This is a genomic window from Paenibacillus sp. JDR-2 (assembly GCF_000023585.1).
Taxonomy (GTDB): domain Bacteria; phylum Bacillota; class Bacilli; order Paenibacillales; family Paenibacillaceae; genus Pristimantibacillus.
Genome location: NC_012914.1, coordinates 1016376 through 1074046, shown reverse-complemented (window position 1 = coordinate 1074046; position 57671 = coordinate 1016376). Strand labels below are relative to the sequence as shown.

The window sequence follows — 57671 nt, the reverse complement described above, 5'->3', positions numbered from 1 at the left end:
CATGGGCGCCACGGGCTCCGGCAAAACAACGCTGATCAATATGATTCCGCGTTTCTACGATGCTACGAAGGGCCGCGTTCTCGTGGATGGCAAAGACGTCCGCAAGCTGGAGCTTGATGAGCTTCGCGGCAATATCGGGGTAGCGACGCAGGATGTTCTGCTCTTCTCCGACACGATTGACGGCAATATCGCTTACGGCAATCCGGATATGCCGGAGGAGGAAGTCACGAAGTTCGCAAAGCTTGCGGCTGCAGATGACTTTATTCGCAAAATGCCGGACGGTTATGATACGGTCGTAGGCGAACGCGGGGTGGGTCTGTCGGGCGGTCAGAAGCAGCGTATTGCTTTGGCGCGCGCGATGGCCGTGCAGCCCCCGATTCTGATTCTGGACGATACAACCTCGGCCGTCGACAACGAGACGGAGGAGCATATTCAGCGGAGTCTGAAGGAGCTGGAATTCTCCTGCACCAAAATCATTATCGCGCAGCGCGTGTCCACAACGGCGCATGCCGACCGGATCCTCATCTTGGAGAACGGCCGCGTTATTGAAGAAGGCACTCACGCCGAGCTTCTCGCGAAGCGCGGGTATTATTACGGAGTATTTATGCTGCAGAACGAAGGCATCGAGAGAGAGGTGACAGCTCATGGCAAGGAATAAATTCGACATCGACGAGAATCTGGAGTCGCCCTTTAATATCAAGCACTTCAGGCGTGCTCTCGTCTATATCAAGCGCCAGAAGAAACCGATGATTATCGCTTTCGTGCTGAGCGCCCTGTCAGCGGGTATCGCGCTCTCCGCACCTCTGATCATGCAGCATGTGGTTGACGTAACGATTCCGGCCAAGGATAAAGGCGGGCTTGTCTGGTTATCGATGTTAATGCTTGCGACCATTGTGGTCAGCGTTATTCTGGCGACGATCCGCTCCCGCATTATGACCCGTGTCGGGCAGGATATTATCTTCGATATCCGCACCGATCTGTTCAAGCATTTGCAGGAGCTGCCGTTCCAATATTACGACGACCGCCCGCAAGGCAAAATTCTGATCCGCGTTGTCAATTACGTCAACTCGGTATCCGATGTTTTGTCCAACGGTATCATCAACTTGATTCTGGAGATTCTCAACCTGATCTTTATCGCGGCGTTTATGTTCGCGGTTGACGCCAGATTGTCTCTTCTTATCTTGGGAGGTCTGCCGATCTTTATCGGCATCATGCTGCTTATCAAGACGAAGCAGCGCCGCGCATGGCAGGCGGTATCGAATAAGAGCTCCAATATGAACGCTTATCTGCAGGAGAGCATCAGCGGCATTCGCGTTACGCAAATCTTTACCCGGGAAAAACATAACGAAGGCACCTTCACCCGCTTGTCGGTCAACTATCGCAGCGTGTGGATGAGAGCCATGTATTTCAACTTCCTTGTTCCGTTTTCGGTAGATAACCTGACGACGCTCGTAACGACTTCCATTTATTTCGTAGGTCTCTTGGCGTTAAGCCCGGCAGAAGTCACCTTTGGCGTTATTCTGGCGATGAGCAGCTACGCGGCGCGCTTCTGGCAGCCGATACTTAACATTTCCAACTTGTATAACAGCTTTATCAACGCTGTCGCCTATCTGGAACGGATCTTCGAGACGCTGGACGAACCGGTTACCGTTAGCGATGTGCCTGATGCGCGCGAGCTGCCGGCTATCAAAGGCCGGGTTACCTTCGACGATGTGACCTTCGCTTACGATCCTGGCGTCAACGTCCTTCAGAACCTGAAGTTTGACGTGAAGGCTGGCGAAAGCATCGCGCTTGTAGGTCCTACCGGCGCGGGCAAAACAACCGTCGTCAATCTGATCTCGCGTTTTTACAATGTCACCCAAGGCCAGATTCTGATCGACGGGAATGACATTGCGGACGTGACGCTGAAGTCGCTGCGCAGTCAGATGGGCATTATGCTTCAGGACAGCTTTATCTTCTCCGGCACGATAATGGACAACATCCGCTACGGCAAGCTGGACGCAACGGAAGAAGAGATTATTGCCGCAGCCAAAACCGTATGCGCGGACGATTTCATCCGCGAGTTCGAGCATGGCTATATGACCGAGGTAAACGAACGCGGTTCGAAGCTTTCCCAAGGACAGCGTCAGCTGATCTCGTTCGCCCGCACGCTGCTCGCGAATCCGCGCATCCTTATTCTCGACGAAGCTACTTCGTCGATTGATGCCCAGACCGAGCGCCTGCTCCAGAAGGGTCTGAACGAATTGCTTAAGGGACGGACTTCGTTCATTATCGCGCACCGTCTGTCCACGGTTAAGAACTGCGACCGGATTATGTACGTAGCCGACAAAGGCATCGCGGAAGCCGGCTCGCATGACGAGCTGATGGCTCAGCGCGGCCGGTACTACAAGCTGTACACGGCTCAGAAGATGGAAGCCATGTAACAACACACAGCAAGGCCCCCGATCGGAATGGATCGGGGGCCTTTTCTATTAAGCTTACCGCGACAGCTTGATAACAAGCTTTTTCGCCGATTCGGTTTCGATTGTGATTTTGTAGCGTTCCTTTATTGCTTCAAACTCAATGTTGCCAGTCTCCTTGGAAGTTACGGTTTTCTCCCAAACGGTCTCGTCATCATGGCTGACCTTGAGGATAAACGAGCCCTCTTCCGAAGACGCCTCATAAGGAATGCTTACCGGCCCCGCTTCCGCGACGGAGAAATCGTCTACCTTGTAATTCCCCTTCAGCGAGCCGATCTTCAAGCTCAGCTTGCCGTTGATCTCGGTTTTTACGGTTGAGACGGCTACACTGGTTCCATCGGCATTTTTGGACACGACATTAATGACAACAACCGTAATAATGAACAAGGCTAAAAAGATCCAAAATCTGAATTTGGATTTGGATTTGGACTTACCGATTCTCAAAAACATAACCCCCTGGCATTTTTGTCCGTCGGACAATAATTCGCCAAGGGGCTTTTAATCCCTTTTCTTGCCGTTATTTTGCAGATACCGTCCCATCCTTGTTAACCTTTACGTTGAAAGAAATCTTGTTGAGCTTCGAATAAGTCGTTTCATTATAAGCTTCTTCCCGCAGAATAGGTCTTGTGTTATCGATTTTCACCGGCGTGATTTTACTGCTCACCTTATCCCCGTCGAACGTCAGGGTAGCAATCATGGAGTCGTACGCTTTGTTCGAGCGCTGCGTTGGGGTAAATACAAAGTTGCCGAGGGAATAGAAGATCGGTTTGCCCTTATACGTCTCGATGCCCTGCAAACAATGGCTGTGGCTGCCGATTACGGCATCTACCCCCGCGTCGATAAAAGCTTTCGCATACGTTCTCGCATAATCCTCCGGGTAATCCTGGTATTCGTTATTCCAGTGGATATAGATGACCGTTATGTCCGAATATTTAACCGCGTTCTTGACGTAACGCATCATCGTATCGAAATCGTAACCCGAGGCGATACCCGCCTTGTTATTCCCCGCGTACCAGCTTGGGCCCGAGAGCACCCGGCTGATGCCAACGATCGCAACCTTCTTCCCGTTGACCTTCTTGGAATAAGCGGTGAATGCCTCGTCGATATTGCTGCCGGCCCCGGTATGGCCAATCTTGTATTCGTCCAGATAATCTATCGTGTCGGTCAGCGCGTCCACCCCGTAGTCGAGCGTGTGGTTATTCGCGACGGATACTCCGTCGATTCCGGAGTTAACGATCGCTTGCAGCGTTTTGGGCGCGGAACGGAAGGTGTACGTTTTAATCGCCTTTTGACCGCGTGTCGAGACCGGAGTCTCCAGATTGGCGAAGCTGATGTCCGAACCGGATAATAGGCTGCGTACCTTCTCAAACGGGTAATTCACGCCATACTTCTCTATATTCGCCGCAACCTTCCCGTCCAGCAAAATATCCCCCGCAAAGCTGATCTCGATCGGCTTGTCCTCTGTGGCTGCCGGCTGTGCCGAAGCAGAGGAGGCTACCGCCGTCACATTGCCCGCCGCCTCCAGATTAAAGCCCAGAAAAAGAAGCAAAGCCATAACGTATTTAAGCACTGTCATTCGCATCGTACCCTCCATGGAATCTATGTATCTTCCAACCAAGACTACTAATGTGTATGCCGGAAGGAAGAAATAGATTACTAGAAGGGAAAGGCTTTTCTTTCGTTCAAACTTTTGATACAGTAAGAAAAATAACGTTGTATGCGACTGGCGAAAAAAGTGGAATCAACCACGAGGGAGCATGCAGATTGGACGTTCCGTTCGCCTGGGAAAAGTATCTGAGGATAGACTCGCGTTTTTTCGCGAGCCTTCCGCGGATACTTTTTTTCGTTCATGAACAAAATGGCATGGAGGGATTGGAATGACAAAACTCTTGAAAGCGAAGGAAGCAGCAGATCAGGTATACGAAGGAATCCGGACAAAGGTGGAGAAGTGGAAGCACAACGGGATCCAGCCTCGTATGGCGGCCATTCTGGTCGAAGGAGATCCCGCATCGGCCTATTATGCCGGGGCCAAGCAAAAAATTGCCGAGAAGCTGGGCGTAGCTTTTACTCTCCACGCGTTCACGGCAGAGGTTGCGGAAGAAGAGATCCTTCAGCTTGTTAATCGGCTAAACAACGATCCATCCGTTCATGGCATAATGCTAGAACTGCCCCTGCCCCGGCACCTGTCGGCGAGCACGATTGAGAAGGCGATCTCCCCGCTGAAAGACGTGGATGGAGTTACGCCTGCTAACAAGCTTGCTACGGTAACGGGTGACAGCGGTCTCTATCCGGCCACTCCGCAATCCTGCATCCGGCTTCTGCAGCATTACGGTTATACGCTCGAAGGCAAGAATGTAACGCTCGTCGGACGCGGCCAAACCGTCGGACTCCCGCTGTTCCATATGCTTCAGCGCGAGAACGCCACCGTAACCGTCTGTCATTCGCGCACGCCGGACATCGCTTCCCATCTGAGCCATGCCGAAATCGCCTTTGTCGCGGTTGGCCGTCCAAATATCGTTGAGCAAAATATGGTTCATTCCGATCTGGTTATTATCGATGCCGGAATTAATGAAACGCCGCAGGGTAAAATGGTTGGCGACGTAGCAATCGACGTTCAATCAAGCGCAGCGGCGGTATCCCCTGTACCTGGCGGGGTCGGAACGTTAACAACGGCTATCCTGTACGAGAATCTAATGAAGGCTATTGAGCTTCAATTCGGGGAGCGCAAATAAATGACGACAACAATGACGTGGGATGTTTCCATCCGCCATTTCCTGCAGCAAGCCGGCAGCTCCAATCCTACGCCGGGTGGAGGAAGCGTAGCCGCATTGATTGCTGCGCTTGGAGCTTCGATGACTTCAATGGTCGGGAACTTGACTCAGGGAGATAAATTCGCCGATATTCAATCTGCTATCGCTGAAGTCATAGAGCAGATGCGTCGATCAACGGCAGAATGCGAAGAGCTGCTTCAGGCGGATATCTCTTCTTTTAATAGATACATGGATGCGCTCAAGCTCCCTAAGAGCTCGGATGAAGAGAAACTTATACGCAAAAACGCGCTTCACCAAGCTGCGATTCAAGCGATTGATGTTCCACTACGCCTCATTGAGGTGTGCCGGGAAGGTCTGGCCTTTACCCACCGCATTGCGGATTCTTCTAACAAAAACGTCATTTCCGATCTGGGGATTGGAGCAATCTTGTTCGAAGCCGCGGCGCAGTCTGCACTGCTGACGATCGAGATCAATCTTGCCTCGTTAAAGGACTTGGAGCTGAAACGGCTGTATTCGGACAAAGTGGCTTTGCTAATGAACGAGATTCAGGATCTTAAAAGCAGTTCCCTGCAAATCACCCGCAATCGCATCCTAAATTAATTTTCCATACGAAATCCAATGTAGCTGAAAAGAAAGAGGCTGTCCCTTAGTCAACTTAATGACTTATAGGAACAGCCCTTTTACTTAAGCTTCCTCTACTATCGCTACGCCCCAACGCTCAAGCTCAATCGTTTCACCCGAGCGGAGCCCGAGGTCACCGAGCAGCTCGGCGCCGTCTCCATGAGGATAGACGAAGGATTGCGGTTCATCCGAATAATTGAAATAATAGCGGATTGTTTTGCCGGACTCGTTAGTCCCCGTCTTAACGATAACCGGGAACTGAAGCTCCTGGTCGACTCCCCAAATTCCCGCTTCGCGGCATGCTCCCTCCAGCACTTTGCGGGCAGCCGCTTCGCTTGGCAGGCAGCCGATATAGGTTGCGACGCCTTCGCCATGCCGGTTGGTCGTGATCGCCGCGTATTGTCCCCAATGCGGATGATCGTACCAAGCAAGCACCTCCGCCGTAGTTGGCGTAAGCAGCTCCATCCATACCTCAACGTTATTGTCAGACTCCCCAACGCCAAACGGATTCCCTTTCAGCGACACCTTGCTAGGCTCCGCAAATTGCGAATAACGAATGCCGCAAGCTTTCTCGATGAGGCCTGGCTGAGCGCCCGTCCGCACCTTAATATGCTCGTTCGCAAAACCGCTCTTGAACGTATATACGACATGGCCGCCGTTCTCGACGTAGCGGTTCAAAGCCTCAAGAAGCTCGCCTGATGCAGCGTACAACGCCGGCACAACGATCAAATCGTAATTGCCCAGCAGCTCGATAGACCCCGGATGCAAAATATCGCAGCCGATATTCATCTCGTACAGCCGGTCGTACATGAGACGGACGATATCATTGTAACGGACCTCTCCGCCAGGCAGCTTAAACCAGTCGAGAGACGTCAACGCTTCGTTGCTCACTAGGACGGCAGCGCGGTTCGTCTTCTTGAGGTTAACCAGCTTGTCCGACAAACGGGCGAATTGGCGGCCAACAATCCTGGCTTCGTTATAAGTCGGATTTGGCCCCAAGTCATGGCTGAGCAGGCCTTTCCAATACGTTTCGAAAGAGTTATGAATGGAATGCCAATGCCAATATTCGACCATATTAGCGCCGGAAGCCAAGTGGCTGAATGCCTGCTGCAGCAGCTGGCCCGGATAAGGCGTCCAGTTCGGGAACGCTTGGGCTTGCGTCTCCAGCACGAAATAGTTCATCCCTTTCAGCGATCGGGTCGAGTCTCCGCCGAAGGAAATTTCCTTCCCGGTGAGATCATCCTGCGACGGATGATAAATATCAACGCCCGCGATGTCGAGCGCCTTCGCCGCTTCGAAATGGTCCACGTCCGGCTGAACGCCAAAGGAATAACCCCGCCATTCAAAATCAAAGTTATGCGTAACGAATTGACCCGGACGTTTATACTCGTTCACAATGGATGCCTGCCACGCGAGGAAATCGGTCACGAGCTGCCGCTGGAATCTTGCGAACTCCGCTCCAAGGCTTCCGTTGATCGTACCTACAGCCGACGGGAAGTCCTCCCAGCTGTTAATCCGGTTGCTCCAGTAATCGAGGCCAAATTCCTCGTTCAGCCGCTCTACCGTACCGAACTTCTCCCTCATATACTTAACGAAGCGAAGCTGTACGTTAGGACCGCTTGTCCGGTAATGCTTTGTTTCGTTATCTACCTGATAACCGATAACGGCGGGATGCCCGCATACCCGGCTGATCAGCTTGCGGATAATACGCTCGGAATAAAACAAATACGAAGGGTTCGTAATGTCCATAATCTGCCGCGCCCCGTAGCGGCCCGGTCCGTCCGGCGTCTCAGCCAGTACGTCCGGATGTTCCTTCACCATCCAGGTGGGCACCGCGTAGGTTGGCGTTCCGACAATCACGTGAATACCCGCTTCATGCATGGCATCCAGCACGCGGTCCACGCTGGAGAAATCAAATACGCCGTTTTGCGGCTCATGCGTGCTCCAGGTCGATTCCGCGATGCGGACCAGATTAATCCCCGCTTCCTTCATCATCTCAATATCCGTGCTTAATCTTTCGTAAGGCATATACTCGTCGTAATAGGCTACTCCATAGAACAGCTTGTTCAACGTCATCTCTCCCCTGTCAAAGGTTTTATAAGTTATTGCGGTATTGGGTTGGCGTCATGCCGGTATGCTTCTTGAACACCTGGAAAAAGTATTTCTCGTCCTGATACCCGGATTCGTGAGCGATATCCGAGATCCTTAGGCTTGGGTCCTTAAGCAGACGGGAAGCATACTCGATGCGAATGCGGTGAAGATATTCGATAAAGCTTGTCTGCATCTGCTGCTTGAACAAATAACTGATATAACCCGGCGTTACGTACACCTCGCGGGCAACCGATTCCCGGCTGATATCCAGCCGGAAATGCTCATGAACGTAAGCGAGTATCGACTCGAACAGCTTGTTGCCGTTTTTGCGCGCCGACAGCTGATCCGCGATTTTGAGCGCCGTATCCGTCAGCGTTGCCACAATATGCTCCAGGCCGGAACGGGCCATCATGCGGGGGATTTCATTCAGACCGCTGCCGAACACCTCCATTACATTGACATTCCGTTCAATGCAATCCCGGTAGAGAGCGAAATAAAGCGCATAGATCGAATTGCTGACGTTCTCCTTCGAGGAGCTCTCCGGCTGCAGCGAAGCGAGGAAGTCCTGCAAACTGCCGCGAATCAACGCTTCTTCTCCTTTTACAATCGCCTGAAGAACGGCCTTCTCGCTCTCTAGCGGATAAGAGGTATGCGTGAAATCCTCTTCCTCCGCCGCTTCCAGGTAATCGGTGATTTTTGCGCTGCCCTCGTAAAATTTCGCGTTTAACGCCTTCTCCGCTTCTTGGAACGAAGGGCGGAAATGCCGGATATCCCGGTCAAAGCTGCCAATCCCCACCGAGACGGTAAACTTGAGATAGCCTTCCGCGTTATGCTGAACGGCTTCCGCGTAAGGCAGGAGCAGCTTCGCGTCGAGCCATTCCTCCGCGTTCATCAGCAGCACCACGTCGTCGTTATGCTCGAAGGCGGCGCAGCGGCATAACGGCGCAAACGTCTCCTCGGCAATATTTTTGAGCGCGTATTTGAACAATTCGATATCCACGCTGCCGAACCTTTGTTGAACCAGATGCAGGTTGTCGATTTGCACGATTAACGCTCCAAAGAACGGCAGAGGGAAGGAAATATCGCTAAGCATCAGATTGTTAAGCAGCCGATCGTACGGAGGAGTTTCGGTCAAGGCGAGCCGGCTGAGCGCATATTCCTTGAGGAAAGGGAAGCTTTCCCGGAAGCCGCTGCGTAGTCCTTCCAGCTTCTCGTTCTCGCGCCTTTCTTCGGCAATCTCCTCCGTCAGCTTAATAACCAGATCCAGAATTTCCTGCCTGCGGCTTGGCTTAAGCAGGTAATGGGCAACGCCGGAAGCCATCGCCTTCTGGGCATAAGCGAATTCGTCGTGTCCGCTCATAATGATGCATCTGACCGCGGGATGCACCTTCGAGACCTGCTGGATCAGCTCCAAGCCGTCCATCACCGGCATCCGGATATCCGTCAGCAGAATATCGACGCCCTTGCCCTCCATGATCTCGAGCGCCTCCGCGCCATCCCGCGCCTCGCCAACGATCTCGATCCGGTGAGCCGCCCAATCGATCAGCATTTTTATGCCCGTGCGGGCTCTTTCCTCATCATCCACGATAAGCAGTCGATACATGGTCGTCACTTCCCCCCATTGATAGAACCGCAGGTATAATGAGCTGCACCCGCGTGCCTTGTCCCGGCTTGCTATCGTATGTCAATTCGAAATCATCCTTGTAATAATGCTTCAGCCGTTCTTGAACGTTGCGGACGGCATAACCGCTTGTATCTTGCCCGACGTTGATGTCGCTTTCCTTCGGCAGCTCGGTCAGCTTCGCCAGCTCCTCTTCTCCCATACCCGATCCGTTGTCCTCGATCACGAATTTCAGGCGGTCACCCTCGCGGGTTCCCGTTACCCGCACAAACCCGCCGCCCCGCTTCCGTTCAATGCCGTGAACAATGGCGTTCTCGACAAACGGCTGAAGCAAAAGCTTCAGAATGACATACTCGCCTAGGTCAGGAGAAATATCGACCTCGTATTCGAGCACATCGCGGAAGCGCATTTTCTGCAGGGAAAGATAGAGCTCGAGAAGCTCGCGTTCCTTCGCCACGTTGGTGAAGCTTTTGCCGCGGTTAAGACTTAAACGGAACAACCGCGACAGATTAATAATCATCTCGCTGATTTTCTCCTGGCCGGCGGATTCCGCCTCCCAGAATATCGTATCCAGCATGTTGTACAGGAAATGAGGGTTAATCTGCGCCTGCAGCGCTTTAAGCTCGGCCTCCTGCTCCCTGAGCCTAAGTACATACGCATCATCAACAAGGGCCTTGATGCTCTCTACCATACTGTTGTACCCCTGAGTCAAGTAGCCGATCTCGTCTCCGTATTTGACGTCCACTTTCTCGTCGAATTGACCGTTCTGGAAACGGCGCATTGACAATAGCAGATTTTTGATCGGGGCGGTCAGGAACATCGTGAGCAGCAGCATAACCGGAATACTCATGACAAGCCACACCGCGATAAGCAGCATGACGAACTGCTTGATCGAATTCAGCTCTTTGGTAAGCGTGCTGAGCGGTACGGCGTAGAGATATTGCCAGCCGTTTTCCCCTTTGCTGTAAGTCAGAAGCAAGCTCTCTCCATCCAGCTTCACGACCTTGGACCCCGATTCGGGAATAGCCTTGCGAATGGCATCAAGCTCCGACTGCCCATCCTTGAAAAAAGGTTTTCCAGCCTCCAGCAGAGGCTCGCCGGTCGAATCCAGAATAACGATGCCGTGATCCTTGTCATACAAATTCGCCAAGTACTGCGCTTTGATGGTCTCCTGATTCACGCCTACAAATATAAAACCAATGGTATAGCCATTATTGATGTTACGGACAATCCGGGTCATCCCGATCTTGTCCTTGCGGTTGTTCTGAATAAATACGTTATCCGAGGTTAGAGGAAACCATAGCGGCGCTCCGCGCAAAACAGCCGTCTCCTTATAGACCCGGTTCGCCTGGATTTCCTGAATCGTGCCCGAACCGCTGCTGTCATCGGTTGCGACCTGGAACAGAGGCGGTCCTTCCTTCCCGTACAGCGCGACATAGTCGAAATTGCCCGTCAACAGCATCTGATTCATTAGGGTTGTTGTTGACCCATTGTACAAGGTAGGATCCAGCGTCCCCTCTTGCGGACGCACCTCCATCTGGAGCGTCGACTGGATATACGGGTCCATGACAAATACCGTCACCCAGTTCGATATCGCCTTTTGCATCGACTGCATGTTATTTTCCACAACCCGGACAACTCCGAGATTCGTTGAGCTGACCTTGTTTACGATTTGAGTTTTTGAGGTTTGAATCGCATAATACCCAAGCAGAGCGGAAAAAACTGTCATGAGCAGCGCAAACGGGATAATGATTTTGAACTTCAGGCTTAAGTTGAAATAAGCGCGCAGCATGAACGATCACAAGCCTTTTCTTTGCTTTTTTGTTATTCTATTCTTCCTTTGCGTCAATCACAATGACTTTGAAGAAGGTTTCGACAAACTTCTACCTTCGTCTTTTTTTCTCTACTGACCAGCCATTATTCCGCTTGTTATGATCGGTGCAGGCAATAGAGATTGCTTACATTCCTAATCACAGATCAGGGGGATTTACGATGAAGAGATACTCCAACTGGGCGCGTGCGTCCATATTGACTTTAGCCGTTGCATCCGTTGCAACGCTTGCCGCATGCGGCAGCAACAACAGCTCGAATACGGCGGACGGCAGCAGCGGGAACGGCGGCGGCGCCAGCAAGGTAACCCTGCGCTTCTTCTCCAACCTGCCGGACCGCAAATCCGGACAAGGGCTCGCCGAACAAACGGTTATCGATAATTACATGAAAGAAAATCCGAACGTCAAGATTGATGTCGAGACGCTTGCGGAGGAGCCTTTCAAGAGCAAGCTGAAGGCTTATATGTCTTCCAATGAACCGCTTGACATTACCATGGTTCACGGCGGGGCCGAGCTTAATACGCTGGTGCAAGCCGGTTACGTAAAAGAGCTGGATCCTAAAGCTTACGAAGGCGAGCAATTCAACTTCCTGCCTGGCGTGTACAAATCGTTTACGTTTGGCGACAAGCTGTACGGCCTGCCGCGGAACAGTGATTATGAAGTCATCTACTACAACAAAAAGCTGTTTGAAGACAACGGCGTGAAAGTGCCTACAACGATGACCGAGCTGCTTGATGCGGCAAAAGCTTTCCGCGACAAAGGCATTGCGCCAATGTCAATCAACGGCAAAGATCTGTGGAGCTTTGGCGAGATGTTCCAGAACGTGGTGCTACGCTACAGCGGCAACCAGAATCTGATTCTGGACGCCATCGATAAGAAGACCAAATTCGCGGACGACGAGAACTTCCTGAAAGCCGCTCAATACCTCGCCGATGTGCGCGATGCGAAGATGTTCCAGGATTCCTTCATGACAGCGGATTACGGCGCATCCCAAAACCTGTTCTCCCAAGGTAAAGCGGCCATGTGGTACATGGGATCGTGGGAAGCCGGCATGGCAACCAACGAGACGCTGCCTGAAGAATTCCGTCAAAACCTTGGCGTTGTGAAATTCCCTGTTGCCGAAGGCGGCAAAGGTACAGTAGACGATCTGCTCGCTTGGAACGGCGGCGGTTATGCCCTCGTAAGCAGCTCGAAGCATCCGGAAGAAGCGAAGAAATTTTTTGACTACCTGATGAGCGCAAACCAATGGGCGAAAACAGCCTGGGATACCGGCGCAGCCGTTCCTGCTCAGAAATACGAACTGAGCGGCAGCGAAAGCGAAATTCAGAAGACGCTGACAGACATTCTGGTAAACGCGGCTTCGACATCCGGCGCTTCCGCCATCGACTACGGCACGCCAAAGTTCAAGGATGATTCCCAGAACGCGTTTGGCAAGTTCTTCTCCAGCAAACAGACACCCGAGGAACTGCTTAAAGCACTCCAGACAGCGGTGGACACCCAATAGACGCATAAAAGGACTCGGATAAGGACAGGGCGCTCCTGTCTTTATCCCTTTCTAAAGGATGGAGAGATTATCATGCATCGAGTGTTTAGAAACAAAACGGCCATTTTTCTATTCGTAGCTCCCGGTATGCTGCTGTTCGCGCTTACCTTCCTGGCTCCGATTCTGGTCAGCGGCTACTATTCCTTTACCGATACGCTTGCTCCGGGAACCAACGTAAAGATGGTTGGCTTCGACAACTACGCGAATCTGCTCTTCCATGACGGGAAGTTCTGGCTCGCTCTTCGCAACGCCCTTCTTCTCGGGATCGGCTTTATCGTGCTGCAGCATCCGATTTGTATTTTCTTCGCGATCCTTCTCGACCGTCTTGGGGGCAAGGCCGAGAAGATTTTCCGCACGATCTTTTTTATTCCATGCGTCATCTCGGTTGTCGTTATTTCGAAAATGTGGCTTTCCCTTCTTGATCCAACCTTCGGCATGCTGAACAAGCTGCTGGATCTTATTGGCCTTGATGCCTTGAAGCATGCTTGGCTTGGCGAGAGCAGCACGGCTCTTGGCTCCATGCTCTTTATTCTGATCTGGGCAGGCTTTGGCTGGGGTCTCCTGTTCTACTACGCCGGCGTTAAAGGTATTTCCGAGGACTTGTACGAAGCTGCGCAGCTCGACGGCGCTTCCGGCTTCCGGATGCATCTGAAAATTACGGTTCCGCTCCTCAAACCGGTTATTGCCGTTCAATTTACGCTTGCCATCATTACCGCATTGAAACAGATGGAGACCGTCTTCCTCACAACAAACGGCGGACCCGGCGACTCTACGCAATTCCTTGCCGTATACCTGTATAACAAGGCGTTCTCGGCCAGCCAATACGGCTACGCCAACGCGATTTCGATTCTGTTCGTAATTGTATGTCTACTTGCAACTTATTTAAGCAACCGTCTTACTCGCAGCGATGCGACAGACTTCTAGGAGGGCGACACACATGATAGCACGCAAAAAAACGGCAATCTGGATTTTCTTCCTGATCGTCGCCGCCGGACAGTTATTCCCTCTCATCTGGCTTGTCGACTTCTCCTTTAATTCGAGTGCCGACTTTTATTCCGATAGCATACTGAAATGGCCTAGCTCGCCGCAGTGGCAAAACTACGTAAATGCCTGGGTGGATGGGAAATTTTTAAAATATTTGTTTAACAGCTTGTTTATCTCCATCGTGACGATCCTGCTGACTGTCGGGTTATCGCTCACGTTGTCTTACGCGTTTATCCGCATGCAATGGAAGCTGCGGACCCTTCTGTACACGATCCTGCTTCTTGGCATTATGATTCCTATTCACGCAACCCTGCTGCCTAACTTCGCGATCTTCAAAGAGCTTGGCTTAACGGATTCCTATCTGGGCTTGATTCTTCCTTATACGGCGGTATCCGTTCCTCTTGGAACGTTTATGCTCAGCGGCTTCCTGAGAAGCATCCCGAAAGAGCTGGAAGAATCGGCCGTTATGGACGGCTGCAGCATTTACCGTATCGTATTCCAGATCATCGCGCCGCTCCTCAAGCCAGCTCTGGTTACGGTTGTCGTTACGACCTTCCTGAACTGCTGGAATGAATTCATTATGGCATCCACGTTCCTTAGCAAGGATGCGCTCAAGACGCTTCCGTTCTCGGTCATGAACTTCACCGGCCAGTATTCTTCCGATTACGGCTCCCAATTCGCGGTTATGGTACTGACGTCGATCCCGGCTATCATTATCTACGCTGTGTTTAACGAGCAGATTACGAAGGGCGTAACGGCCGGCGCCGTTAAAGGCTAATAGGAGGAAAATAGTGACATGACCATGATTCGGAATCCTATTCTGAAGGGCTTTAACCCCGATCCTTCCATTCTTCGGGTGGGGGATGACTATTATATCGCGACTTCAACGTTCGAGTGGTATCCCGGGGTACAAATTCACCATTCCAAGGATCTGGCGAACTGGCAGGTGCTTGGCTATGCGCTGGACCGCGAGTCGCAGCTTGATTTAAAAGGCATCGAGGCATCGGGCGGCGTATGGGCGCCATGCCTTAGCTACGATGAGAATGCCAGGCTGTTCTATCTCATCTATACCATTATGCGCAGCACAACCGGCAATTTCTTTGATCTGGACAATTACGTAGTCACGGCAAATAGCGTTACGGGGCCATGGTCGGAACGTTCTTATTTGAACAGCTCCGGGTTCGATCCTTCCTTGTTCCACGATGACGACGGCCGAAAATGGCTGCTGAATCTCGAATGGGATAATCGGCTTGGTTACGAGCATCCCGGCTCTATCGTTATCCAGGAATACGATCCGGAAAGCCGCGAGCTGCTCGGCAAGCCTGTCAGCATCTTCCGCGGGGCAACCGGCATGGGCTGTCTCGAGGCGCCGCATATCTACAAGCGGAACGGCTACTATTACATGATGGCGGCGGAAGGCGGTACCGGCTTTGGCCATGGCGTCACGGTGGCCCGCTCCAAATCCCTGTTTGGTCCTTATGAACCCGATCCATGTAATCCCATTATTACGTCAGCGAAGGAGATTAACCTGAACCGGCGCGGCGTTGACGATTACTTGAAGCCGTATCAGTACAACCCCGATTCCGTACTGCAAAAGAGCGGGCACGGCTCTCTCGTTGAAACACAGGACGGCGTCCCGTACATCGCGCATCTCACGGCGAGGCCGCTCGCTTCGAATCAGCGAAGCATGCTGGGCCGGGAAACCGCCATCCAGGCCTGCGAATGGACCAAGGACGGCTGGCTCCGCCTTGCTTCCGGAGGGCAGCGGGCTGAGCTTACGGTCCAGCCTGCGGCGCTGACGCTAACTCCATGGAAGAAAGAGCCGGTAAGGGAACATTTCGACAGCGGCGAATGGAATGCGCATCTGAACTCGCTTCGCGTGCCGCTGAACGAATCGTGGGTTAGCCTGACAGCACGGCCGGGTTATATGCGTCTGAGAGGCAGAGACTCCTTGTTCTCCCTTCACGAGCAAAGCCTTATTGCCCGCCGCTTGCAATCCGTCCATGCGGTTACCGAGACCTGCGTAGAGTTCGAACCGGATAATTTCCACGAGACGGCGGGACTGACGTTATTTTACGATCAGAACATGTTTTATTATTTAAGAATTTACTACAGCGAAAGCCTGAACAGCAAATGCCTTGGCATTCTGTATGCCGACAACGGCGTTAAGGTAGAACTGCGAGAGTCCCGGATGCCGGTTGCCGGCTGGGACAAGGTTTATATGCGCGCCGTTATCGAAGGCGAAGAGCTCCGCTTCTACGGCTCCCCGGACGGCGAGGAATGGACGCAGATCGGTCCCGTTCTCGACGCAAGCAAATGCTCGGACGAATATTCGAAGTACGGCCATTTCACCGGCGCCTTCGTTGGCGTCTGCTGCCAGGATTCCTACCGGAAACGGAAATACGCGGACTTCGATTATTTCGAGTATAGAGAAACGGGTACGGAGTAGAGAGATTAGAGATAAAGAAGAAGACGCGCAGGAGAATCCTGGCGACTTCTTTTATTTTAAGTTTGCATGAGGCTTGGCAGAGCCAGCTCATAGATAAAGGGGTTGCTTCAGTCGAGAAACTCCAGTCCCGTATTTCTCAGATCCACGCGGAAAGTATAGCTGATCTCCGCATGCTTGAACATTTCCGGCCATTTCTCGTACTCAGACGGCTGAAGACGGCTGCGGAAGCGATCGCCGAAACCGAACACATCGGCTCCAAGCCGCTGCGTTTTTTCAAACATCGATTTGGCATGGGCATTCAAATCCGCTTCAAGCTCGGCGATAACCTCGGTAGCATTCTGTTTCCGTGAGCGGGAACTGTCTATAAGAGTGGTTACAAGCGAGCAATTAATTCGAATAATCGGCTTGCCGTCTTTAAAAGACGTGATTACGCGGGTATGGTTATGTACGATACGGATATCCGATTTGCTCATCAGCTCCACCTCGGAATCGTGAAACCGATGCGTAAAAATCTCGTATAAAAGCGACTCGTCTTTGTTTAGCTCCCCTACGATCTTGTCTTTCACGAAAATCGCGTTGCCGACGAGAACAAAAGAGTTCTGCTTCCCTTCGGTCAACAAAGGAATCAGATTGGTATGAAAGGGACTGTATAATTTAGAGTATACTTCCCACAGCATCGTTTTGTTTTTTCTCGGAATTCCTCCCGCGTACGTCTCGAAAAACAGCTTGGTATAAATACCCGAAAGCTCTCCCGTCGGATTCGTGTTCGTAAATATGCGCTCCATATCCCCTCTAATGACTGCAACCACGGCATCCAGCGGAACGGACCTTTCTCTTATGGCAAACTCCAAATAAGGATCAAGTCCCTCCTTGGCCAAAGACTCGTCCAGCAAAATCGCGCGCGTGGAGGAAGGGTCAAGCGCCTTAGGCAGCTTGTATTTCACTTTGCTCATCGCATCCGATACGGTCTCCCCATACTGGCTAAGCGTAAAAAAATCATCTTTCTTGTTTTCTTGCGTCCCCTTGGGCAGAGGAAACCGAAACCATACGTTTAATGAGGAATCGGTAGACTTTTCAAGCCCTATTACGCCAACCATCATCCGGTTGTCCACGTCTTTGGAATCCCAGCATCCAGACACGATGAGCATAAGCAGGCATAGCAGGATTGCCAGCCTCCATCCTAGCCTTCTTCTCCTCATATCCCTTCTTCCTTTCCGGCTCTCCGGCCATATGCCAGGGCAAGCATCCCGAGCAAAGGAAAAACAAACATAACATAAAGCCTGATGCCTATTGTTACGATGGTAATGCTCTCAATTTCCCTCCAGGAGGTGAGCATCGTTGCTGCCGTATATACGGCCAATAACGCCACTGCGTATATGACCGGTCTGTTTGCTCGAGGCATTAAAGTGCTGAACATTTCTCCTATCGCATGCATTTTCAATGCCATGATGACTAGAATGTAGAACATCGTGACGGAGACAAAGATGGCGGTCAAATTCTCAAACAAAATCCAATAGTGGGAGACGGAATCCATTTTTGAAATGAAAGGGACTGTCAAGCGCTTGCTTAAATCTCTCCCGAACGTCAGGACAGGCAAATAGATATAACCGGCGATTAAAGGCAGCGTGCACAGAATCGCAACGGTATAGCTGCTTATGGCGCTTCTTGCGGACTGCCGCGTATAAGGTCCGATAAACGATGTAATGACGAAACCCATCCACATAAAAGATCCGGCATAAAAGCGTTTGTCATAGAAGAAATCGCCGTTTGTTCTGATCCAGGGAGCACCAAGCGTCCAGTGCACATCACTTAGCCCAACAATCAGCAATAATACCGTTAACAGCAGAGTTAGCAGAAAAAATACTCTGGCTGCCCTCACGATCGGCATTATCCCTGCTAGCGCCAACGCGGCGGGGGCAATAAGCATTCCGTTCAGAAAGGAAATAGGTGTAGTGGGAAGCATGGTCATCGTAATGACCTCCGAGTACGCCCTCAGCATAATAACAAGCGCGGTAAGAAAGAACAAAAGCACGGGCAGGCAAATGAGGCATGTCCAGAATAAACCTATGGAGGCATGTATACGGCGCAGCAGCAATTCTCCGTTTAATCGGATAAGCAGCCGGCTGTATATCCACGAGCTAAAAATCGCGCACGCGACCCAGATGGTAATGGGAATCCAATAGGCTCCTTCCGTGCTGCGGACGATAAAGCTCGGATATATAAAACCGGCTGACGCACCGGAGTATAACATTTGAATAGCAAAAAATTCGTAACCGCCAATAGTCGATAGACGTTTCATGAGACACCCCTTTTGGTGCATATGGACATTATTCCAGGCTAAGTTGTCTTATTCTTTTTAGACCATAAGGATGTAAGATAAGGAGCCCCAAACGTCTCCAGGCAGCTAAGATAGAACACAAGACAAGCAAAGCAGAAGAGAATACCCAGAAGCCCGGCAATCGATGCCCCTACTACAATGAAATACTTCAAGATCCTCTGAACCAATCCCATTTGATAATCAATGACGATAAAATTCGTGATGGCCGTAGCCGCCACAACGATAATGAGCAGATTGCTGACGATATTCGCCTGGATAATCGCTTGTCCAAGCACGACGCCCCCAACCATCGTAACAGTCGAGCTTACGGTCTTGGGCAGCCGCAAGCCGGCCTCGGTAATAAAGTCAATCATGACAAGCATAAGCAGCGTCTCTATAAAAACGGGATAGGGCACGCCCTCCCGGCTTGCAGCAGCTGCCAGGCTGATCTCCAGGCGGTTCACATCTACGTTTATCGAGGTCAACGCCACATACAAAGCCGGCAGAAACAAATTGATGAACATGGCAAGAAAGCGCAAGGTAAGTAGAAATTGAGTGACGAACGGATTAACGTACTTATCTTCAGGCGAATGCCAAAAATCGGTATACACCGAAGGGACGCTTAAGGCGAACGGAGAACCGTCAATCATAATAATGGCTTTGCCCTTAAGCAGATCCATGGAGACGCGGTCGGGCCTTTCGGTAGAGATTGCCAAGGGGAATAAATGCAGCCTTTTTTTCGACATCAGCAGGTTTACAATCTGAACGCTGTCCTGAATCGCATCCGTCCGAATATTAGCAATCCTTTCTTTAAGCTGCCCCAGCAGATCAGCGTCGATTGCACCCTCATAATAAAATAGCGCGACACGGGTATAGCTGGCCGTTCCGACTATCGTTTCCCACATTTTCAGCTTAGAAGAATGAATTTGTTGTCTGATCAAGGCGGTATTGACATCCAGATCCTCTATAAAGGCATTCATCGGGCCTTGAAGAACATTCTCGGTAATCGGAGTTCCGACACCTCTTTGCTGGTTCTCCGAAAGCTGCAAAATCAGACCCGTCGAAGAAACCCGTTTGCACAAAACGGCATACCCGTTGCAGATGGCTGCTTCGCAACGCTGAAATTCTCCCTCGGTTAATCCGGTTCCGCTATATCGGGTAAGCCGGGCGGTTAGATTCCCTCCGCTATCTTCTCCCAGCAAGAAATCCAGCTTTTGCGAAGAGCATAACGATTGGAAATAGCACAAATACAATTCGTCTTTTTCCAACGCTCCGATTAATACCGTTCGGAAATCAACGGAATCCGCAAAGGCTCCTTTTAACAGCTCCAGCAAAGGTTCCGTATCAGGCAACTCGTTCAGACCATAAACGGATGAAAAAAGATCGGGCATAAGGACGTCCTCCTTGCATTCCTGATTATGGATATACCGATTATTCTTACCACAATATTCTGTTCCATGTATGGCCGCAAAGCTAAACATGAGTTAAAAAAGAGAGCATCCCGCATGGATGCTCTCTTTTAAAAAGACTTAAATCAGTTCGGAAGCTTGCAGAAGCCTTTGAATAATAGTTGCAACCTCTGCCCTGGTGATAAATGCCTTCGGCGCAAGCTCAGCGGCACTTCGCCCTGTAACAAGGCCTGCTTGTATGCTGTCTGCAGCGCCGCCGATAGCCCAGTCGGATACATTTGACGCGTCTCCAAACGGGTAGAGTATTGCGGCTTCCGATTGATCGGACAGTGTTGCCTTTAGTCCGGTAATCGCCATCGCTCTGGAGAGCATTGTCATGGCCTCTTCACGAGTAATCCTGTCGTTCGGCCGGAAGGTTCCGTCCTCAAATCCGTTAATCAGCTGATAGACGTATGCCGTGTTGATCGCGCTGCTGAACCAATCCGACGCATTCACGTCAGAAAATGCCGATGAACGGTTTTCCGGCTTCAATCCCAATCCGCGTACAAGAATGGCCGCAAACTCGGCTCTGGTGATGTCGCGGTCAGGACTGAACAGACCGTCGCCGGTTCCATTGATAACCATCCTTGATCCCATATCGTTTATAGCGGCTTTCGCCCAATGATTCGCGACATCAAGGAATTCGAGCGGATGCCAGACGATGGAATAGGTGCTATTGGTTAAGCTGTTGATTTGAGCGTAATACATGCCATCGATGAGTACGATTTTAGTAGGTACATGGCGAACCGTTCCATCCGGCTCAACAACGACGCCTGTCGTAATCTTGCTCGGATCAACTCCGGCCGGGATGGGGAGGGTTCTTTCCACATAGACGTTGAATTTCGAGATTTCAATACTTTCATTTCCATACGTGGCTTTGATCGTAAAGCCCACCGGCGGAACCACTAGCGTAAACATGCCATTTGCTGCCGCGTTCTCTACAACCTTCAAAGTATCCGCCGTTGGCGAAGCGATTTCGATTTGCACTTTGATGTCTTGCAGGGAGACCGTATTGCCCCATTTATCCGCAATAGCGCCGATTTGTATTTGCTGCGCGGGAATCGTATACGTCGCTTGATCCGTTTTGATCACAACCACAGCTTGCTTGTTTTCCATGCTTTTAACCATTTGACCGTTGAGCTCGCCAATGACGATATCCGACTTCGAATTAACCGGAATCGTGATAACGGCGCCTTGCCCTTCCGCCGCTAGTTTATCCTCCAGCTTTTTCTGGTCTACTGAAATCGTTATGACGTTCTGGTCGTTACGCTTGCTTGTTGTGGCTGTCCCCGCATTTTCCACTTTCCCGTTAATAAGCACGTCTACACTATTATTGACTGTATTTGGTGTCGTTGGAACAGTAGGCGATGATGATTTCGGCACGACGGGATTGGACTCCGCAGAGGATACGCTTACTCCCGCTGCATTAATCGCTTTAACCGTAAAGGTATAGCTTGTACCGTTGCTTAAACCGGTAACGACAATCGTGCTTGATGTTCCGGATACAACCACATTCCCCGGAACTACCGTCACTTCATATCGTGTAATCGGACTTCCGCCGTCGTCAGCGGGAGCCGTGAAGGTAAGGGTAACTTGTCCATCCCCCGCTGTCGCTGTCACATTTGTAGGTGCTGCCGGAGCGATTGCCGGAGTTGCGCTTGCCTCATTCGACTTAGCACCCAAACCGCCTGCGTTGCCGGCCTTTACCACAAAATAATAGGTTGTTCCGTTTACTAGATCCTCAACGTTGTAGGTAGATGCAGTAACAGTTGCAACTTCGTCATCCGTGTATTGGCCTGAAGCCGTCGCCATATAAATGTTGTAATACGTCGCTCCAGCTACCGTACTCCAATTTAGAGTAACTTGACGGTTGCCTCCGACAGCATTCAGTTCCTGCGGATTAGCAGGAGCATCCGGCAGGTTGACGGATTGCGTGACCGTAAAGGTTACAGGCGTCATGAGATCCGCCGATACGGTAACCGTTGCCGAATAAGTACCTGCTGCCAAGCCGTCTTTCGCCTGGATCGTAAAGCTCGTCGATTCGCTGCTGTTCAAGGAAGAAGCCGGCTGCGTGATCGTATAATCGTTAGGATTCGTACCGCTAATCGTTACAGTCAGGTTCGTCAACTGACCTGTGCCCGTATTCGTTACGGAAATCGGTTTTGTCTCTTGAGTACCCGTTGCATACCCCTCAGCAAGTGCCGTTAACGTTTGATTCGATATAGCAGCAATCGTGTAGACAGGTGCTTCGGTAACCGTAATCGTCGCGGTACCTTTTTTACTGCTATCGACCGTTGAAGTTGCCGTGATCGTATAATCGCCAGGCGCGGCATCTGCTGCGACCGTTACTTTACCCGTGCCGTCTACGGTCACTTTGTGACTGGCATCATTGCTCGTCCACGTAACCGCGGTCGCCGCTCCGCCAACCGTATCCACTGTTGCCGCGAGCTGCTTGCTGCTTCCTTGCTCTACGCTTGCAGTGTTCGGGCTTACGCTTACGCCGATTACCGCAGGCGCTGCGGTAACGGTAATGGTCGCTGTGCCTTTTTTACTGCTATCGACCGTTGACGTTGCCGTGATCGTATAATCGCCAGGCGCGGCATCCGCTGCGACGGTTACTTTTCCCGTGCCGTCTACGGTCACTTTGTGACTAGCGTCATTGCTCGTCCACGTAACCGTGGTCGCTGCTCCGCCAACCGTATCCACTGTTGCCGCGAGCTGTTTGCTGCTTCCTTGCTCCACGCTTGCAGTGTCAGGACTCACGCTTACGCTGTTGACAGCCGGTGCCGCTGTAACGGTAATCGTCGCAGTACCTTTTTTACTGCTGTCTACCGTTGACGTTGCCGTGATCGTATAATCGCCAGGCGCGGCATCCGCTGTGACCGTCACTTTACCCGTGCCGTCTACGGTCACTTTGTGACTGGCGTCATTGCTCGTCCACGTAACCGTGGTCACCGCTCCGCCAACCGTATCCACTGTTGCCGCGAGCTGTTTGCTGCTGCCTTGCTCTACGCTTGCAGTATTCGGGCTTACGCTCACTCCGATTACCGCAGGCGCTGCGGTTACGGTAATCGTCGCTGTGCCTTTTTTGCTGCTGTCTACCGTTGACGTTGCCGTGATCGTGTAATCGCCAGGCGTTGCATCTGCTGCGACGGTTACTTTACCCGTGCCGTCTACGGTTACTTTATTGCTGGCGTCATTGCTCGTCCACGTAACCGTGGTCGCCGCTCCGCCAACCGCATCCACTGTTGCCGCGAGCTGCTTGCTGCTGCCTTGCTCTACGCTTGCAGTGTCAGGACTCACGCTTACGCTGTTGACAGCCGGTGCCGCTGTAACGGTAATCGTCGCAGTACCTTTTTTACTGCTGTCTACCGTTGACGTTGCCGTGATCGTGTAATCGCCAGGCGTTGCATCTGCTGCGACCGTCACTTTACCCGTGCTGTCTACGGTCACTTTGTGACTAGCATCATTGTTCGTCCACGTAACCGTGGTCGCCGCTCCGCCAACCGCATCAACCGTTGCCGCGAGCTGTTTGCTGCTGCCTTGCTCTACGCTTGCAGTGTCAGGACTCACGCTTACGCTGTTGACAGCCGGTGCCGCGGTAACGGTAATCGTCGCGGTCCCTTTTTTACTGCTGTCTACCGTTGACGTTGCCGTGATCGTGTAATCGCCAGGCGTTGCATCTGCTGCGACCGTCACTTTACCCGTGCTGTCTACGGTCACTTTGTGACTAGCATCATTGCTCGTCCACGTAACCGTGGTCGCCGCTCCGCCAACCGCATCAACCGTTGCCGCGAGCTGTTTGCTGCTGCCTTGCTCTACGCTTGCAGTGTCAGGACTAACGCTTACGCTGTTGACAGCCGGTGCCGCGGTAACGGTAATCGTCGCGGTCCCTTTTTTACTGCTATCGACCGTTGAAGTTGCCGTGATCGTATAATCGCCAGGCGTTGCATCTGCTGCGACGGTTACTTTACCCGTGCTGTCTACGGTCACTTTGTGACTGGCGTCATTGCTCGTCCACGTAACCGTGGTCGCTGCTCCGCCAACCGTATCAACCGTTGCCGCGAGCTGCTTGCTGCTGCCTTGCTCTACGCTTGCAGTATTCGGGCTTACGCTCACTCCGATTACCGCAGGTGCTGCGGTAACGGTAATCGTCGCTGTGCCTTTTTTGCTGCTATCGACCGTTGACGTTGCCGTGATCGTATAATCGCCAGGCGTTGCATCTGCTGCGACGATTACTTTACCCGTGCCGTCTACGGTCACTTTGTGACTGACGTCATTGCTCGTCCACGTAACCGTGGTCGCCGCTCCGCCAACCGTATCCACTGTTGCCGCGAGCTGTTTGCTGCTTCCTTGCTCTACGCTTGCAGTATTCGGGCTTACGCTCACTCCGATTACCGCAGGCGCTGCGGTTACGGTAATCGTCGCTGTGCCTTTTTTGCTGCTGTCTACCGTTGACGTTGCCGTGATCGTGTAATCGCCAGGCGCGGCATCCGCTGTGACCGTCACTTTACCCGTGCCGTCTACGGTCACTTTGTGACTGGCGTCATTGCTCGTCCACGTAACCGTGGTCGCCGCTCCGCCAACCGTATCCACTGTTGCCGCGAGCTGCTTGCTGCTGCCTTGCTCTACGCTTGCAGTATTCGGGCTTACGCTCACCCCGATTACCGCTGGTGCTGCGGTAACGGTAATCGTCGCGATCCCTTTTTTGCTGCTGTCTACCGTTGACGTTGCCGTGATCGTATAATCGCCAGGCGTTGCATCTGCTGCGACGGTCACTTTACCCGTGCCGTCTACGGTCACTTTGTGACTGACGTCATTGCTCGTCCACGTAACCGTGGTCGCCGCTCCGCCAACCGTATCCACTGTTGCCGCGAGCTGTTTGCTGCTGCCTTGCTCTACGCTTGCAGTGTCAGGACTCACGCTTACGCTGTTGACAGCCGGTACCGGCGGGTTTGCCGTCCAGTTCGCATAAAGCGTTACGTTGCCTGTCCCCATCATAAAATCCGTGCCGGGGGCATAGTCCGTACCGCTTCCGTCCGCCTCCGTATTCCACCCTGCGAACGTAAAATCTGTCCTAGCCAGGCTTCCCGTATTGCCGAGCACGGTTACCAGCTCTCCTTGTTCATATAGCCCATTGTCGGCCGGCAAACTTCCCGATGTCGCCCCGTTACCGCTATAAGTTACAGTGTAAGTCGTTACCGGCAATAGATCGGTTTGCATGATTGTTCCGGATAAACCAACCGTCATATACGTGCCTTTTGCGTAGACGCTGCCATATAGCCCTTTAGAAGTGCCGCTTGCTTGGCTAAGCCAGTTTAGTCCGTCGCTGCTGGAGATTCGCATCGTGCCAAGGTTGCCTGACGCCACGTACATACCGTTTCCGTACATAACGTTCCTCAGAGTATCATAAGTGCCGCTTGCTAGGCTTGACCAGCTTGCTCCGTCGCTTGAGATCGCAATCGCTCCGCTGGTACCTACTGCCACATAGACGCCATTACCGAACGTTACCCCATACAACGTATTCGTAGTGTTGCTCGTCTGAAGCGTCCAATTCACCCCATTGCTCGAGGTCACAATTACGCCAAGGCTTCCCACCGCCACATACACGCCGTTCCCGTAAGTAACGCTATATAGAGGATTCGAAGTGCCGCTCGTTTGACTTGTCCAGTTCACTCCATCACTAGAGGTTACAATTGTTCCATTATTTCCCGCCGCGACGTATACACCGTTTCCGAAAGTAACGCCATTTAAAGCATTCGTAGTGCCGCTTGTTTGGCCGGCCCAGCTTATTCCGTTGCTGGAGGTCATAATGACTCCGCCATTGCCCACCGTCACATACTTGCTATTTCCAAAAGCGACACCATTCAGGGCATTCGTCGTGCCGCTTGCTTGGCTCGTCCAGCTTGTACCGTTGCCGGAGGTCATAATTATTCCATTCCCCACCGCCACATAGCCGCTGTTTCCGTAAATAACGCTCGTTAAGTTATTCGTAATGGGGCTTGTCCGGTTCGTCCAGCTCGTTCCGTTTCCTGAGGTGACGATTATTCCTCCTCCTCCCACCGCCATATACATACTGTTTACGTAGGAGATTCCATTCAGAACATTCGTCGTACTTGTCGTTCGGCTTGCCCAGCTCGATCCGTTGCTGGAGGCCAAAATTTTATTACTGATATAATCAGTTGCCATAAACGTTCCATTCCCGTAAGTAACATTATATAAAGTGCTCGTAGTACCACTCGTTCGACTGGTCCAGCTTGTTCCGTTGGTGGAAGTCAGAATCGTTCCTCCTCCCCCCACCGTCACAAACGTGCTGTTTCCGTAAGTGACGCCGTTTAGAGCATCCGTAACGCCACTCGTTCGGCTCGTCCAGCTTGTTCCGTTGGTGGAAGTCACAATCTTTCCTTTATTCCCTACCGCGATAAAAATGCTGTTTCCGTAAATGACGCTATTTAGACTTTCGGTAACACCGCTCGTCCGGTTCGACCAGCTTGTTCCATTGGCTGACGTCACAATTGCTCCACCTGTGCCGACAGCCACAAACAGGCCATTTCCGTAGATAATGCCGCCCAGAACATTCGAAGTAATGCCCGATCGGTCCGTCCAGTTCACGCCGTTGCTGGAAGTTAGAATCGTTCCTCCTCCCCCCACCGTCACAAACATGCCGTTTCCGTAGGCGATACTATAGAGCGTATTTATGGTTCCGCTTGCTCGGCTCGTCCAGTTCACTCCGTCGCTTGATGTCACAATTGTTCCGGACTCTCCAACTGCCGCATAAATGCCGTTTCCGTAGGCGGAGCCATACAGGTTGCTACTCGTAGGCACCGGATTGCGAGCATTCCACCCGCCAAGAGAATTTGCAAGAGCATATTGAGGAAGATTTGCTGCAACTAAAAATAATACCATGACTAGCGATATCCCACGTTTCATCATTGCTTTCTTCTCACTCGCCTTCATGCTGATGTACACTGCTAGGACATTATAACTAGAACAATGTTGCAAAATTGTTGCAAAACAAAAAGGAACCCGCATCGAACCGCAGGTTCCTTCATTTATTAGGTATCAATCCGTTATGCCGCGAAGCAAAGCGGTAAGCCTAACGCCAGGCAAAGCTCCCAGCTCGGTATTAATCAAATCGGCATATGCTTCATAGTAGGCGGCCGCGCTTGCGGTTCCGCCAGTGCGATGGTGCAGCTTCAGCGCCGCTTCGCGCAACGATTCGTCGTAAGGCTCATGTTCGACCAGCAGGTCGGCCAGTCTAAGCGCCTTGAACGGTTCTGCATCGGTTTTCTCGTAATAGATAAGCAGCTTTTTCCCCAAATGCAGAAAATACTGGCGATATTGCTTGCGGTATGGCTCGCACCAGGCACTGTCGAACTCTTGCAGGAACGGTTGACTGCAGCGATGAAACAACTGCTCGACATGGGACACGTTATCCGTGTCCGGTTCGACGCCGTCCAGCACAAAAAGCTCCAGTTCCGCCGCATCCACAGTTGGCGCTTCATCGGACAAAACCAGCCTGTAGCCGTTCCTTACAGAAGCTAGAGTCATTCCCGCGCCGTAATCACGCAGCGTCTTGTTGATCCTGCTAACCGTGCTGCGAAGGTTGATACCCGCCTTCTCCTCGTTCAAAGCCGGCCACAGTGCTTCGAACAATTCCCATTTACTGATTTCCTTCTCCAAAGTCTGCAGAAGCATGTAAGCGAGCAGTTCCGCGCATTTGGATGTTACCCAGCGAATCGGGTCCGGGCTATCTTCCAAACGCAGCGCGAACTTGCCGAACAGCTCAACGTTAACCATCCGTTGTCCGCCGCTGCTGACAGCTCCGCGATGCTGCCGTCTTTTTTCGATCCGTTCCAGCGAACGCTGCAAATCCTCTTCCATAACCGGCTTCAGCAAATAATCGAGCGCATTCACCCGGAACGCATCGATTGCGTATTGATTGTAAGCGGTAATGAAAACAACCTCCGTGTCGAGCTTGTCCGCATAAACCTGCTGCGCAATCTCCAGTCCGCTTAGCTCCGGCATTTCAATATCAAGAAACAATACATCAGGCTGCAGCGCCTTTGCCATCCCAAGCGCCTCGTGAGGATTCACGCAGCGGCCCAATACCTTTACGCCGGCATTGACCAGCATTCGGTCTATTTGCTCCGCAACCAGCCGCTCGTCGTCTACGACTATGGCTCTCATCATCTTGCCTCATCCCCCTCTCCGTCAAGTTCAACCACCTGCATTCGAAAGGGAATTCTAAAGGCAACGGTTGTGCCTTTGCCCTGAACGCTCTCGATTCTTAGGCCTTGCCCGAATTCGTTTATCAGTCGTTTATGCACGTTGATCAGCCCGATGCTTCCGCCCATCCGCTCTGTTTTGAACATTCGATCCAGCTGATCCGGGTTCATGCCGACCCCATCATCCTGAACAGAGATCTGCAAGCCATACTGGACAAGCTTAGCCCGAATGACTACATTGCCTCCCGATAGCCGCTTCATTACGCCATGCCGAATCGCATTTTCCACCAGGGGCTGCAAGATCAGCGCCGGAACCAGCGTCTCCGTTGGAGCACCTACCTCCCATTCCACATGAAGGCGTTCTCCGAAACGGGCCTGCTCCAGCTCGACATAGGATTTGGTCAGAGACAGCTCCCGGTTTAGGCTTACCTTGGCATGACGGGGGTCAAGATCAAAGCTAAGCCTCAAATAGTTACTGAATTCGCCAAGCAGTTTGCCTGCCCGCGCGCCATCGCTGTAGCATAATGAAATAATGCCGCTTAAGGCGTTGTAGACAAAATGCGGCTTGATCTGCGATTGCAGAAACAGCGTCTCCATGCGAATGGCCTGCTCGACGGCTTCCTTCATTTGCAGCAGCGTTTGCACCCGAGCCAGCAGTTCCTTGCCGCTGAACGGCTTTACTAGAAAATCATTGGCTCCCGCCTCGAAGCCCAGCGCGATATCAGCCGGCGAATTGCGCACCGTCAACAGCAACACGGGCAGTTGGTAGAGTGGGTTCTCCTCCCGGATGCGCCTGCACACTTCATACCCTGAAAGCCCGGGCATCATTACGTCGAGCAGGACAAGCGACAGTTCGCCGCGATGCTGCTTAATCAACTTGAGCGCGTCTTCTCCATTGTATGCTACAAAGACGTGATAGCGGCTAGAAGGAAACAACTCCTGCAGCACTTTGATGTTGGAGGAATCGTCATCCACCAATAAAATCTTTACCTCGCCGGTTCCCTCTTCCGTATAAAGCGGGGTTCCCGACTTCGTCAGCAAGCTAGCCTCGGGCAGCTGCTGCTCGAGACCGACAGCGGCCTCTGCCCGGACTTTCTCCAATTCCCTATGCGTTTCCGCAGCCTCCGGCAGCCGCAGCTCGAATACGGACCCCTTCCCTGGCTCCGACCATTGCAGTTCCAGATCGCCGCCCATTTGTACCGCCAGCGCTTTCGATATTTTCAGACCTAGACCGGAAGATTGAAACGCCGAAACCGCCGGCTCCGCTTCTGCTTGGTACAGATCAACCTTGAAAAGCTCCCGTTGCCGTTCCTTGCTCATTCCGGCGCCGGTATCGGCAAACGTCAAACGAAGCCAGCCCTCTCGCGACTCTGCGGCCACCGCTACGCTTCCCCGTTCCGTAAACTTTAACGCATTGCCCAGCAGATTCACGAGAATCTGCTTCATTCGATTTTCATCGGTGAACAGAAAGAAGGTTCCTGGAGGCACCTGATTAATCAGCTGTATCTGATCGTTCCTCCGTAAATATTTCAGCGATTCTAGCGTCGCCTGCACCGTTCCGCTCATATCGAAGAATCGGTTGTGGAACGTCAGGTTGCCTTGCTGCAAGCTTTGAAAATCGATAATATCGTTCACCAGCGCAGACAGGCGGGTCGCCTGGGCGATAATAAAGCTCAAATTTTCACGATGTCGCTGCGCTATCTCTTCGCCATTTTGGTCAATTACCACCTGCGCCAGATTAATAATACCGTGCAGCGGCGTCTTGAATTCATGGGACGTATGAATGAGAAACTCATCCTTCTGGCGGTCGTACGCAATCAGCTGCCCAGCCAATCTCTCGTTGCGCAGATACGCCTCGCGAGCCCGGTCCGACATGAGGAACGACTGCGACAGCACGAGAAGCAGCGGCGTTACGATCATATAATACGGATTGTCGAGCGCCAGCTGATAGCGCGTCTGGGCATAGACCCAGCTAATGATTAGGAAAAATAAACCCATTAAAATATAGTAAACTTGAACGCCGCCATTCCGATAACGGAAAATCCAGCGAATAATGAAAGCGAAAGCGGTGATATGCAGAATAATTCCCAACCAAATAATATCAGCTAAATACTCGTTCGGAATGCCCGCCAATAAGGCCAGGGAAACGTAAAAAAACCGGCTAAGCCACTTATATTCCAAGCTTCTCTCATAGCCCAGGTACAAATAGACATAGAGGGCAAACGAGAAGATGGAGACATAAGGCAGGATGAACAGCATCTTCTGCAATAACAAGAAGGAGATCCCGGGGAACAGGGTCGCCACGACGATTTCGTTATCGAAGCTGAAAAACAACCCTAATGACAAGCAGAATAAGCTGAAATAAGCCAGATAAGGGTCCTTCTCCCATTGCTTGAACATCCCTGCGAAATAGATCCCGAATACCAGAAGCGTGGTAATGACAACCATATCCGCGAGCCTTGAATTATCTCGCCTGGCCAATACATCCTCCGTTAACCCGAACTCCGGCGCTTGCACCAAGCCACCCTCCAGATAACGATAGCTGGCGATCTGAATAATGATGTCGATGGTGCCCGAATCCGCTTTAATTGTACCGAAAAACGGAAGGTTGCTGGGGACAAATCGCACTGGGGACAAACCGGGCTTTCCGGTGCCGCCGAGGTCCGAGCCGTTCATATAGATATGGCTGGACATGCGAATCTTTTTGCCTCTAAGGCTATAAAAATCAGGATCGCTAACCTTTATATGCAGACGGTACGTACCCGCACCGTAACCGCTGCTTGCGGAATCGACACCCTTCCAGCCTCCGGGGACATGAACGATTCGGCGATCCGCTTCCAGTGCTTTTCCATTGGTGTTGAAATCCTGGGGAGTCAGCAGCTTGTTCTCATAAAACTCCCATTCTCCCCGTAGCGGCACAATCCCTTGATTGGCAAAATCCCATTGTCTGGCATCCAGCACTCCTCCTCGCGCTTCCGGGTACTGAAACGTAGGTTTTACCCATCCATAAATAAAAAGTGAAGTAACAATGGTGAAAACAACAATCATGCCGACCAATACCGTTAAATGTTTTCTTCCTGTACCCGTTTCCCGCTCCGTCCTCATATTCTCACCCGATAATTTATTGTTTGTAGCTATATTCGTTAAAGTAGAACTCATGTCCTTTTTCTGGAACGTAGTAGAGACTAATTGCATAGTAATCAAGCAACACAAAAAAAGCCCAAGCAATAGATACTTGGACTTTGAGAAAAATAATTTATTTAAGCGAATGTTGCCCTGACTTATTTTCGAACCATCCACACAACGCACTCCACGTGGCTCGTCCACGGGAACATATCGACCGGCGTAACCTCTACCGTCTTATAGCCGCCGTCTTCGAGCGTGCGCAAATCTCGCGCGAGCGTGGAAGGATTACAGCTGACGTAAACCACCCGCTCCGGCTGCATCTTCAGGATCGTATCCAGCAGCGCCGGGTCGCAGCCCTTGCGCGGCGGGTCCACGACAATGACGTCGGGGATAATCCCCTCCTCGCGCCAGCGAGGGATGACAACTTCCGCAGGGCCTGCCTCAAACGAGGCGTTGCTGATGCCGTTCAGCTCCGCATTACGCTTCGCATCCTCGATAGCCTCCGGCACAATCTCTACGCCGTAGACTCGGCCAGCCTTCCGTGCAAGGAACAAAGAGATCGTCCCGATGCCGCAATAGGCATCAATAACGGACTCCTTGCCTGTAAGCTGCGCATAATCAACGGCTGTCCGGTAGAGCTCTATCGTCTGCGACGGGTTCACCTGATAGAATGAACGCGCCGAGATCGCGAACCGGATACCGTCAAGCTCGTCATAGATCACCTCGCTGCCCCATAACACCTTCGTCTCATCGCCAAAGATGACATTCGTATCGCGAGTATTTACGTTCTGCACGATGCTTTTTACTTCCGGCAACGCCGCGCGGATTCGCTCCACCCACAACTCGGCTTGCGGAAGCTTGCGTCCGTTGGTCACTAGCACGACCATAATCTCGCCGCTCACAAAGCCTGTCCGCGTCATTACATGGCGGAGCAGCCCTTTGCCGCTCTCCTCATCATACGCCGATACGCCAAGCTCCCTGCCGATGGCCTTCACAATCCGGACAACCTCATCGTTGCGGTCATGCTGAATATGGCATTGATCCGTATCGATAATGCGATGGCTGCCCTTGGCGTAAAAGCCTGCAATCAGCTCGCCGGCACCCGCTGAAGCCCCGACCGGCACCTGCGCCTTATTGCGGTAGCGCCACGGATCGTTCATCCCTACCGTTGGATGAACGGTAATCCCGGATGCCTCCTCGCCTTCGCCAGCAATCTGCAGCTTCCCGATCCGCTCGAGCGCATCCACGACATGCTGCCGCTTCCAGTTCAGCTGCGCGGCATAGTCCATATGCTGCAGCTGGCAGCCGCCGCATTTGTCGTAAATGCCGCATACCGGAACTACGCGGTCCGCGCTTGCATCCAGCAGCTCTTGAAGGCGCGCGTAGCCGTACGCTTTTTTTACCTTCATTACTTTCGCCCGTACACGCTCGCCTGGCAGCGCCCCTTGAATGAACAAGGTATAGCCGTCCGCCCGGCCAACCCCTTCACCGTCATGGGTCAGACCGATAATGTCGACAACAACCTCATCGTTTTTTTGCACCGGCGCATCCACGGCAGCCTGCGAAGGAGCTCTTCCCGCTCCCCCGCTCTTCCGGCCGCCTTGCGTATGGCCTTTTCTATTTGAACCCGCATTACGCGTATGATTTCTATTCATCATTGCTCTCCGCTTCCTCATCTATTATCCCTATAGTGTAATGCATCCGCATAAAGAAATAAACCTCTGGCAGCAAGCACCAGGCCTGCTATTAGAGGTTTATTCCAATTGCTATCAGCGATTGCGATAGGAAGCCGCGCCATGCTCATCGGCAAAAATCTGCAGATGCGACGGCAGCACCGAAAACGTAAACGGCAGCGTCCCTCCGTATTCACCATCCAGGTTAATCTGCACATAACTTGGTGAAGTGACCTTCATCTTATTCGTACGGAAATGAATCACATGCGAATCGTTCAGATGCTCGCCCCGGAGCGCCAGCGTAGCAATCCGGATAAATTCAGCCAGATTGCATCTCCTGAGAAGCACGACGTCAAACAGCCCGTCATCCGGCTTCGCGTCCGGCGCCAGCTTCTCGAATCCGCCAACCGAATTGCTGTTGCAGATCAGGAAAAGCATAAATTCCTCGTGGAATTTGCCTACCCCTTCTGCTTCAATCACAAGCTCCGTTGGGCTTAAGCGGGTCATCTTCTCTAAGCCTTTCAAATAATACGCCAGCTGCCCGATCATCGTCTTCAGCTTAATCGGTACATCATAGGTCAGTTCGGTCAGCGAGCCGCCCCCCGCAATATTAATGAAATAACGCTCATTGGCTTGACCGACGTCAATCGGCCGCGTGTAATTCTGGATAATCAGATCGCACGCGTATTCCCAATGCTTCGGGATGCCCATCGCGCGGGCGAAATCATTCGTTGTTCCCAGCGGCAAAATGCCAAGAGGCGGCCGGTTTGGCTTATTCGCCATCCCGTTAATAACCTCGTAGATGGTCCCGTCGCCGCCTGCCGCGATAATCAGATCATAATCCCGCTCCGCTGCATCCGCTGCGGCGATCGTTGCATCTCCCGCTCCAATCGTCGCATGGCAGCTGGTCTCGATTCCTGCCTGGTCCAGCTTCTGGAGAATATCCGGGAGACGACGCTTCATCTCTTCTCTTCCCGATGTCGGGTTGTAAATCAATCTTGCACGCTTCATCGATTAACCCACCATTTCTTTCAAAAAACGGTCACTTACCTCTCCTGAAGCCAAGCCGTCATACGCCGCTCCAGCCACCGTTCAATAGCCGGATGAGGCAGCATAGCCTGCCCGTTGTACCGGTAATCCAGACCCTGCAACCGCGATGGAATGACCGTATTCGTAAAATAACCCTTGCTCAAAAATAGAGGAACGACGATTACCGCTTCACTTGGTCTCTCCTCTTGCAAAGCTCTCAAATGAGCCGCCGCCTGATCGGGCAGCAGCATCGCCGTAGCGGAGTGGGCAAAGCCGCCCAGCTTCCGCAGCCGTTCCGCGAGCTGGTTCAGACCGTGCTGCCAGCGTTCATGGAAAACCTTTTCCCGGCTTCCATGCGCAATGAGCATAACCGTCTCTGCTTCCGGCTGGATAGACAGCTGCTTAATATTCGACAGCAGCAGCTCCGCAATATCGGGATCGTCATCAATCGGCATGCCGTAATGAACCTTGGCGTTAACCCTGAAGATGCCAAGATCGCCTTCAAGCTCGGCCACCGGCGGCAGGCCAAACGCCTGCCCGATCTCATCGACATGCGTGCTGCCGGACGAAAGGAACAAAGGAAGCACGAATAAATCCGTTACTCCCTGCTCTTCCAGCGCATCTATGCCATCCTGAATCAAACGGCCTTCAACAATTTCGAGAAAAGAAGAATAGACCGGCACGCCTTGTAAATGAGGAGAAGCTGCCGCGGCAGCTACCGCCTCGTCAACGAGCCGAACCCATTCTGCTTCCCTCGAACCATGACTGATCACGAGAATGCCCGGCTTCATGGCACTATCTGCCTAAACGCTCTAAAGTCATTTTATACCCATCGTTACCATAATTCAAACAGCGCTTAACCCGGGAAATCGTTGCCGTGCTGGCGCCAGTCTCTGCCTCGATTTGGTTATACGTGCTGCCCTTGCCCAGCATGCGCGCAACCTCGAGACGCTGCGACAACGACTGGATTTCATTCACCGTGCACAGGTCGTCAAAAAAGATATAACATTCCTCAACGGATTTAAGGGTAAGAATCGCTTCGAATAATTGATCGATTGCTTTATCGTTCAGCTTCTTAAGCTGCATTATCATCCACTCCTCAGGGGCGTGATTACACGCACATTTCAGGCATTGTCATTAATGTCTAATGCTCACATTGTAGCTTTTTTAGGGGGTTTTTTCAAGCATTACCGTATTCACGCTTTACAGGACGGAAGAGCAGCCCGTAGGTAAATATCCGCATTATTTATATAAAATCGGGCATTCGTCCAATCGTCATGTTTGCCTATGCCATAGACTAATACCAAGAATACTTCCCTATACGGCATACGGGAGCGGACCTGCGTGCAGGCTAATCCCCCATGTGGAAGCGGACGGAGTAGGGAAGCCATTGTTCCATAAACTTTGAAAAAAAGGTTGTGATCCGCGTGAATTACCGGAACTATCCTGGCGGGGGCGGACATTCGAACCCTCACCAGTATCCGCCGCACTCGCCGCACAGCGGCCATCACCGGCGCGGCTATGTCCGTAACCAGGCCAGTCAGGGATTTAACAGCTTCCAGAATCCTCTTGGCTTCACGGACGGCGCCCCGATTCCACCTGCGCCTCCTGTCTTTTCGACGGAAGAGACTATAATACAACACGAGGAAAGCCTGCCTGTGGTCGTGCCGGCTACAGCCGCAGAATTGGTGGAGACGACAACACCGGCCAAAGCCGGCGGCTTTAACATGCCAAGCTTGACCGAGATCAAAGGCTTTGTTGACCGGATTGGCGGGCTGGATGGCATTCTGACCACGGTGGGCAAGGTTCAAAAGGTCGTATCCAGTGTGTCGCAGATGGCTCCTCTCGTCAAGGTCATTCTGGGTTCCTTCAAAAAGGACTCCGGCAGCGACGCGGTGGACGAAGATATTGAATTTGTGCCGAAGAAACGCAAACGCCGCAAAAAACCAACAAACTCCGCCGGCAGACGCCGCAAGCGGAAGCGGCAGCGCTAACCAGCAAAGCCGCACCACTGCTGGCGCGGCTTTGCTGGCGCGGCGGAAAGCCTGGGGCTTCCCGACTCTCTTTTTCAAGCTTGCTCATTTTCTACTTGCAAGTTATGATGTAGCTATATAAGCATCATGGTTCGGAGTGAAGCGCACCCCGATTGCAGCCTATTTGGCTGTGGTCGGGGTGCTTTTTTTTTCGAACCCTCTTTTATTGAAAGGAGCCTGGATCATATATGAATAAATTAAATAATCCTGCCTTGCAACAGTTTATTGAATCCTTCGAACGCGAAGCCCTGTTAAAAGGATCTTTCCGGAACAAGTTGGAACGGTCGCAGTTGTTTTTTCTCGAGCGTGTGTGGGGACCGGCATTCGGAGACAATTTCGACGGGCTGAAGGCAGAGCATCCCTTTTTGGATCATAAAGGCGGACAACGATTTTGTGATTTTGTTTACGTTAAAAACGGCATGAAGCTCGTAATTGAAATTGATGGTTTTACTACACACGCACGTGACATTTCGCCAGCAGAATTTCAAGATCATTTATCCCGGCAGAATGACCTCGTCTTGTCAGGCTGGCTGGTGCTGCGTTTCTCCGCATGGCAGGTCGAGCATCAGCCCCAGCAATGTATCGTGAAAGTGAAGCAGGCAATAGGCCACTGGTGGTCATTGACTTATCAACGAGACTTGAAACAAACAACGAATATTTGGGAAATACGTAAACAGTGGATTATACAAATGGCACTGCGGCAACAAGGGAAGATCCGGCCGGGAGATGTCGCGCAGGAATTTCAAATCAGTAACCGAACAGCCGTAGACTGGCTTCATCGCCTCGAAACCGCAAAGCTTCTTCAGAGATTACCAGCCAAGCATCGTGTTACTACATATGTATTAGCGGACTATGTTGCTTCAACATAGTCTAGTTTCACGATTCATCTGATTACTACGGCACCATCGGCAGAATGCCTCACTATTAGTGAGGCTCTCTGCCCTAATAATCTCCCTAACTCGTCTCTGCATGCTCAACAGTGAGCTTCCATGCTTATTCGTACGTTCGCCTTCACTAACTATGAGCTGAGACTCACTATTGCTTCTCTATTGCTGAGGCAGCTGCGAATCTCGGCGGAGAGCCTCACTATTAGTGAGGCTCTCTGCCCTAATAAACTCCCTAACTCGTCTCTGCATGCTCAACAGTGAGGTTCCATGCCTTTTTCGTACGTTCGCCTTCACTAACTATGAGCCTAGGCTCACTATTGCTCCACTATTGCTCAAGCAGCCATGAATCTCGGCGGAGAGCCTCACTATTAGGGAGGCTCTCCGCCCTAATAACCTCCCTAACTCGTCTCTGCATGGCTCAACAGTGAGGTTCCATGCCTTTTTCGTACGTTCACCTTCACTAACTATGAGCTTAGACTCACTATTGCTTCTCTATTGCTGAGGCAGCTACGAATCTCGGCGGAATGCCTCACTATTAGTGAGGCTCTCCGCCCTAATAACCTCACTAACTCGTCTCTGCACGCTCAACAGCGAGGTTCCATGCCTTATTCGTACGTTCGCCTTCACTAACTATGAGCTTAGACTCACTATTGCTTCTCTATTGCTGAGGCAGCTACGAATCTCGGCAGATCAACTAAAAAAGCCCGTCCAGCGGACGAGCTTTCATTCAACCTTACATAATTAAACTTACATAAATACCGTATCAATTACCCAATACACGCCTGCTGCAAACAGCGCTGTGATCGGGATAGTAATAAACCATGCGATAACGATCTTCCCGGCAAGCGACCAGCGTACGCTCGAGAAGCGTTTCGCGGAGCCTACGCCGAGAATCGAGGAAGTGATAACATGCGTTGTGCTGACAGGCAGCTCGAGCATCGTTGCCGACAGGATAACGCCCGCCGAGCCTACGTCTGCGGCAAAGCCGTTAATCGGCTCGATCTTGAAGATCTTCGTGCCCATCGTCTTAATAATCTTCCATCCGCCTATGGATGTACCAAGGGCCATCGCAAGCGCGGCCGACATTTTAACCCACAGCGGAACCTCGAAGTGATCCTGGATACCGCCAGCTACGAGCGCAAACGTAATGATACCCATCGCTTTCTGCGCGTCGTTTGTGCCATGGGAGAACGACTGGAATGCCGCTGTCAGAATCTGTCCGAACCGGAAGCCCTTGTTCACCTGATGCGGGCTTGTCCTTGCGAAGATTAGCTTTAAGATCCACATGATGATAAAACCGGCCGAAAAAGCAATCAACGGCGAGAAAATAAGCGCCTTAACAATATCGATAAACCCGTGTGCGTTAATGGCATCAAATCCCGCGCCCGAAGCTACAGCGCCGGCAAGCGAACCGATCAAAGCATGCGAGGAAGACGAAGGAATGCCGAACCACCAGGTAAGAAGGTTCCAGGCAATCGCCGATATAAGGGCGGCAATAACGATCTCTACCCCGTTAGACAGATCCGCCGGATTGGCAACGCCGCTTCCGATTTTTTTCGCAACGCCCGTAAACGTAACCGCACCGATAAAGTTCATGCACGCCGCCATAATAATGGCAACCCTTGGTTTAAGGGCACGGGTCGATACCGTCGTAGCGATTGCGTTCGCCGTATCGTGGAAACCGTTAATAAAGTCGAAACCGAGCGCAAGTATGACAACCATCCATAATGTGATTGAATCCATTTGAATTGACTCCTACTCTCCGTGTAAGCTTAGCTGTTGCGCATAATGATCGATTCCAGCGTATTCGCTACGTCTTCGCAGTAGTCGGTCGTTTGCTCCAACATTTCGTAGATTTCTTTGCGTTTCATCAGTTCAATAGGGTCAGTCACATTCGTGAACAGGCTCTTGATGCTGACACGGAGCAGGTCATCCGCCTGGTTCTCCAGCTCGTTAAGCGCAATGTTAGGCTCGCGGATCGCCAGCAGTTTTTTGTCGGTAAGGAGATAGATCGCTTTCTTAATCTGGTTTGCGGAACGAAGCAGTATATCGCCAAACAGCGTTATGTACTCGTCTTTTTCCTGGATATTGTACATTTCAAAACGCGATGCGCATGCTTCAATGCCGTCAAGCACATCGTCAAGCGAACTCGTTAAAGCCATTATATCTTCCCGCTCAATGGGGGTAATGAACGTTTTGTTCAGTTCTTTCAAAATCGTATGAACGTACTGGTCGCCTCTGCTCTCATGCTCTTTCATGGTCTTAGCGAACTGAGTGACATCCGACAGGTCTGAAACACCGTTTGCGAAATATTCAATTGCGTCAACCAGTGTATCCGCCATTTCCTCAAACGTTTTAAAGAAAATATCCTTTTTCTTAAACATCGTAATCCCCTTTACCCGACTGGATGGTTAGGCATCATTTCGAAATGAGCCCACAATATCTTAACACAGTTTACTTTATATTTGTTAAGGGAATGTAAAGGATTTATGAAAAGTTTTCGTTTTTGCAAAAAAAATATAAAAAGATGCGTCCCGCAAAGGAACGCACCGCTTCTAACTCTTTTTTGCGGCCACCCTCTACACCTAGTTAGAGTGTGTCCGACTTGCCTTTTTTTTACCCATAAATCACATGCTCAGCGAAAGTTGGCGTATTCGGCACGACCTGGAAGAACGTTTTCCCCGGTACAAACGGAAGCTCGGCGCCATCCTTCATCAGCCTTACCATATTGTCGCTTGCGCGAACCCATTCGCATTCGACGACCTTCCCCTTCTGGAACAATAACGCCGAGCCTCCCGCATGCAAATCAACCGAAAGCCGTCCGACATCATCCAGCGTTTTGTGATTGGCGCCAAGCACAACCACGTTGGCAGCGGTCAGCTGCTCGCCGTTATTCAGATCGGTATGCGGTTCATCATTGATGAGTCGCTTATATAAGCCGCTTGCCGCATCGTACTCATAAGAGACCTTGTAGTCCTTGAGCAAAAACTTGATCTGAATCGAGGACGCCGCCGCGCCCGATGCGGTTGCTCCTTCTTCCGCAAAGGTATAAGCCGGAACCGAAACATCGCTGCGGTACCCTTTCTTCTCCGCACCTGCCCGAAGCTTATCCAGCTCGGAGTACAGATTATGGGGCGCCTTGCGGTCCTTGCTTCGCCAAAAGTAAGGGCCAGCGTTTGAGATTTCGTCCAAATAAGGCTTGTCCTGATGCTGCAAAATATCATAGGCGTCATTGCTGGCCCCTGAATGAGCCAGAATAGCACCGTAGCTCTCCCCGATATCAATCAGGTACGGGCGGATGCTGCGGATCGGTCCAACCGCATCGGTACCCTTGTCCGTGCTTTGGAAGATTGCCACCAGCCTCGTAATGCCGCCCTCTGCGAGCACTTCCCAGACTACATCGGCATTGGTCAGCCCGGATTGCGGACGCGCCGGCTTCAAATTGTTGATCATAACCGCAACTGGCCGCGCTTCTGCTTCGCTGTCGCGCTTCAGCCCCGTAAGAGGAGCCGTGAAGGCAAGCTCCGGCGTTGGTTCAGCCGATGGCGTAGCCTCCGTCGCATCAGATGCCGCTGGAGAAGATGTTGCTCCTCCCGTATTTTCCCCTGAACCGCTGCCGCAAGCGGATACGAAAATAAGTAGAATAATCAAGCTGATCAACCATGCCTTGCGAAAACGACTGCCCATAAGTTTCCCGCCTTTTAGTAGAGAATGATAGCGTTCAAAAAAATGATTACTACCATTTAAACACAAAAAGCGGGACATGTCTTCCTAAATACTCCAGTTATGCCATTCCTGCTGCTTCTTATCAAGCCCTTCCAGCCATTCGGAGGTTACGCGGATCGCTTCCTCCTGATGGTGCCGGCTGGAGTACGTATGGTTCGCTTGGAAAATAATCTCCTTGTCGCATAACCCGTCGCTGCGCGTCCAGAATACCTTCTGGTACAGGAAGCTGTAATCGACCGGAATCAGATCATCGCTTGTGCCGTGAACAAGCAGCACTTCTCCGCCAAAGCGCGTCGCCGCTTGGAACGGCTGATGCTGAAGCAGAGATTCAAAGAACACCGGCTGCAGCGTAAAGCCCGCATAATCCGTACTGCCCTTCTGGACCGACTCGTCATAGCCTGCGCGTCCGACAATCCGTACAATATCATTAAACGGATACGCAACCGGCGACCACAAAACAAGACGCTTCACGCGTTTATCCCTAACCGCCGTCATAAGCGCAACCGCGCCGCCAAGGCTATGGCCAAGCAGAACAATTCGTCTTGGGTCCACGCAATCCATGCCTGCAATATAATCAATTACCGTACGGGTCTGATCAATCATGCTTTCAAAGCCCAGTGCCCCGTAATCCCCGTTGCTCTCGCCGCAGCCGCCGTAATCAAACCGGATCACGTAAGAGCCTTGCGCCGCAAGCGCTCTAGCCGTCTTCACGAACAACCGGTCTACCCCTACGCGGCTTCCGATAAAACCATGGCATATAATAATAGCCTGCTTCTTCGCATTGTCCGACGCATGATCGCTCGGATAATGAAGCGTAGCGGTAAGCTCAAGACCTTCATGTCGCAGCAATAATTGTTTCTCCATAACGATAAGTCCTCCTGCGTTCCATACTTATTTACTATAATTCCTACCCGATTACTATGAATTCTATTGGATTCATATTATCATCCTGACAAGGATGGTGTCAATACTGTTATTCTGTCCGAATAATTTGGCTTCACCAATTAAATGCCATTCGGAGGAATAGTTGAGCAGCTCCTTGCTCAAGCTATAATCAGCACACTAATGTCCAACCAAGGAGATGATTCCTATGCCGATGTGGATATCTTGGCTTACCGACCATTGGCTGACGGTTTTATTGCTCGCCGGCATCGTGGTTGCCGTGGTATATATCATCCTTGAACGCAGCCTGTTGTTCTACAAGGAGTAACTGACTCTACGAAAAAAAGACCATCTTCCGCCCCGACGGCCGGAAGATGGTCTTTTTGCTGCCTAAAGGGCTTAGCCCTTCAACGCTTTTGCTGCAATATCGGTACGGCTGTGCATGCCGTCGAAATGAATAACGCTAACCGCTTCATAGGCGCGGGCACGAGCTTCCGCAATATCGCGGCCGCGGCCTACAACGCCAAGTACGCGTCCTCCGCTCGTTACGATCTTGCCGTCTTTCTCCGCTGTTCCCGCATGGAACACGAGAGCGCCCTGCGCTTCAGCCGCATCAAGGCCGGTAATCTCGCGGCCTTTCGGATACGAAGCCGGATAGCCTTCCGATGCTACGATAACGCATACCGCTGCTTCGTCGCTCCATTCCAGCTCCAGCTGATCGAGACGTCCGTTCAGGGATGCCAGAACAACGTCAACCAGCTCGGTCTTCAGACGCGGCAGAACGACTTGGGTCTCCGGGTCGCCCATACGCGCGTTGAATTCGATTGTTTTCGGGCCGTCCTTCGTAATCATCAGACCGGCGAACAACACGCCGCGGAACGGACGTCCTTCGCTCACCATCGCTTTGGCCGTTGGTTTGATGATATTTTCGATCGATTCCTCGATGATGGCCTGGTCGATATGCGGCAGCGGGGTGTACGTACCCATGCCGCCTGTGTTCGGACCTTTATCGTTATCGAATACCGGCTTATGGTCTTGCGCCGGTACCATTGCCTTAACCGTCTCGCCGTCAACAAAAGCAAGGATAGACATCTCTTGGCCTTCCAGGAATTCCTCGATAACGATCTGGTTGCCTGCTTCGCCAAACACCTTGTCGACCATTGCTTCCTTCAGAGCTTTCTCCGCTTCTTCCATGGAGTAAGCAACCGTTACGCCTTTACCTGCCGCAAGCCCGTCCGCCTTGATGACGATTGGAACGGATTGCTCGCGCAAGTAAGTAAGAGCCGTCTCATAGTCGGTGAACGTCTCGTATTTCGCTGTAGGAATGTCGTACTTGCGGAGCAGATCCTTCATGAAGATTTTGCTGCCTTCGATTTCTGCCGCCGCTTTGTTCGGGCCGTATACCGGAATGTTATGCGCTTCGAACGCGTCTACGATACCCGCTGCAAGCGGATCGTCCGGACCGATAAAGACGAGGTCAATCGCCGCATCCTTCGCAAACTTCACAAGCTCGTCGAATTGATTAACCGCGATTGGCACGCAATCCGCGATCTGCGCGATACCCGCATTACCCGGTGCGCAAAATACTTCTTTAACCTTCTCGCTCTTCTTCAGCGCCCAAACAACCGCATGCTCGCGTCCGCCGCCGCCAACAACTAAAATTCTCATCGCTTCTATTTCCCCCTGATTGAATGGATCTGATTATGGCCAAAAGCGAAGCGATCCTGCCATGCTTCAGAAGAAGCGCGGCAAGATGCTCCGCTGATATTAATCTTAGTGTTTGAAATGGCGAACGCCGGTCATAACCATCGCAATGTTATGCGCGTTAGCTGCGGCGATCGACTCTTCGTCCTTGATCGAGCCGCCTGTTTGGATGATCGCGGTGATGCCGTGTTTTGCAGCCAGCTCAACCGTGTCGCCCATCGGGAAGAATGCATCGGAAGCCAATACCGCCCCTGCTGCCTTATCGCCCGCTTGCTCGATGGCGATACGCGCTGCGCCTACGCGGTTCATTTGACCTGCGCCTACGCCGATTGTCATGTTGTTTTTCGCCAGCAAAATCGCGTTCGATTTCACATGCTTCACGACTTTCCATCCGAAGAGCAGCTGCTTCAGTTCTTCTTCCGTCGGCTTGCGGTTCGTTACGAACTGCAAGTCGGCTTCCGTCAAGCTGCGAACGTCGCTCTCTTGGACAAGCAAGCCGCCGTCAACCGTTGTCGACAACCAGTCGGATTTGCGTTCAGCCGCGGAACCGGCCAGCTCGCCCAGCTTCAGAAGACGGATATTTTTCTTCTTCGTCAGCACTTCCAGCGCTTCAGGCGTGAAGTCCGGAGCAATGATGATTTCGAGGAAGATTTGGCTCAGCAGCTCTGCTGTTTCTACGCCGATCGTACGGTTCGCCGCAACAATGCCGCCAAAGATCGAAGTAGGGTCAGCCGCGTATGCTTTTTGATATGCTTCGTGAATGTCAGCGCCGATGCCAACGCCGCATGGATTCATATGCTTCACTGCTACGCAGGCTGGCTCGTCGAATTCCTTGACGATCGCAAGCGCCGCGTTCGCGTCGTTAATGTTGTTGTAGGACAATTCTTTGCCGTGCAGCTGCTCAGCCGTTGTGATGTTGCCGACAGGAGCAAGCGGTTTGCTGTAGAACGCCGCTTTCTGATGCGGGTTTTCGCCGTAACGCAGATCCTGCACTTTCTCGTAAGTAACCGTGTAAGACTCAGGCAGCTCTTCGCCAACTTGCTTGGTCAGGTAGTCCGCGATCAGCGCATCGTAGGCAGCTGTGTGGCGGAATACTTTGGCCGTCAGACGTTTGCGAGTCTCGAGGGTTGTGTCGCCGCCGGCTTTGATCTCTTCAATTACAGCCGCATAATCGTTAGCATCAACAACTACCGTTACGAATGCATGATTTTTCGCAGCCGAACGAAGCATAGTAGGACCGCCGATATCGATGTTCTCGATTGCGTCCTCATATTCCACGTTAGGGTTTGCGATTGTTTGCTTGAACGGGTACAGGTTAACAACCACAAGATCGATGTAATCCAGGCCAAGCTCCTGCATAACCTTTTGATGCTCTTCATTGTCGCGAATCGCCAGCAGTCCGCTGTGAACCGCAGGGTGAAGAGTTTTAACGCGGCCGTCCAAAATTTCCGGGAAGCCTGTTACGTCGGAAATGCCGATAACCGGAATGCCTTCCTTCTCCAGCAGGTTAAACGTACCGCCTGTCGAAATGATTTGCACGCCTTGAGCTGCAAGCTCACGAGAAAATTCAACAATGCCAGTCTTGTCCGATACACTAATTAACGCTCTACGAATTGCCACGCGAAATTGCCTCCTCAAAATAGGTACTTATATTATTAAGCTGCTAAGCTAAGCTTTCACCGTAACGATGCGTTCCTCGAGAGTCACGCGGCCTTCCGCTATCCATTGCACAACCTGCGGCAACAACTGCTGTTCGGCTGCATGGATCCGCTCGCCAAGCGTGTCCTCCGTCTCGCCATTTTGGACTTCAACTACGCTTTGAGCAATAATAGGTCCGCTGTCCATTCCCCCGTCCACATAATGAACGGTAACGCCCGTCACCTTCACGCCGTATTCGAGCGCTTGTCCGATTCCGTTAACGCCGGGGAAAGAAGGCAGCAAAGCCGGATGGATATTAATCATTCGGCCGTAATAGGGCTCAACGAGCACGGAAGTAATAATGCGCATATAACCCGCAAGCACAACCAGCTCAATGCCGCTGCGCCGAAGCTCTTCGAGAATTTCCGTTTCATAAGCCTGGCGGGATGCATACTCCTTAGGAACAAACGCAAAGGTATCAACCCCGGCCTTGCGAGCCCGTTCTACAACCGGCGCCGAAGGCTTATCACAAACAAGAAGCTCGATGGAAGCATCGAGCCTGCCTTGCTGCACCGCATCGGTCAGAGCTTGGAAGTTCGTTCCTTGCCCTGACGCGAAAACGGCTATTCGGAGTGTTCCCATTAAACGTCCGCTCCCGTGAACGTAACGACACGGTTGCCTTCCGTTACAGTACCGATTCGGTATGCTGCTTCACCAAGCTCAGCTGCTGCTTTAAGAGCTTCTTCTGCTTGTTCTGCTGGAACAACTACGATTAACCCGATGCCCATATTAAACGTTGTGAACATGTCGCGGTTAGTAATTGCGCCTTTTTCCTGCATCAGCTGGAAGATTGGCAGAATTGGCCACGAGCCGTATTCTACATTTACGTTTACGCCTTCCGGAAGAACGCGTGGGATATTCTCGATAAAGCCGCCGCCTGTAATATGCGCCATGCCTTTAACATTCACTTGCTCGATCAGCTTCAAAGCCGATTTCACGTAAATGCGGGTAGGCTCGATCAATACGTCGCCAAGAACTTCGTCGTTCAGCTCAGGCAGGCGTTGGTCCAGCGCGTAACCGCACTCTTCAAGAAGAAGACGGCGAACCAGCGAGTAGCCGTTGCTGTGAATACCGCTTGAAGCGAAACCAAGAACAACGTCGCCGGGAGCGATCGTAGTGCCATCGATGATTTTCTTCTTATCCACTACGCCAACCGTAAAGCCGGCGATATCATACTCGTCGCCTTGGTACATGCCAGGCATTTCGGCCGTTTCGCCGCCAATCAGTGCGCAGCCAGCTTGTACGCAGCCGTCGGAGATGCCTTTAACAACTGCTTCGATTTTTTCCGGAACGACTTTACCGCATGCCAGATAATCGAGGAAGAAGAGAGGCTCAGCGCCTTGTACGATAATATCGTTTACGCACATGGCAACCGCGTCAACGCCAATCGTGTCATGCTTATCCATCAAGAATGCCAGCTTCAGCTTCGTGCCGACGCCGTCCGTACCAGATACGAGCACAGGCTCCTCGTATTTGTCCTTGTTAAGGCCAAACAAACCGCCAAAACCGCCGAGATCAGTCAGCACCTCCGGACGGAACGTTTTCTTAACATGCTTCTTCATCCGTTCGACTGCTTCATTGCCGGCCGCAATATCGACTCCGGCTTTTTTGTACGCTTCTGACACACCAGTCAACCCCTTTAATAAACTTGTCTATTAACAGCTGCAGCTCTTATCCGATTCCTCGTCCACCGGTGTTGGATAATCGTTATCGAAGCAAGCCAGACACATGCCGCGGTTATACGCGCCGTCATTGCCGCCTACCGAATCGATAAAACCTTCATGGCTAAGGAAGTATAAAGAGTCCGCATTAATCATTTCGCACATTTCCTGCACCGTTCTCGAAGAAGCAACCAGCTCCTTGCGGTCCGGCGTATCAATACCGTAGTAGCAAGGGTTCTTGAATGGCGGCGATGTAATCCGCACATGGACTTCCGTCGCGCCAGCCTCGCGAAGCATGTTCACGATCCGGCGGGATGTCGTGCCGCGGACGATCGAGTCGTCGATCATAACAACACGTCTGCCTTCCACGACTTTACGCACGGCGGACAGCTTCATCTTCACGCCTTGCTCACGGAGCTCTTGGGAAGGCTGAATAAACGTCCGGCCCGTGTATTTGTTCTTAATAAGTCCAAGCTCGTAAGGAATGCCTGTTTGCTCAGCATAACCAATAGACGCCGAAATACTCGAATCCGGTACGCCGATGACGATGTCTGCATCCACGAACGATTCCATCGCAAGCTGTTTACCCATCCGCTTACGCGCGGAATGGATGTTGATTGTATTAATATCGCTGTCCGGACGGGCAAAATAAATATATTCCATCGCACATGTTGCCCGGCGCTCCACTTCTGCATAGCGGTCTTCACGCATACCGTCAGCATCAAGATAAAGCAGTTCGCCTGGTTGTACGTCACGAACATATTCTGCGCCGATCGATTCAAATGCACACGATTCGGAAGAGAATACATAACCGTCGCCGATTCGGCCCATTACTAATGGACGAAGTCCGTTAGGATCAGAAGCTACGAGCAGTTTGTCGTTCGTCATGATAAGGAACGCGAAGCCGCCAATAATACGCTGGAGCGCATCTTTTGCTGCTTCCTCGAAGCTCTTCGACGAACGAGCGATCAAGTGAGCAATAACTTCCGTATCGCTGGAGGTTTGGAAGATCGAGCCTTGGCTCTCCAGCTCCTTGCGGATCTCCGGCGCATTTACGATATTACCGTTTGTCGCAACCGCCAGATCGCCATCCCGATAACGGAAAATAAGCGGCTGCGCATTCGCCAGCTTGCTCTCCCCAGCTGTTGAATAACGAACGTGGCCAATAGAGCGATCGCCAGCGAGCGACTGAATCCGCTCTTTATCAAACACTTCCTTCACGAGCCCCATACCGCGGTGGTAGGAGAAGCGGTTGCCCGCCTCCGTATCCACTGTACAGATCCCTGCACTTTCCTCTCCGCGATGCTGGAGAGCATGAAGGCCGTAATAGCTGAGGGAGGACGCATTCGGGACATTAAATACCCCGAACACGCCGCATTCCTCGCGCAATTTGTCAAACATATCGTCACGGCCAATGCCTTCGTTATAATGATTTCCCGTCCACAGCTTATGCTGTTTTATTTCATCAGACATGGAATCGCATCCTTCCAGACCTTCTCCAGTTGTTGTACCGGTGCATGAACGCCGGATTTGCCATTTACGTTGATGGTCAGGCTGCTGCCTTTTACCGTACCGATTGCTGCATTTACTACGCCTTGCTCAGTCAGATGCGCCTGCAATGCTGCTGCTTTCTCAGGTGTAGCCGAGAGCAGGATACGCGATTGCGACTCGGAGAAGAGCATGTGATCCGGACGAAGATCCGTTGTTACGTTTACTTCTGCGCCGATTCCGCCGCTGATTGCGGATTCCGCAAGAGCTACTGCAAGACCGCCTTCGGACAAGTCATGCGCCGAAGCAACAAGACCGCCTTGGATCGCTGTCAGAACAGCGCCAAGCATGTTTTTCTCCGTTGCCAGATCAATTGCCGGCGGACGGCCTTCAGCCGCACCGTTCAGTACGTAAAGCAGCTCGCTGCCGCCAAATTCTGCTTTTGTGTCGCCAACAAGGATGATCACGTCGCCTTCTTTTTTGAAGCCTTGTGTCGTGATGTGATCCACATCATGTACGAGACCAACCATACCGATTACCGGAGTTGGGTAGATCGCGCCTTTTGCGTTCTCGTTGTACAAGCTTACGTTGCCGCCGATTACCGGCGTATCAAGCACGCGGCAAGCTTCGGACATGCCGTCTGCAGCTTTCTCGATCTGCCAGAATACTTCCGGCTTCTCAGGGCTGCCGAAGTTCAGGTTATCGGTAATCGCAAGCGGTTCTGCACCGGAACATACGATGTTGCGGGCAGCTTCTGCTACTGCGATACGTCCGCCTACTTCAGGATCCAGGTATACGTAACGACCGTTACAGTCAGTTGTCATCGCAAGGCCTTTGCGAGTGCCGCGAATCGTAACAACCGCTGCGTCGGAACCAGGCTGTACAGCTGTTGATGTACGAACCATGTAGTCATATTGGTTGTAAACCCACTCTTTGCTTGCCACGGTTGGCGAAGCGAGTACTTTCTCAAGAGCGCCTGTCAGGTCCGTTACTTCAGTGAATGCAGCTGTATCAAGCGTTGCATTCGTACGGTAGTAAGCCGGCTCTTGGGATGGTTTTTCATAAACCGGGCACTCGTCAACGAGCGCTTTAACCGGCATATCAGCCACTTGCTCGCCTTGATGGAACAGACGAAGGCGTCCGTCATCGGTTACTTTACCAACTTTTTTACAAATAACGCCCCAACGGTCGAAGATTTCCTGCGCTTGTGCTTCATGCTGCGGCTCAACAACGAACAACATGCGTTCCTGCGACTCCGACAACATCATTTCGTAAGGCGTCATGCCTGTCTCACGCTGCGGAACTTCATCGAGGTACAGCTCAAGGCCATTGCCGGCTTTGGAAGCCATCTCTGCGCTCGAGCAAGTGAGGCCCGCTGCGCCCATATCTTGAATGCCAAGTACGATACCGGAGTTGATCAGTTCCAGAGTAGACTCCATAACGAGCTTCTCCATGAACGGATCGCCGACTTGTACGGCAGTACGTTTCTCTTCGGATTCTTCCGTCAGCTCAACGGATGCGAATGTCGCGCCGTGGATACCGTCGCGGCCCGTTGCAGGACCAACGTAGAAGACCGGATTACCAACGCCTTTTGCTACGCCGCGTTGGATTTTATCATGATCGATAAGACCTACGCACATTGCGTTAACAAGCGGGTTGCCTTCATAGCTTTCATCGAACATCACTTCGCCTGCAATGGTAGGAATACCGATACAGTTACCGTAGCCAGCGATACCGCTGACAACGTTCTCGAACAAGTATTTCACGCGATCATTCTCAAGCTTGCCGAAACGAAGCGAGTTCAGCAGAGCTACCGGACGTGCACCCATCGAGAAAATGTCGCGGATAATGCCGCCAACACCTGTAGCAGCGCCTTGGTAAGGCTCAACCGCGGATGGATGGTTATGCGATTCGATCTTGAATACAACCGCTTGGTTGTCGCCGATATCGACGATACCAGCGCCTTCGCCTGGCCCCATCAGGACGCGAGGTCCGGTGATCGGGAATTTCTTCAGGATTGGCTTGGAGTTCTTGTACGCGCAATGCTCGGACCACATAACGCTGAATACGCCGATTTCCGTGTAGTTAGGTGTACGGCCGAGAAAACCGCAGATAAGCTCGAACTCATAATCCGATACACCGAATTGTTGATAAATCTTTTGCTCGACGATTTGCTCGGCAGTTGGTTCCTTAGCCGTTAATTGCTGCGCCATGTTGTTCCCTCCATGCATTCAAAATCGATGTAAACATCCGTTTGCCGTCTTCCGAGCCGAGGATTTGATCAACCGCGCGCTCCGGGTGAGGCATCATGCCAACGACATTACCCTTTTTGTTGCTGATACCCGCAATGTTCTCAACCGAACCGTTCGGGTTCGTATCGCCTGCGTAGCGGAACACGATTTGGTTATTTGCTTTCAGCTCGGCAAGTGTTGCGTCATCGCAATAATAGTTGCCTTCGCCGTGCGCAATCGGAATATCGATAATCTCGCCTTGCGAGTATTGGTTCGTGAATGCCGTGCCGTTGTTCACAACTTCAAGCAGCTGCTGCTGACAACGGAATTTAAGGCCTGTGTTGCGGATCAGTGCGCCTGGCAGAAGGTTAGCTTCGGTCAGGATTTGGAAACCGTTACAGATGCCAAGGATGAACTTGCCTTGCTCTGCAGCTTTCACAACTTCATTCATTACCGGAGCATAACTAGCCATCGCGCCGCAGCGCAGGTAGTCGCCGTAGGAGAAGCCGCCTGGTACAAGAATCGCGTCATAACCGGAAAGATCAGTCGCTGTATGCCATACGTAATCAACCTCTTGGCCGATTGTATCTTCTACCGCTTTAAAGCAGTCAATGTCACAGTTGGAGCCAGGGAATACGAGAACCGCAAACTTCATCGATTATCCCTCCAATTCAAAACGGAAATCTTCGACTACCGTGTTTGCCAGCAGCTTTTCGCACATGACTTTCACGCGTGCTTCCGCTTCCGCGCGGTCGTTAGTGTCGAGCTGAAGCTCCAGGTATTTGCCGATGCGGACTTTATCAACTTCCGCGAAGCCCATCGTGTGCAGCGAGCCTTGAACGGCTTGACCTTGCGGGTCGAGTACATTTTCTTTGATCGTGACGTAGACTTTTGCTTTCATAGTAGGGCCTCCTGAAAATGGTTTTTCCGGTCTTGTGTGGGATTCGGTGAAAATGGTGCGTTCGCTCGTTTGGTGTTGGTGTCCCTCTTCGTCGCTGTTGAAATCCGGAAAATTTGATTAGAACCGCTTAGCGGTAATTTTCCTGATTTCAAAGGCGAACGCCAGGGCTCTCAGACGGACACCAACACCTACTCGCTCGCAACCATTTTACAGCTCAACCCCAACACACTCCCGGGTAGTCGTGTGTGCCGTAGCTGGGGCGTTAGCGCACTCCCGTGCTCAACGCCAAACCTTGAAAATTCATCTAAGAACAAGAAATCTAAAAATAAAAGATAAATTCAAAAACCTATATAATTGCGATCTATCCGAGCGAACGGCCGGTAAGACGGCTATAAATGTCGAGGTAACGATTTGTTGTTTCGTTTACTACGGATTCAGGGAGAGGAGCCGGTTTGCTGTCTCTATCCCAATCGGAACCGAGAAGGTAAGTACGGACCGGTTCTTTGTCCATGCTGTCGATTTCGATATCGTAAGCGTAGCTCTTCTCCCCCCAGAAACGCGAGGAATCCGGGGTAAAGATCTCGTCGATCAGAATGACTTTGCCGTCGATCAGTCCGAATTCGAATTTGCAGTCGGCAAGGATAATGCCATGCTTCGCGCAATATTCGTGAGCGAATTCGTACAGCTTGATGCTGCGGCCCTTAAGCTCTTCCGCAAGCTCGGCGCCAACCATCTCCTGCATCCGCTCGAACGGAATGTCCTCGTCGTGGCCAACGTCGTTTTTCGCTGCCGGCGTAAAGATCGGCTGTGGGAAGCGCTCGTTCTTGCGCATACCCTCCGGCAGCTGAATGCCGTTGATCGCGGACGTTTGCTGGTATTGTCTCCAGCCGCCGCCGGTGATATAGCCGCGAACGACGCATTCAATGTCGATACGCTCCGCTTTTTTCGTCACCATGATCCGGTCCTTCAGAAGCTCGGGCGCCGTAACGATATCCCCTAGCTTTTCGACGTCCGTGTGTACGACATGGTTCGTCTGAATATCGGCTGTTTGCTCGAACCAGAAAGCCGACAGGCGGTTCAGCACGTTGCCTTTTTGCGGGACAGCCGGATCCAGTACATAGTCGAATGCCGAGATGCGGTCTGTCACGACGATCAGATAATGCTCACCAAGATCGTAAAGCTCACGAACCTTGCCTTTATACAGCAGCGGAGCTTTGATGTAGTCCGCCGCCGTGGATAAAGCTTGCGATTGTGCAGTCATTCTTCCTCGAATCCCCTTTGCCCTTTAGTTCAAGCCAAGACGCGTAAAGATGGTATTCACATGCTTCAAGTGCCAAGCCGGGTTGAAGGCATCGTCGATTTCTTCTGCCGACAGAAGGCTTGTAATTTCCGGCGTCGATTCGATAATGTCGCGGAATTGGCGCTGCTCTTCCCACGCTTGCATCGCGCGCGGCTGAACCGTGTCGTATGCTTGCTCGCGGCTGAGGCCTTTGTCGATCAGCTTTGTCATCACGCGGCCGGAGAACGGAACGCCAAACGTGCGCTGCATGTTTTTCTTCATATTTTCAGGGAACACGGTCAGGTTCTGAATGATGTTGCCCAGACGGTTCAGCATGTAATTCAGAAGCATCGTTGCATCCGGCAGAATAACGCGTTCTGCCGACGAATGGCTGATGTCGCGCTCATGCCACAGCGGTACATTCTCGTAAGCTGTCAGCATGTGGCCGCGGATTACGCGGGACAGACCGGAGATGTTCTCGCAGCCGATCGGGTTGCGTTTGTGCGGCATTGCGGACGAGCCTTTTTGGCCTTTCGCGAAAGCTTCTTCCACTTCACGGAATTCGCTCTTCTGCAAAGCGCGGATTTCCGTAGCGAATTTATCAAGCGACGTTGCAACAAGCGCAAGCGTCGCCATATATTCAGCGTGACGGTCACGCTGCAACGTTTGCGTCGAGATTGGAGCCGGGCTGATGCCAAGCTTTTTGCATACAAACTCTTCAACGAACGGATCAATGTTCGCGTAAGTACCGACAGCGCCGGAAATTTTACCGAATTGAACGCCGTTTGCCGCATGCTCGAAACGCTCGAGGTTGCGTTTCATTTCTTCATGCCACAGCGCCATTTTCAGGCCAAACGTTGTTGGCTCGGCATGCACGCCATGCGTACGGCCCATCATAGGCGTATCTTTGTATTGGATCGCTTTCTCGCGAAGGATCGAGATGAAACGCTCGATGTCTTTTTTGAGAATCGCGTTTGCTTGAAGAAGCAAGTAGCCGTTCGCCGTATCTACAACGTCAGTCGAAGTCAGGCCGTAATGAACCCATTTGCGCTCCGGACCAACCGTCTCGGATACCGCGCGCGTGAACGCGATTACGTCATGGCGGGTTTCTTGCTCGATTTCGTAAATGCGGTCGATATTAAAAGTAGCCGCTTTGCGAAGCGCTTCTACGTCTTCTGCCGGAATAACGCCAAGTTCAACCCAAGCCTCGCAGGAGCAAAGCTCAACCTCAAGCCATGCTTGGAATTTGTTCTGCTCCGTCCAAATTGCTCTCATTTCCGGTCTGCTGTAACGCTCTAACATGTACCGTTCACACCTTCCAAATAGTTGTCTCTTCTATCCAATCAAGCGCCTGCTGCACATCGCCGGCAAGCACGTTTACATGGCCCATTTTCCGTTTGAATACAGCGTCCTTCTTGCCGTACAGATGAAGCTTTGGCGCAACGTTTAATCTTGCCGCCGCTTCATCATGCTTCGCCATCCGCGCAAGCAGCGGCTCTACATGCTGACCAAGGACGTTCACCATAACAACCGGCGTAAGCAGCCCCGTATCGCCCAGAGGCAGATTGCATACCGCGCGCACATGCTGTTCGAACTGCGAGGTCCGGCAAGCTTCCATCGTATAATGACCGCTGTTATGCGGGCGAGGCGCCAGCTCGTTAACGAACAGCTCGCCGTCGGCCGTCAGGAACAGCTCTACGGCTATCAGGCCAACTACGCCAAGCCCTTCCGCGATCTTGATCGCCAGCTTCTCCGCTTCCTGCTGAACGCTCTCCGCAATGCGGGCCGGAACGATCGACAGATGCAAAATATTCTCGACATGAATATTTTCCGCAGCGGGGAACGCTTTTATCTCGCCTTGAGGACTTCTTGCCGCAATAACGGATAATTCCTTGTCAAACTTAATGAATTGCTCCAGCACTAGCTCTACGCCGGCACGGCTTAATGTCTCGTACGCTTCTTCAATTTCGTCAAAGCTCCGAATCACCCATTGTCCTTTGCCGTCATAACCGCCCATTGCCGTCTTCAGCACGCATGGAAGTCCAAACTTTTCAGCTGCGGCACGAAGCTCTTCGCTGCTCCGGATTTCGCTGTACGGGGCAACCCGTACGCCCGCCGCTTCAATCGCACGCTTCTCGCGAAGCCGGTGCTGCGTCGTATAGAGCAGCTCGCTGCCCTGCGGCACGTACGATTCCGACATAAGCATCGCCGCCACATCGGCATCGACATTCTCGAACTCGTACGTGATGACGTCCGCCCTTCGCGCCAGTTCGCGGGCTGCTTCACGGTCGTTGTATGCAGCGACGATCTGGTCCGCTACTTGTCCGCAAGGCGCATCGGCTGTCGGGTCAAGCGCTACAAAGCGGTACCCCATCGCGCTGCCTGCGAGCGCCATCATCCGGCCAAGCTGTCCGCCGCCCAGAACACCAATGGTGCTTCCCGGCAGAAGCGTCCGTTTGTTATCTTCCATCATCATAATGTCTCACTGCTTTCCAGCACTTCCTGCTTGATCCGCTCGCGCCGCGCTTCCACCCGGGCTTGTACTTCAGGATCAAAAGCACCGAGCATTTGAGCGGCTAACAGTCCGGCGTTTGTACCGCCGGCATTGCCGATTGCTACTGTCGCAACCGGAATGCCGCCCGGCATTTGCACGATCGACAGGAGCGAATCAAGGCCGCTCAGATTCGAGGATTTGACTGGCACGCCGATTACCGGCAGAATCGTCTTCGCAGCAACCATGCCCGGCAAATGCGCGGCACCGCCGGCACCCGCGATGATTACTTTAAGGCCGCGTTCTGCAGCCGTCTCCGCATATTCGAACATTAAATCCGGTGTCCGGTGAGCGGAAACAACCTTTTTCTCGTAAGGAATTTGCAGCTCTTCTAACACGTCGCAGGCAAGTTTCATTGTATCCCAATCCGACTTGCTGCCCATGATGACGCCTACTTTCGCAGACATGCGTTCAAACCTTCCTTCATCTATAAAATGTGTATATCTCGCGAAACGCAAAAATCCCGCGCCGCAACCATACTTTCTATGGATGCTGCCGGGACCCGAGCAGATGGCAACAATTGTCTTTACTTCAATCACAAGAATTTCGCAATGCAAAGACAGCATAAGGCTGCCCTGTTGAAGGGGCAACCTGTATATTTGTTCCATCAACTCGTAGTCCGAAAATAAAGGTTTTCGGGTAGAAACTTTCGGGCCTTTTTCCCGAGGATATACGAGATCTTTCATCATATTTAGGGAGCATTCGACGAATGTTCCGCCTTAACCTATTTCAGTTTATCCAATCCCCCTATGTCTGTCAATGAAAAGCGTATAAAATACGAACATTAAAATAAAAGAGTTCAAATAAAGTTCGTTTTTGTCTTAAATTGCAACTATTTCCCTTTCCTTTTCCTGCCGTTATCAATTTATTTGGCATGGTTTTAAGTTGGGGGAGTTGCCGAATAGAATAGTAGGAGAAGAATCCGAATCATTAAAGGAGGCGAGAGGCGATGTTGATCTATACCGTCAAAGGGCGGGACACCGTACAGAGTCTGGCGCAGCTGTACAGCCTGTCCCCGGAAGCTATCCTTGCCGCCAATGGCATGCAGGCAACCGAACCTCTCGTCGCCGGACAATCGCTCATTATCCCCGTTGAGGCTGACAGCCATCAGGTCATTCCGGGAGAAACTTTATGGACGATCTCGCAAAAATACGGCGTCACCCTTCAGGAGCTAGCCAGGGTTAACCATATCACCAATCCCGCCCTTATTCTTCCCGGCATGCGTCTTCGCATTCCGAATCCGCGCAAGATGACTATTGAAGCGAATGGCTATGCCGAGCCCGTCGTCTCGGATGCGGGCATCACCGCTAGCGCGGCCGCTGCAGCCAAACATCTGACCTTCCTTAGCCCCTTCAGTTATCAAGTTAGGCCGGACGGTTCGCTTAGCGCCTTAAATGATTTGCCAGCCATTCAGGAAGCCTACCGCGGTCGGGCGGCACCAATGATGGTTATTACGAATTTTGACGGCTATACGTTCAGCCCAAGCCTGGTCCATTTCATTTTAACGAACGAAGCCGTGAAGGAACGTCTGATCCAAGGGATCATATACGTCATGAGGATGAATAAGTATTGGGCTCTTAATATAGATTTTGCTTTTATTCCGGCTGCCGACCGCAAGCTTTATCATCAATTCCTGGAGCGGCTAACCGGCTCTCTGCATGCCATCGGATGCCTTGTCTCCTCCACCTTGCCGCCGGTTAGTTCCCCTGGTCAGGACGGACAGCTCTTCGAAGGGCAGGATTACGCTGAGCAAGGCCGGATTCTGGATTTTGTTATCCTCATGACATATGAATGGGGATGGGCGGGCGGACCACCGATGGCGGTTGCTCCAAGGAATGAGGTGGCCAAAGTGTTGAACTATGCGATAGCGCTGATACCTTCCAGCAAGATTATGCTCGGGATGCCGCTTTACGGCTACGACTGGACACTCCCTTATACCCCCGGACAGGATTGGGCGATGTCTATCAGTTCGGGCAATGCGGTGCGGAGAGCAGCCAGGTACGGCGCGGTGATTCACTACGATCCATTCGCGGAATCGCCGTACTACGGTTACAGGGATGAGTACGGGCGCGGCCACCAGGTCTGGTTCGAGGATGCGAGGAGCGTGCAGGCGAAGCTTGATCTGGTGAAATGTTATCATCTTCGAGGGGTGAGCACATGGGTGCTTGATGTTCCGTTCCCAGCCTTCTGGCAGGTGCTGGAGCACAACTTTCATGTTTATAAGCCTGTAAAATAAGGGGAGTTAGGTAAAAGGCGCAAACTGCCTAATCCGCCCAAAGTCTCCCTAGGTATCCCTTAACGATGCGGCGTATCGTTAAGGCTTCCGCGCATCATATAAAAACAAAAACGGCCGTGCAGAAACGAATCTGCACGGCCGTTTTTTATTTACCTATTGGTTAAACTCAAGCGTAGCATTTCAAATGATTCTGTAGAAACGTAGC

Annotated in this window: 42 protein-coding genes and 2 riboswitches (1 of these 44 only partly in view); of the genes, 11 read left to right on the top strand and 31 right to left on the bottom strand. The window is 51.9% G+C overall.

What is annotated here, in order from left to right; translation table 11 throughout:
* A protein-coding gene (locus PJDR2_RS04635; protein WP_015842528.1) for an ABC transporter ATP-binding protein crosses the window boundary here: on the top strand, positions 1 to 658 show its final stretch. It extends 1118 nt beyond the left edge of the window; only the last 658 of its 1776 coding nucleotides appear in the window; its start codon lies beyond the left edge, outside the window; its stop codon occupies positions 656 to 658.
* Positions 645 to 2423, top strand: a complete 1779-nt coding sequence (locus tag PJDR2_RS04630) for an ABC transporter ATP-binding protein (RefSeq protein ID WP_015842527.1) — start codon at positions 645 to 647, stop codon at positions 2421 to 2423. The genes PJDR2_RS04635 and PJDR2_RS04630 overlap by 14 nt, the downstream gene beginning before the upstream one ends.
* Positions 2424 to 2477: 54 nt before the next feature.
* On the opposite strand, the gene PJDR2_RS04625 is transcribed toward PJDR2_RS04630, so the two are convergent.
* Positions 2478 to 2903, bottom strand: a complete 426-nt coding sequence (locus tag PJDR2_RS04625; protein ID WP_015842526.1) for a hypothetical protein — start codon at positions 2901 to 2903, stop codon at positions 2478 to 2480.
* Positions 2904 to 2976: 73 nt separating this feature from the next.
* Positions 2977 to 4035 (bottom strand): CapA family protein, encoded by a 1059-nt coding sequence (locus tag PJDR2_RS04620; protein WP_265525101.1) that lies wholly within the window; start codon positions 4033 to 4035, stop codon positions 2977 to 2979.
* A 133-nt stretch (positions 4036 to 4168) separates the two neighbouring features.
* Positions 4169 to 4253: riboswitch (ZMP/ZTP riboswitch) on the top strand.
* Positions 4254 to 4336: 83 nt separating this feature from the next.
* On the opposite strand from PJDR2_RS04620, the gene PJDR2_RS04615 reads away from it, so the two are divergent.
* A complete protein-coding gene (locus PJDR2_RS04615) occupies positions 4337 to 5191 on the top strand; it encodes a bifunctional 5,10-methylenetetrahydrofolate dehydrogenase/5,10-methenyltetrahydrofolate cyclohydrolase (protein WP_015842524.1) in 855 nt (284 codons plus the stop codon).
* Positions 5192 to 5830, top strand: coding sequence for a cyclodeaminase/cyclohydrolase family protein (locus tag PJDR2_RS04610; RefSeq protein WP_015842523.1), 639 nt, complete (start codon positions 5192 to 5194; stop codon positions 5828 to 5830).
* A gap of 84 nt (positions 5831 to 5914) precedes the next feature.
* Here the strand turns inward: PJDR2_RS04610 and PJDR2_RS04605 are convergent, their stop codons facing one another.
* From PJDR2_RS04605 to PJDR2_RS04595, 3 genes are read right to left on the bottom strand one after another with little or no spacing between them, the layout of a single operon-like run.
* On the bottom strand, positions 5915 to 7921 hold the full coding sequence (locus PJDR2_RS04605; RefSeq protein WP_015842522.1) for a beta-galactosidase: 2007 nt from the start codon (positions 7919 to 7921) through the stop codon (positions 5915 to 5917).
* 25 nt (positions 7922 to 7946) lie between these two features.
* The gene (locus PJDR2_RS04600; RefSeq protein ID WP_015842521.1) at positions 7947 to 9545 is read right to left on the bottom strand and encodes a response regulator; all 1599 of its coding nucleotides are present in this window, start codon (positions 9543 to 9545) and stop codon (positions 7947 to 7949) included.
* Positions 9520 to 11355, bottom strand: a complete 1836-nt coding sequence (locus PJDR2_RS04595; RefSeq protein ID WP_015842520.1) for a cache domain-containing sensor histidine kinase — start codon at positions 11353 to 11355, stop codon at positions 9520 to 9522. The genes PJDR2_RS04600 and PJDR2_RS04595 overlap by 26 nt, the downstream gene beginning before the upstream one ends.
* Positions 11356 to 11555: 200 nt before the next feature.
* On the opposite strand from PJDR2_RS04595, the gene PJDR2_RS04590 reads away from it, so the two are divergent.
* The 4 genes from PJDR2_RS04590 to PJDR2_RS04575 all read left to right on the top strand — a co-directional run bounded on the left by PJDR2_RS04590 (position 11556) and on the right by PJDR2_RS04575 (position 16368).
* Positions 11556 to 12896 (top strand): ABC transporter substrate-binding protein, encoded by a 1341-nt coding sequence (locus tag PJDR2_RS04590; RefSeq protein ID WP_015842519.1) that lies wholly within the window; start codon positions 11556 to 11558, stop codon positions 12894 to 12896.
* 72 nt (positions 12897 to 12968) lie between these two features.
* Positions 12969 to 13859 carry a carbohydrate ABC transporter permease gene (locus PJDR2_RS04585; RefSeq protein WP_015842518.1) on the top strand — a complete coding sequence of 297 codons (891 nt, stop codon included), beginning with the start codon at positions 12969 to 12971 and terminating at the stop codon, positions 13857 to 13859.
* Positions 13860 to 13872: 13 nt separating this feature from the next.
* Entirely contained in the window at positions 13873 to 14697 is an 825-nt protein-coding gene (locus PJDR2_RS04580) for a carbohydrate ABC transporter permease (protein WP_015842517.1), read from the top strand.
* Between the two features lie 18 nt (positions 14698 to 14715).
* Positions 14716 to 16368 carry a glycoside hydrolase family 43 protein gene (locus PJDR2_RS04575; RefSeq protein WP_015842516.1) on the top strand — a complete coding sequence of 551 codons (1653 nt, stop codon included), beginning with the start codon at positions 14716 to 14718 and terminating at the stop codon, positions 16366 to 16368.
* Between the two features lie 107 nt (positions 16369 to 16475).
* Here PJDR2_RS04575 and PJDR2_RS04570 read toward each other — a convergent pair whose 3' ends face one another.
* From PJDR2_RS04570 to PJDR2_RS04520, 10 genes are all read right to left on the bottom strand, one after another.
* Positions 16476 to 17567, bottom strand: coding sequence for a Ger(x)C family spore germination protein (locus tag PJDR2_RS04570; protein WP_015842515.1), 1092 nt, complete (start codon positions 17565 to 17567; stop codon positions 16476 to 16478).
* Positions 17564 to 18667 carry a GerAB/ArcD/ProY family transporter gene (locus tag PJDR2_RS04565; protein ID WP_041613289.1) on the bottom strand — a complete coding sequence of 368 codons (1104 nt, stop codon included), beginning with the start codon at positions 18665 to 18667 and terminating at the stop codon, positions 17564 to 17566. Before PJDR2_RS04565 ends, PJDR2_RS04570 begins: the two co-directional genes overlap by 4 nt.
* 38 nt (positions 18668 to 18705) lie before the next feature.
* Complete coding sequence (locus tag PJDR2_RS04560; RefSeq protein WP_015842513.1) at positions 18706 to 20076, bottom strand: spore germination protein; 1371 nt, start codon at positions 20074 to 20076, stop codon at positions 18706 to 18708.
* A gap of 138 nt (positions 20077 to 20214) precedes the next feature.
* Positions 20215 to 27039, bottom strand: coding sequence for an Ig-like domain-containing protein (locus PJDR2_RS33065; RefSeq protein WP_049790019.1), 6825 nt, complete (start codon positions 27037 to 27039; stop codon positions 20215 to 20217).
* Positions 27040 to 27195: 156 nt separating this feature from the next.
* Positions 27196 to 28326: a response regulator gene (locus PJDR2_RS04545; protein WP_015842511.1), complete on the bottom strand. Its 1131-nt coding sequence runs from the start codon at positions 28324 to 28326 to the stop codon at positions 27196 to 27198.
* Positions 28323 to 31466 carry an ATP-binding protein gene (locus tag PJDR2_RS04540; protein ID WP_049790018.1) on the bottom strand — a complete coding sequence of 1048 codons (3144 nt, stop codon included), beginning with the start codon at positions 31464 to 31466 and terminating at the stop codon, positions 28323 to 28325. Before PJDR2_RS04540 ends, PJDR2_RS04545 begins: the two co-directional genes overlap by 4 nt.
* Before the next feature lie 176 nt (positions 31467 to 31642).
* On the bottom strand, positions 31643 to 33145 hold the full coding sequence (gene rlmD / locus PJDR2_RS04535) for a 23S rRNA (uracil(1939)-C(5))-methyltransferase RlmD (protein ID WP_265525100.1): 1503 nt from the start codon (positions 33143 to 33145) through the stop codon (positions 31643 to 31645).
* Between the two features lie 111 nt (positions 33146 to 33256).
* On the bottom strand, positions 33257 to 34171 hold the full coding sequence (locus tag PJDR2_RS04530; protein ID WP_015842508.1) for a diacylglycerol kinase: 915 nt from the start codon (positions 34169 to 34171) through the stop codon (positions 33257 to 33259).
* Positions 34172 to 34206: 35 nt separating this feature from the next.
* Positions 34207 to 34980, bottom strand: coding sequence for a sirohydrochlorin chelatase (locus PJDR2_RS04525; protein ID WP_015842507.1), 774 nt, complete (start codon positions 34978 to 34980; stop codon positions 34207 to 34209).
* Positions 34981 to 34984: 4 nt separating this feature from the next.
* Positions 34985 to 35275 (bottom strand): YerC/YecD family TrpR-related protein, encoded by a 291-nt coding sequence (locus tag PJDR2_RS04520; RefSeq protein ID WP_015842506.1) that lies wholly within the window; start codon positions 35273 to 35275, stop codon positions 34985 to 34987.
* Between the two features lie 341 nt (positions 35276 to 35616).
* Here PJDR2_RS04520 and PJDR2_RS31740 point away from each other — a divergent pair, with 341 nt between their 5' ends.
* Together PJDR2_RS31740 and PJDR2_RS04510 are read left to right on the top strand one after the other, a co-directional pair.
* Positions 35617 to 36183, top strand: a complete 567-nt coding sequence (locus tag PJDR2_RS31740) for a hypothetical protein (protein WP_015842505.1) — start codon at positions 35617 to 35619, stop codon at positions 36181 to 36183.
* A gap of 227 nt (positions 36184 to 36410) precedes the next feature.
* Positions 36411 to 37091: a DUF559 domain-containing protein gene (locus tag PJDR2_RS04510; RefSeq protein WP_015842504.1), complete on the top strand. Its 681-nt coding sequence runs from the start codon at positions 36411 to 36413 to the stop codon at positions 37089 to 37091.
* Between the two features lie 765 nt (positions 37092 to 37856).
* Here PJDR2_RS04510 and PJDR2_RS04505 read toward each other — a convergent pair.
* The 16 genes from PJDR2_RS04505 to purE form a co-directional block, all read right to left on the bottom strand.
* On the bottom strand, positions 37857 to 38852 hold the full coding sequence (locus tag PJDR2_RS04505; RefSeq protein WP_015842502.1) for an inorganic phosphate transporter: 996 nt from the start codon (positions 38850 to 38852) through the stop codon (positions 37857 to 37859).
* A gap of 29 nt (positions 38853 to 38881) precedes the next feature.
* Positions 38882 to 39493: a DUF47 domain-containing protein gene (locus PJDR2_RS04500; RefSeq protein WP_015842501.1), complete on the bottom strand. Its 612-nt coding sequence runs from the start codon at positions 39491 to 39493 to the stop codon at positions 38882 to 38884.
* Positions 39494 to 39725: 232 nt separating this feature from the next.
* On the bottom strand, positions 39726 to 40796 hold the full coding sequence (locus PJDR2_RS04495; protein WP_015842500.1) for a DUF3048 domain-containing protein: 1071 nt from the start codon (positions 40794 to 40796) through the stop codon (positions 39726 to 39728).
* Between the two features lie 84 nt (positions 40797 to 40880).
* A complete protein-coding gene (locus PJDR2_RS04490; RefSeq protein WP_015842499.1) occupies positions 40881 to 41699 on the bottom strand; it encodes an alpha/beta hydrolase in 819 nt (272 codons plus the stop codon).
* A gap of 417 nt (positions 41700 to 42116) precedes the next feature.
* Positions 42117 to 43385 (bottom strand): phosphoribosylamine--glycine ligase, encoded by a 1269-nt coding sequence (gene purD / locus PJDR2_RS04485; RefSeq protein WP_015842497.1) that lies wholly within the window; start codon positions 43383 to 43385, stop codon positions 42117 to 42119.
* Positions 43386 to 43490: 105 nt separating this feature from the next.
* Complete coding sequence (gene purH / locus PJDR2_RS04480; protein ID WP_015842496.1) at positions 43491 to 45041, bottom strand: bifunctional phosphoribosylaminoimidazolecarboxamide formyltransferase/IMP cyclohydrolase; 1551 nt, start codon at positions 45039 to 45041, stop codon at positions 43491 to 43493.
* A gap of 48 nt (positions 45042 to 45089) precedes the next feature.
* Entirely contained in the window at positions 45090 to 45701 is a 612-nt protein-coding gene (gene purN, locus PJDR2_RS04475; protein ID WP_015842495.1) for a phosphoribosylglycinamide formyltransferase, read from the bottom strand.
* The gene (purM, locus tag PJDR2_RS04470; RefSeq protein ID WP_015842494.1) at positions 45701 to 46744 is read right to left on the bottom strand and encodes a phosphoribosylformylglycinamidine cyclo-ligase; all 1044 of its coding nucleotides are present in this window, start codon (positions 46742 to 46744) and stop codon (positions 45701 to 45703) included. Before purM ends, purN begins: the two co-directional genes overlap by 1 nt.
* Before the next feature lie 30 nt (positions 46745 to 46774).
* Positions 46775 to 48253, bottom strand: a complete 1479-nt coding sequence (purF, locus tag PJDR2_RS04465; protein WP_015842493.1) for an amidophosphoribosyltransferase — start codon at positions 48251 to 48253, stop codon at positions 46775 to 46777.
* Positions 48238 to 50481: a phosphoribosylformylglycinamidine synthase subunit PurL gene (gene purL / locus PJDR2_RS04460; RefSeq protein ID WP_015842492.1), complete on the bottom strand. Its 2244-nt coding sequence runs from the start codon at positions 50479 to 50481 to the stop codon at positions 48238 to 48240. Before purL ends, purF begins: the two co-directional genes overlap by 16 nt.
* On the bottom strand, positions 50459 to 51154 hold the full coding sequence (gene purQ / locus PJDR2_RS04455) for a phosphoribosylformylglycinamidine synthase subunit PurQ (protein WP_015842491.1): 696 nt from the start codon (positions 51152 to 51154) through the stop codon (positions 50459 to 50461). The genes purL and purQ overlap by 23 nt, the downstream gene beginning before the upstream one ends.
* 3 nt (positions 51155 to 51157) lie before the next feature.
* The gene (purS, locus tag PJDR2_RS04450; protein WP_015842490.1) at positions 51158 to 51400 is read right to left on the bottom strand and encodes a phosphoribosylformylglycinamidine synthase subunit PurS; all 243 of its coding nucleotides are present in this window, start codon (positions 51398 to 51400) and stop codon (positions 51158 to 51160) included.
* 361 nt (positions 51401 to 51761) lie between these two features.
* Positions 51762 to 52661: a phosphoribosylaminoimidazolesuccinocarboxamide synthase gene (locus PJDR2_RS04445; protein WP_015842489.1), complete on the bottom strand. Its 900-nt coding sequence runs from the start codon at positions 52659 to 52661 to the stop codon at positions 51762 to 51764.
* Between the two features lie 24 nt (positions 52662 to 52685).
* The gene (gene purB / locus PJDR2_RS04440) at positions 52686 to 53981 is read right to left on the bottom strand and encodes an adenylosuccinate lyase (RefSeq protein ID WP_015842488.1); all 1296 of its coding nucleotides are present in this window, start codon (positions 53979 to 53981) and stop codon (positions 52686 to 52688) included.
* 7 nt (positions 53982 to 53988) lie between these two features.
* Positions 53989 to 55155 carry a 5-(carboxyamino)imidazole ribonucleotide synthase gene (purK, locus tag PJDR2_RS04435; RefSeq protein ID WP_015842487.1) on the bottom strand — a complete coding sequence of 389 codons (1167 nt, stop codon included), beginning with the start codon at positions 55153 to 55155 and terminating at the stop codon, positions 53989 to 53991.
* Entirely contained in the window at positions 55152 to 55637 is a 486-nt protein-coding gene (gene purE, locus PJDR2_RS04430) for a 5-(carboxyamino)imidazole ribonucleotide mutase (RefSeq protein WP_015842486.1), read from the bottom strand. Before purE ends, purK begins: the two co-directional genes overlap by 4 nt.
* 188 nt (positions 55638 to 55825) lie before the next feature.
* A riboswitch (purine riboswitch) is annotated at positions 55826 to 55926 on the bottom strand.
* Positions 55927 to 56179: 253 nt separating this feature from the next.
* Here purE and PJDR2_RS04425 point away from each other — a divergent pair.
* Entirely contained in the window at positions 56180 to 57466 is a 1287-nt protein-coding gene (locus tag PJDR2_RS04425) for a LysM peptidoglycan-binding domain-containing protein (protein WP_015842485.1), read from the top strand.
* The last annotated feature ends 205 nt before the right edge of the window (positions 57467 to 57671 follow it).

Bases quoted from the DNA above. Each gene is read 5' to 3' on its own strand.
- PJDR2_RS04575 (WP_015842516.1), top strand. From the start codon at position 14,716: ATGACCATGATTCGGAATCCTATTCTGAAGGGCTTTAACCCCGATCCT.
- PJDR2_RS04500 (WP_015842501.1), bottom strand. From the start codon at position 39,493: ATGTTTAAGAAAAAGGATATTTTCTTTAAAACGTTTGAGGAAATGGCG.
- purL (WP_015842492.1), bottom strand. From the start codon at position 50,481: ATGGCGCAGCAATTAACGGCTAAGGAACCAACTGCCGAGCAAATCGTC.
- PJDR2_RS04530 (WP_015842508.1), bottom strand. From the start codon at position 34,171: ATGAAGCGTGCAAGATTGATTTACAACCCGACATCGGGAAGAGAAGAG.
- PJDR2_RS04565 (WP_041613289.1), bottom strand. From the start codon at position 18,667: ATGAAACGTCTATCGACTATTGGCGGTTACGAATTTTTTGCTATTCAA.
- purF (WP_015842493.1), bottom strand. From the start codon at position 48,253: ATGTCTGATGAAATAAAACAGCATAAGCTGTGGACGGGAAATCATTAT.
- PJDR2_RS04600 (WP_015842521.1), bottom strand. From the start codon at position 9,545: ATGTATCGACTGCTTATCGTGGATGATGAGGAAAGAGCCCGCACGGGC.
- rlmD (WP_265525100.1), bottom strand. From the start codon at position 33,145: ATGATGAATAGAAATCATACGCGTAATGCGGGTTCAAATAGAAAAGGC.
- PJDR2_RS04585 (WP_015842518.1), top strand. From the start codon at position 12,969: ATGCATCGAGTGTTTAGAAACAAAACGGCCATTTTTCTATTCGTAGCT.
- PJDR2_RS04495 (WP_015842500.1), bottom strand. From the start codon at position 40,796: ATGGGCAGTCGTTTTCGCAAGGCATGGTTGATCAGCTTGATTATTCTA.
- PJDR2_RS04570 (WP_015842515.1), bottom strand. From the start codon at position 17,567: ATGAGGAGAAGAAGGCTAGGATGGAGGCTGGCAATCCTGCTATGCCTG.
- PJDR2_RS04490 (WP_015842499.1), bottom strand. From the start codon at position 41,699: ATGGAGAAACAATTATTGCTGCGACATGAAGGTCTTGAGCTTACCGCT.
- PJDR2_RS04560 (WP_015842513.1), bottom strand. From the start codon at position 20,076: ATGCCCGATCTTTTTTCATCCGTTTATGGTCTGAACGAGTTGCCTGAT.
- PJDR2_RS04580 (WP_015842517.1), top strand. From the start codon at position 13,873: ATGATAGCACGCAAAAAAACGGCAATCTGGATTTTCTTCCTGATCGTC.
- PJDR2_RS04510 (WP_015842504.1), top strand. From the start codon at position 36,411: ATGAATAAATTAAATAATCCTGCCTTGCAACAGTTTATTGAATCCTTC.
- PJDR2_RS04620 (WP_265525101.1), bottom strand. From the start codon at position 4,035: ATGACAGTGCTTAAATACGTTATGGCTTTGCTTCTTTTTCTGGGCTTT.
- PJDR2_RS04520 (WP_015842506.1), bottom strand. From the start codon at position 35,275: ATGCAGCTTAAGAAGCTGAACGATAAAGCAATCGATCAATTATTCGAA.
- PJDR2_RS33065 (WP_049790019.1), bottom strand. From the start codon at position 27,039: ATGGTATTATTTTTAGTTGCAGCAAATCTTCCTCAATATGCTCTTGCA.
- purQ (WP_015842491.1), bottom strand. From the start codon at position 51,154: ATGAAGTTTGCGGTTCTCGTATTCCCTGGCTCCAACTGTGACATTGAC.
- PJDR2_RS04505 (WP_015842502.1), bottom strand. From the start codon at position 38,852: ATGGATTCAATCACATTATGGATGGTTGTCATACTTGCGCTCGGTTTC.
- PJDR2_RS04525 (WP_015842507.1), bottom strand. From the start codon at position 34,980: ATGAAGCCGGGCATTCTCGTGATCAGTCATGGTTCGAGGGAAGCAGAA.
- purB (WP_015842488.1), bottom strand. From the start codon at position 53,981: ATGTTAGAGCGTTACAGCAGACCGGAAATGAGAGCAATTTGGACGGAG.
- PJDR2_RS04630 (WP_015842527.1), top strand. From the start codon at position 645: ATGGCAAGGAATAAATTCGACATCGACGAGAATCTGGAGTCGCCCTTT.
- PJDR2_RS04540 (WP_049790018.1), bottom strand. From the start codon at position 31,466: ATGAGGACGGAGCGGGAAACGGGTACAGGAAGAAAACATTTAACGGTA.
- purK (WP_015842487.1), bottom strand. From the start codon at position 55,155: ATGATGATGGAAGATAACAAACGGACGCTTCTGCCGGGAAGCACCATT.
- PJDR2_RS04595 (WP_015842520.1), bottom strand. From the start codon at position 11,355: ATGCTGCGCGCTTATTTCAACTTAAGCCTGAAGTTCAAAATCATTATC.
- PJDR2_RS04590 (WP_015842519.1), top strand. From the start codon at position 11,556: ATGAAGAGATACTCCAACTGGGCGCGTGCGTCCATATTGACTTTAGCC.
- purS (WP_015842490.1), bottom strand. From the start codon at position 51,400: ATGAAAGCAAAAGTCTACGTCACGATCAAAGAAAATGTACTCGACCCG.
- PJDR2_RS04610 (WP_015842523.1), top strand. From the start codon at position 5,192: ATGACGACAACAATGACGTGGGATGTTTCCATCCGCCATTTCCTGCAG.
- purD (WP_015842497.1), bottom strand. From the start codon at position 43,385: ATGAGAATTTTAGTTGTTGGCGGCGGCGGACGCGAGCATGCGGTTGTT.
- PJDR2_RS04545 (WP_015842511.1), bottom strand. From the start codon at position 28,326: ATGATGAGAGCCATAGTCGTAGACGACGAGCGGCTGGTTGCGGAGCAA.
- PJDR2_RS04615 (WP_015842524.1), top strand. From the start codon at position 4,337: ATGACAAAACTCTTGAAAGCGAAGGAAGCAGCAGATCAGGTATACGAA.
- purN (WP_015842495.1), bottom strand. From the start codon at position 45,701: ATGGGAACACTCCGAATAGCCGTTTTCGCGTCAGGGCAAGGAACGAAC.
- purE (WP_015842486.1), bottom strand. From the start codon at position 55,637: ATGTCTGCGAAAGTAGGCGTCATCATGGGCAGCAAGTCGGATTGGGAT.
- PJDR2_RS04445 (WP_015842489.1), bottom strand. From the start codon at position 52,661: ATGACTGCACAATCGCAAGCTTTATCCACGGCGGCGGACTACATCAAA.
- PJDR2_RS04425 (WP_015842485.1), top strand. From the start codon at position 56,180: ATGTTGATCTATACCGTCAAAGGGCGGGACACCGTACAGAGTCTGGCG.